This window comes from Paenibacillus glucanolyticus NBRC 15330, from assembly GCF_004000885.1.
Lineage (GTDB): Bacteria > Bacillota > Bacilli > Paenibacillales > Paenibacillaceae > Paenibacillus_AQ > Paenibacillus_AQ glucanolyticus.
Genome location: NZ_BIMC01000016.1, coordinates 57,672 through 115,342, shown reverse-complemented (window position 1 = coordinate 115,342; position 57,671 = coordinate 57,672). Strand labels below are relative to the sequence as shown.

50 protein-coding genes (2 of these 50 cut by a window edge) are annotated in these 57,671 nt (G+C 47.9%); 42 read left to right on the top strand and 8 right to left on the bottom strand.

The window, feature by feature from the left end; genetic code table 11:
• Nucleotides 1–502, bottom strand: partial view of an alpha/beta hydrolase gene (locus PGL02S_RS20810; protein WP_006209700.1) — the 5' portion only. The gene continues 227 nt to the left of window position 1, outside the view; 502 of the gene's 729 nt are visible here — the first part of the coding sequence; it begins with the start codon at nt 500–502; the stop codon falls past the left edge of the window.
• A 256-nt stretch (nt 503–758) separates the two neighbouring features.
• Here PGL02S_RS20810 and pdhA point away from each other — a divergent pair, with 256 nt between their 5' ends.
• The 8 genes from pdhA (at nt 759) to PGL02S_RS20770 (ending at nt 11,504) form a co-directional block, all read left to right on the top strand.
• A complete protein-coding gene (gene pdhA / locus PGL02S_RS20805; protein ID WP_036638211.1) occupies nt 759–1,826 on the top strand; it encodes a pyruvate dehydrogenase (acetyl-transferring) E1 component subunit alpha in 1,068 nt (355 codons plus the stop codon).
• Between the two features lie 163 nt (nt 1,827–1,989).
• The gene (locus PGL02S_RS20800) at nt 1,990–2,967 is read left to right on the top strand and encodes an alpha-ketoacid dehydrogenase subunit beta (protein ID WP_006209702.1); all 978 of its coding nucleotides are present in this window, start codon (nt 1,990–1,992) and stop codon (nt 2,965–2,967) included.
• Between the two features lie 29 nt (nt 2,968–2,996).
• Nucleotides 2,997–4,316 carry a dihydrolipoamide acetyltransferase family protein gene (locus tag PGL02S_RS20795; RefSeq protein WP_006209703.1) on the top strand — a complete coding sequence of 440 codons (1,320 nt, stop codon included), beginning with the start codon at nt 2,997–2,999 and terminating at the stop codon, nt 4,314–4,316.
• A gap of 3 nt (nt 4,317–4,319) precedes the next feature.
• Nucleotides 4,320–5,735 (top strand): dihydrolipoyl dehydrogenase, encoded by a 1,416-nt coding sequence (gene lpdA / locus PGL02S_RS20790; RefSeq protein WP_006209704.1) that lies wholly within the window; start codon nt 4,320–4,322, stop codon nt 5,733–5,735.
• Nucleotides 5,736–5,933: 198 nt separating this feature from the next.
• Complete coding sequence (gene thyA / locus PGL02S_RS20785; RefSeq protein WP_006209705.1) at nt 5,934–6,728, top strand: thymidylate synthase; 795 nt, start codon at nt 5,934–5,936, stop codon at nt 6,726–6,728.
• Nucleotides 6,729–6,784: 56 nt separating this feature from the next.
• Entirely contained in the window at nt 6,785–7,279 is a 495-nt protein-coding gene (locus PGL02S_RS20780) for a dihydrofolate reductase (RefSeq protein WP_006209706.1), read from the top strand.
• A 335-nt stretch (nt 7,280–7,614) separates the two neighbouring features.
• Nucleotides 7,615–9,102 (top strand): glutamate synthase subunit beta, encoded by a 1,488-nt coding sequence (locus PGL02S_RS20775; protein WP_006209707.1) that lies wholly within the window; start codon nt 7,615–7,617, stop codon nt 9,100–9,102.
• A gap of 116 nt (nt 9,103–9,218) precedes the next feature.
• A complete protein-coding gene (locus PGL02S_RS20770; RefSeq protein ID WP_063455999.1) occupies nt 9,219–11,504 on the top strand; it encodes a type IA DNA topoisomerase in 2,286 nt (761 codons plus the stop codon).
• 75 nt (nt 11,505–11,579) lie between these two features.
• On the opposite strand, the gene PGL02S_RS20765 is transcribed toward PGL02S_RS20770, so the two are convergent.
• Nucleotides 11,580–12,317: an HAD family hydrolase gene (locus PGL02S_RS20765; RefSeq protein ID WP_036638057.1), complete on the bottom strand. Its 738-nt coding sequence runs from the start codon at nt 12,315–12,317 to the stop codon at nt 11,580–11,582.
• Between the two features lie 16 nt (nt 12,318–12,333).
• The gene (locus PGL02S_RS20760; RefSeq protein ID WP_036638060.1) at nt 12,334–13,251 is read right to left on the bottom strand and encodes an ArsR/SmtB family transcription factor; all 918 of its coding nucleotides are present in this window, start codon (nt 13,249–13,251) and stop codon (nt 12,334–12,336) included.
• Between the two features lie 130 nt (nt 13,252–13,381).
• On the opposite strand from PGL02S_RS20760, the gene PGL02S_RS20755 reads away from it, so the two are divergent.
• The 6 genes from PGL02S_RS20755 (at nt 13,382) to PGL02S_RS20730 (ending at nt 19,486) form a co-directional block, all read left to right on the top strand.
• Complete coding sequence (locus PGL02S_RS20755) at nt 13,382–14,563, top strand: MFS transporter (RefSeq protein ID WP_036638064.1); 1,182 nt, start codon at nt 13,382–13,384, stop codon at nt 14,561–14,563.
• Nucleotides 14,564–14,646: 83 nt separating this feature from the next.
• A complete protein-coding gene (locus tag PGL02S_RS20750; protein WP_036638066.1) occupies nt 14,647–15,366 on the top strand; it encodes a phosphonate ABC transporter ATP-binding protein in 720 nt (239 codons plus the stop codon).
• A gap of 87 nt (nt 15,367–15,453) precedes the next feature.
• Nucleotides 15,454–16,752 carry an FG-GAP repeat domain-containing protein gene (locus PGL02S_RS20745; RefSeq protein ID WP_244892257.1) on the top strand — a complete coding sequence of 433 codons (1,299 nt, stop codon included), beginning with the start codon at nt 15,454–15,456 and terminating at the stop codon, nt 16,750–16,752.
• Between the two features lie 3 nt (nt 16,753–16,755).
• Nucleotides 16,756–17,454 (top strand): response regulator transcription factor, encoded by a 699-nt coding sequence (locus PGL02S_RS20740; RefSeq protein ID WP_036638069.1) that lies wholly within the window; start codon nt 16,756–16,758, stop codon nt 17,452–17,454.
• On the top strand, nt 17,451–18,905 hold the full coding sequence (locus PGL02S_RS20735; RefSeq protein WP_006209718.1) for a sensor histidine kinase: 1,455 nt from the start codon (nt 17,451–17,453) through the stop codon (nt 18,903–18,905). The genes PGL02S_RS20740 and PGL02S_RS20735 overlap by 4 nt, the downstream gene beginning before the upstream one ends.
• Before the next feature lie 50 nt (nt 18,906–18,955).
• Nucleotides 18,956–19,486: a GNAT family N-acetyltransferase gene (locus PGL02S_RS20730; RefSeq protein ID WP_006209719.1), complete on the top strand. Its 531-nt coding sequence runs from the start codon at nt 18,956–18,958 to the stop codon at nt 19,484–19,486.
• 168 nt (nt 19,487–19,654) lie between these two features.
• On the opposite strand, the gene PGL02S_RS20725 is transcribed toward PGL02S_RS20730, so the two are convergent.
• Nucleotides 19,655–20,869 (bottom strand): glucose-1-phosphate adenylyltransferase, encoded by a 1,215-nt coding sequence (locus PGL02S_RS20725; RefSeq protein WP_036638072.1) that lies wholly within the window; start codon nt 20,867–20,869, stop codon nt 19,655–19,657.
• Nucleotides 20,870–21,092: 223 nt separating this feature from the next.
• On the opposite strand from PGL02S_RS20725, the gene glgB reads away from it, so the two are divergent.
• Nucleotides 21,093–23,072: a 1,4-alpha-glucan branching protein GlgB gene (gene glgB, locus PGL02S_RS20720; RefSeq protein WP_036638074.1), complete on the top strand. Its 1,980-nt coding sequence runs from the start codon at nt 21,093–21,095 to the stop codon at nt 23,070–23,072.
• Nucleotides 23,069–24,502, top strand: coding sequence for a glycogen synthase GlgA (gene glgA, locus PGL02S_RS20715; RefSeq protein ID WP_036638076.1), 1,434 nt, complete (start codon nt 23,069–23,071; stop codon nt 24,500–24,502). The genes glgB and glgA overlap by 4 nt, the downstream gene beginning before the upstream one ends.
• A gap of 140 nt (nt 24,503–24,642) precedes the next feature.
• On the opposite strand, the gene PGL02S_RS20710 is transcribed toward glgA, so the two are convergent.
• Nucleotides 24,643–26,391, bottom strand: a complete 1,749-nt coding sequence (locus PGL02S_RS20710; protein WP_036638078.1) for an alpha-glycosidase — start codon at nt 26,389–26,391, stop codon at nt 24,643–24,645.
• 563 nt (nt 26,392–26,954) lie between these two features.
• Between PGL02S_RS20710 and PGL02S_RS20705 the strand changes: the two genes are divergently transcribed.
• The 3 genes from PGL02S_RS20705 to PGL02S_RS20695 all read left to right on the top strand — a co-directional run bounded on the left by PGL02S_RS20705 (nt 26,955) and on the right by PGL02S_RS20695 (nt 30,019).
• Entirely contained in the window at nt 26,955–28,397 is a 1,443-nt protein-coding gene (locus PGL02S_RS20705) for an ABC transporter substrate-binding protein/permease (protein WP_036638080.1), read from the top strand.
• The gene (locus PGL02S_RS20700) at nt 28,384–29,106 is read left to right on the top strand and encodes an amino acid ABC transporter ATP-binding protein (RefSeq protein WP_036638082.1); all 723 of its coding nucleotides are present in this window, start codon (nt 28,384–28,386) and stop codon (nt 29,104–29,106) included. Before PGL02S_RS20705 ends, PGL02S_RS20700 begins: the two co-directional genes overlap by 14 nt.
• A gap of 184 nt (nt 29,107–29,290) precedes the next feature.
• Nucleotides 29,291–30,019 (top strand): 3D domain-containing protein, encoded by a 729-nt coding sequence (locus tag PGL02S_RS20695; protein WP_051449123.1) that lies wholly within the window; start codon nt 29,291–29,293, stop codon nt 30,017–30,019.
• 81 nt (nt 30,020–30,100) lie between these two features.
• On the opposite strand, the gene PGL02S_RS20690 is transcribed toward PGL02S_RS20695, so the two are convergent.
• Nucleotides 30,101–30,949 (bottom strand): polysaccharide deacetylase family protein, encoded by an 849-nt coding sequence (locus tag PGL02S_RS20690; protein WP_006209729.1) that lies wholly within the window; start codon nt 30,947–30,949, stop codon nt 30,101–30,103.
• A 167-nt stretch (nt 30,950–31,116) separates the two neighbouring features.
• On the opposite strand from PGL02S_RS20690, the gene PGL02S_RS20685 reads away from it, so the two are divergent.
• The 8 genes from PGL02S_RS20685 to mobB all read left to right on the top strand — a co-directional run bounded on the left by PGL02S_RS20685 (nt 31,117) and on the right by mobB (nt 39,458).
• Nucleotides 31,117–32,139 (top strand): NADH:flavin oxidoreductase/NADH oxidase, encoded by a 1,023-nt coding sequence (locus PGL02S_RS20685; RefSeq protein ID WP_036638085.1) that lies wholly within the window; start codon nt 31,117–31,119, stop codon nt 32,137–32,139.
• Between the two features lie 87 nt (nt 32,140–32,226).
• Complete coding sequence (locus PGL02S_RS20680) at nt 32,227–32,895, top strand: PspA/IM30 family protein (RefSeq protein WP_006209731.1); 669 nt, start codon at nt 32,227–32,229, stop codon at nt 32,893–32,895.
• 182 nt (nt 32,896–33,077) lie between these two features.
• On the top strand, nt 33,078–33,482 hold the full coding sequence (locus tag PGL02S_RS20675) for a DUF350 domain-containing protein (protein ID WP_006209733.1): 405 nt from the start codon (nt 33,078–33,080) through the stop codon (nt 33,480–33,482).
• 30 nt (nt 33,483–33,512) lie between these two features.
• Nucleotides 33,513–34,019 (top strand): DUF4178 domain-containing protein, encoded by a 507-nt coding sequence (locus PGL02S_RS20670; protein ID WP_006209734.1) that lies wholly within the window; start codon nt 33,513–33,515, stop codon nt 34,017–34,019.
• 10 nt (nt 34,020–34,029) lie between these two features.
• On the top strand, nt 34,030–34,764 hold the full coding sequence (locus tag PGL02S_RS20665) for a DUF4247 domain-containing protein (RefSeq protein ID WP_036638088.1): 735 nt from the start codon (nt 34,030–34,032) through the stop codon (nt 34,762–34,764).
• 177 nt (nt 34,765–34,941) lie between these two features.
• Complete coding sequence (locus PGL02S_RS20660) at nt 34,942–37,482, top strand: DUF7507 domain-containing protein (protein ID WP_036638090.1); 2,541 nt, start codon at nt 34,942–34,944, stop codon at nt 37,480–37,482.
• A gap of 246 nt (nt 37,483–37,728) precedes the next feature.
• Entirely contained in the window at nt 37,729–38,958 is a 1,230-nt protein-coding gene (locus tag PGL02S_RS20655) for a molybdopterin molybdotransferase MoeA (RefSeq protein WP_051449127.1), read from the top strand.
• Nucleotides 38,955–39,458, top strand: a complete 504-nt coding sequence (gene mobB, locus PGL02S_RS20650; RefSeq protein WP_036638092.1) for a molybdopterin-guanine dinucleotide biosynthesis protein B — start codon at nt 38,955–38,957, stop codon at nt 39,456–39,458. Before PGL02S_RS20655 ends, mobB begins: the two co-directional genes overlap by 4 nt.
• Before the next feature lie 6 nt (nt 39,459–39,464).
• Here the strand turns inward: mobB and xerS are convergent, their stop codons facing one another.
• Complete coding sequence (xerS, locus tag PGL02S_RS20645; protein WP_006209739.1) at nt 39,465–40,547, bottom strand: tyrosine recombinase XerS; 1,083 nt, start codon at nt 40,545–40,547, stop codon at nt 39,465–39,467.
• A 227-nt stretch (nt 40,548–40,774) separates the two neighbouring features.
• On the opposite strand from xerS, the gene PGL02S_RS20640 reads away from it, so the two are divergent.
• The 4 genes from PGL02S_RS20640 (at nt 40,775) to PGL02S_RS20625 (ending at nt 45,016) form a co-directional block, all read left to right on the top strand.
• On the top strand, nt 40,775–41,278 hold the full coding sequence (locus tag PGL02S_RS20640) for a GNAT family N-acetyltransferase (RefSeq protein ID WP_036638095.1): 504 nt from the start codon (nt 40,775–40,777) through the stop codon (nt 41,276–41,278).
• A 565-nt stretch (nt 41,279–41,843) separates the two neighbouring features.
• Nucleotides 41,844–43,151: an ABC transporter substrate-binding protein gene (locus PGL02S_RS20635; protein ID WP_244892258.1), complete on the top strand. Its 1,308-nt coding sequence runs from the start codon at nt 41,844–41,846 to the stop codon at nt 43,149–43,151.
• A gap of 113 nt (nt 43,152–43,264) precedes the next feature.
• The gene (locus tag PGL02S_RS20630; protein ID WP_006209742.1) at nt 43,265–44,122 is read left to right on the top strand and encodes a carbohydrate ABC transporter permease; all 858 of its coding nucleotides are present in this window, start codon (nt 43,265–43,267) and stop codon (nt 44,120–44,122) included.
• Between the two features lie 21 nt (nt 44,123–44,143).
• Complete coding sequence (locus PGL02S_RS20625) at nt 44,144–45,016, top strand: carbohydrate ABC transporter permease (RefSeq protein ID WP_006209743.1); 873 nt, start codon at nt 44,144–44,146, stop codon at nt 45,014–45,016.
• Between the two features lie 156 nt (nt 45,017–45,172).
• On the opposite strand, the gene PGL02S_RS20620 is transcribed toward PGL02S_RS20625, so the two are convergent.
• Nucleotides 45,173–45,445 (bottom strand): imine reductase family protein, encoded by a 273-nt coding sequence (locus tag PGL02S_RS20620; protein WP_304363412.1) that lies wholly within the window; start codon nt 45,443–45,445, stop codon nt 45,173–45,175.
• A gap of 319 nt (nt 45,446–45,764) precedes the next feature.
• Between PGL02S_RS20620 and PGL02S_RS20615 the strand changes: the two genes are divergently transcribed.
• The 11 genes from PGL02S_RS20615 to PGL02S_RS20565 form a co-directional block, all read left to right on the top strand.
• Nucleotides 45,765–46,202 (top strand): MarR family winged helix-turn-helix transcriptional regulator, encoded by a 438-nt coding sequence (locus PGL02S_RS20615; protein ID WP_036638102.1) that lies wholly within the window; start codon nt 45,765–45,767, stop codon nt 46,200–46,202.
• A 51-nt stretch (nt 46,203–46,253) separates the two neighbouring features.
• Entirely contained in the window at nt 46,254–46,889 is a 636-nt protein-coding gene (locus PGL02S_RS20610; protein ID WP_036638104.1) for an NAD(P)-dependent oxidoreductase, read from the top strand.
• 584 nt (nt 46,890–47,473) lie between these two features.
• A complete protein-coding gene (locus tag PGL02S_RS20605) occupies nt 47,474–48,778 on the top strand; it encodes a YCF48-related protein (protein WP_036638107.1) in 1,305 nt (434 codons plus the stop codon).
• Between the two features lie 196 nt (nt 48,779–48,974).
• Complete coding sequence (locus PGL02S_RS20600) at nt 48,975–49,142, top strand: hypothetical protein (protein ID WP_409347449.1); 168 nt, start codon at nt 48,975–48,977, stop codon at nt 49,140–49,142.
• Between the two features lie 218 nt (nt 49,143–49,360).
• Complete coding sequence (locus PGL02S_RS20595; protein ID WP_006209756.1) at nt 49,361–49,777, top strand: DUF2500 domain-containing protein; 417 nt, start codon at nt 49,361–49,363, stop codon at nt 49,775–49,777.
• A 69-nt stretch (nt 49,778–49,846) separates the two neighbouring features.
• Nucleotides 49,847–50,596, top strand: a complete 750-nt coding sequence (locus PGL02S_RS20590) for an SDR family NAD(P)-dependent oxidoreductase (protein ID WP_036638110.1) — start codon at nt 49,847–49,849, stop codon at nt 50,594–50,596.
• A gap of 350 nt (nt 50,597–50,946) precedes the next feature.
• Nucleotides 50,947–53,280: an AraC family transcriptional regulator gene (locus tag PGL02S_RS20585; protein ID WP_036638112.1), complete on the top strand. Its 2,334-nt coding sequence runs from the start codon at nt 50,947–50,949 to the stop codon at nt 53,278–53,280.
• Nucleotides 53,281–53,416: 136 nt separating this feature from the next.
• Nucleotides 53,417–55,048, top strand: a complete 1,632-nt coding sequence (locus PGL02S_RS20580; RefSeq protein ID WP_036638115.1) for a type 2 periplasmic-binding domain-containing protein — start codon at nt 53,417–53,419, stop codon at nt 55,046–55,048.
• A 79-nt stretch (nt 55,049–55,127) separates the two neighbouring features.
• On the top strand, nt 55,128–56,087 hold the full coding sequence (locus PGL02S_RS20575; protein ID WP_036638118.1) for an ABC transporter permease: 960 nt from the start codon (nt 55,128–55,130) through the stop codon (nt 56,085–56,087).
• 15 nt (nt 56,088–56,102) lie between these two features.
• The gene (locus PGL02S_RS20570) at nt 56,103–56,984 is read left to right on the top strand and encodes a carbohydrate ABC transporter permease (protein ID WP_006209762.1); all 882 of its coding nucleotides are present in this window, start codon (nt 56,103–56,105) and stop codon (nt 56,982–56,984) included.
• A gap of 15 nt (nt 56,985–56,999) precedes the next feature.
• A protein-coding gene (locus PGL02S_RS20565) for a glycoside hydrolase family 88 protein (RefSeq protein WP_036638120.1) crosses the window boundary here: on the top strand, nt 57,000–57,671 show its 5' portion. Its footprint extends 456 nt past the window's final position; only the first 672 of its 1,128 coding nucleotides appear in the window; its start codon is at nt 57,000–57,002; its stop codon lies beyond the right edge, outside the window.

Sequence of the window (57,671 nt, the reverse complement as noted above, 5' to 3'; positions counted from 1 at the left end):
CCCGAATCATATCCTGGGACTTCTCATAGAAGGCACCGGACAAGCTGATGATTCTTGTAAAAAGCTGAGGGTAACGCAGGGCCAGATGCACGGAGACACTTCCGCCCAGGGAATCGCCAGCGAGCACACGCTCGGAAGGCTCTCTGCGAACAGGATAATTTTGTTCAATGAAGGGAATAATCTCTTCGGCGAAGCAGGAAAGGTAAGCGTCGAATCGATTTCCGAACGGTGCATACTCTTCTGTGCGAACTTTCGTGTTCACTTCCACGCCTACAATGATGAACGGCTCGACGCCCTCTTCGAGAATGAGCTGGTTCGCCCATGTCGCGATGCGGCCGAAATTGAAAAATTCCTCTCCATCCTGACAATAAACAACGGGATAGCTGAGAATTTCATTGTAACCGGGAGGAAGATAGATGCGCAGTGTCCGATTTTCCTGCAGAAACTTGCTTTGTATTACTTCTTTAACGATGGTTCGCTTCAATAAACGTTCATTCGTCATCATTCGTCACCTTTTTCGGGTTAGTTTTTGAAATGCAGTAAACAATAAGTTAAAATTACCCTGACATGTCTATGTTGTCTGCTGTTCTATGATGTTTGTCATACTGTTATAGTATTATCAATTAACTGTTATACATACAAAAGTCAAGAAATCTGAAATTTTATCCCGCATTTCTTTGACGAATGGAGTAAAACAGGTGTATAATAATTCTATAACAGCGGAACTTGATATTCAAATATTTATTGAGGTGAAAAAAATGACCAAGGTTCCTTATGAAGTATATACCGAGGAAGTAGATACTCTATCTGTACTTTCCCCGGATGGCAAAATCGTAAACAAAGATCTTCTGCCTGAATTGTCAGACGATCAGCTGAAAGAAATTATGTACCGTATGGTATTTACCCGTACTTGGGACGACCGCGCCGTGAATCTCGGCCGTCAAGGACGTCTCGGTTTCTATGCACCTGTATCCGGTCAAGAAGCAACAATGGTTGGCAGTGAGTTCGCGCTTGAGAAAGACGACTTCGTATGCCCAGGCTACCGCGATATGCCGCAAATCGTATGGCATGGACTTCCGCTTTATCAAGCTTTCTTGTATTCCCGTGGACATCAGCATGGCGGACAAATTCCAGAGGGTGTTAACGTATTAATGCCTCAGATTATCATTGGTGCTCAAATTCTGCACGCAATGGGTATTGCTATGGGTTATAAATTGAAAAAGCAGAAGCAAGTCGTTATCACGTACACCGGTGACGGCGGTTCTTCGGAAGGCGACTTCTACGAAGGATTGAACTATGCAGGCGTGTATAAATTGCCTGTTATCTTCTTTGTGCAAAACAACGGCTACGCGATTACAACTCCGTTCTCCAAGCAGACGGCAGCATTGTCTATCGCTCATAAAGCAGTTGCAGCTGGTATCAAGGGCGTGAAGGTCGACGGTATGGACGTTCTGGCAGTCATCAAGGCGGTTCGCGATGCTGCAGAGCGTGGTCGCAACGGCGAAGGTGCAACTCTGATCGAAGCGGTAACTTACCGTTTCCGTCCGCATTCCCTGTCTGATGATGCTTCCAAATATCGTACGAAGGAAGAGGAAGGCGAGTGGAACGAGAAGGATCCAATCGCACGCCTTGCGAAATACCTTGAGCAAAAAGGTCTGTGGACTGAAGAAGATACAGCTCGCGTAAAAGACGAAGCGAAAGCGAAAGTCAACGAGCAAATCAAAAAAGCAGAACAAACGGAAAAAATGACAGTACCTGGTTTGATCGACAGCATGTTCGAACAAACACCTAAGCATCTTGAAGAGCAAAAAGCTGATTTTCAATAAAAATGACGGGCCGATGATTGTCATAGGTTGATCCTGGGATAATCATCCGGTTTTGTCATGGGTGCAGCAGGTCTTTATATAACGTTTCGATATATATTTAGCCGCTTTAAGGCTTAACAATGGAAGTTTAGTCAACTGTATTTCTTAAGGAGGAAATGAAGCAATGGCACAAATGAACATGAAAGAAGCGATTCGCGACGCCATGCGCGTTGAATTGAGCCGTGACCCTAACGTTGTCATCTTCGGTGAAGACGTGGGTAATGTCGGCGGTGTTTTCCGTGTAACGGAAGGCCTTCAAAAAGAATTCGGGGAAGAGCGCGTATTCGATACGCCGCTGGCCGAGTCCGCTATCGGTGGTTTGGCAGTAGGTCTCGGTATCCAGGGCTTCCGCCCGATCGCTGAAATCCAATTCGTTGGATTTATCTTTGAAGCTCTTGACCAAATCGTGGTTCAAGCAGCGCGCATGCGTTACCGTTCCGGCGGACGTTACCATTCTCCGATCGTATTCCGTACGCCGTTTGGCGGCGGGGTTAAAGCGGCAGAACTGCATACCGATGCACTGGAAGGTTTCATCACGCAAACCCCGGGTATTAAAGTTGTAGTGCCTTCCAATCCTTATGATGCAAAAGGACTCATGATCGCGGCAATCCGCGACAATGACCCTGTATTCTTCATGGAGCACTTGAACCTGTATCATGCGTTCCGCGCTGAAGTTCCTGAAGGTGAATACACCGTAGAACTTGGAAAAGCTAATGTGGTTCGCGAAGGAACCGACGTGACGATTATCGCTTACGGTCTGATGGTTCACACAGCAACAAAAGCTGCTGATGAGCTTGAGAAGAACGGAATCAAGGCCGAAATCATCGATTTGCGAACCATCGCTCCAATCGATATCGATACCGTGCTTGCTTCGGTGAAGAAAACCAACCGTGCCATCGTGGTTCAAGAAGCGCAAAAATCCGCCGGCGTTGCCGCGGAAGTTATCGCTCAAATCAACGAGAGAGCGATCCTGCATCTGGAAGCTCCAGTACTGCGCGTAGCACCGCCAGACACCGTGTATCCTTTTGCACAAATCGAGGACACTTGGCTGCCTACTCCAGCGCGTATCGTTGAAACCGTAAATAAAGTATTGAATTTCTAATAGCAGCAATTTCTAGGGAGGTTTTTCAGTTGGCAAAATTTGAATATCGTTTTCCAGAGCTGGGTGAAGGTTTGCATGAAGGTGAAATCATCAAAATGCATATCAAGCCAGGCGACAAAGTAACAGACGACGACATCATCATGGAAGTACAGAACGACAAAGCGGTCGTGGAAGTTCCTTGTCCCGTGAACGGTACGGTTCAAGAAGTTTTTGCCAAGGACGGTCAAGTATGCCGTGTCGGTGAAGTGGTTGCTATCATCGATGCTGAAGGCGACATTCCTGAGCAAGAAGCTCCAGCTGAAGAGCAAGCCGCTCAAGAAGCCGACGCAGCTAAGGGCAGCGCGGATACAACTTCTTCCCCGGCTCAAGATGCTCCGGCTGACGCTAAGCAAGGCGGAAACGGTGAAGCGGCAGCGCCAGCAGTACCTAACCGTGAAGTTTTGGCTACACCTAGCGTGCGTAAATTCGCTCGTGAGCAAGGCGTAGACATCACACAAGTACAAGGCTCCGGCAATAACGGCAAAGTAACACGCGAAGACGTTGAAGGTTTCAAGAACGGCGGCGGCCAGGCAGCAGCGGCTCCTGCACAAGAAGCGTCTTCCGAAGCTAAAGCAGCTCCTGCAGCATCCGCAGCGGTGGATACTCGTGCAGAAGAAGAACGCGTACCATTCAAAGGAATCCGCAAAGCGATCTCGAATGCGATGGTTAAATCGGCATACACAGCTCCGCACGTTACGATCATGGACGAAGTTGACGTAACCGAGCTGGTAGCTTTCCGTACCCGCATGAAGCCAATCGCAGAGAAAAAAGGCACAAAAGTTACGTATCTGCCATTCATCGTAAAAGCACTCGTTGCGGCTAGCCGTCAATTCCCTGCTTTGAACGCAATGATCGATGAAGAAGCGAACGAAATCGTGTACAAGAAGTACTACAACATCGGGATCGCTACAGATACAGACAACGGTCTGATTGTACCGGTTATCAAAGATGCAGATCGTAAGAGCATCTGGATGATCGCTGACAGCATCCGTGATCTGGCTGCTCGCGGCCGTGAAGGCAAACTGTCTCCTAACGAAATGAAGGGCAGCACAATTTCCATCACGAACATCGGATCTGCAGGCGGTATGTTCTTTACGCCGATCATCAACTTCCCAGAGGTTGCTATTCTTGGTACCGGCCGCATCAGCGAAAAAGCGGTTGTGAAGAACGGTGAAATTGTTGCGGCACCTGTAATGGCATTGTCCCTGAGCTTTGACCACCGTATCATCGATGGTGCTACAGCTCAACACTTTATGAACTATATTAAACAACTGCTCGCTAACCCTGAGCTGCTTGTTATGGAGGTGTAACTAATGGTAGTTGGAGATGCTTCTTTGGATATTGATACCCTAGTCATTGGTGCTGGTCCTGGTGGTTATGTGGCGGCGATTCGTGCCGCCCAACTGGGTCAAAAAGTTCTGATCGTTGATAAATCGGAGCTCGGCGGTGTTTGTTTGAACCGTGGTTGTATTCCTTCAAAAGCGCTGATCGCTGCTGCTCATCAGTTTGAATCAGCTAAGCATGCGGATGCATTCGGTATTTCTGTAGAGAATGTAAAAGTTGATTTTGCAAAAACACAGGAATTCAAAAACGGCGTTGTTAAGAAAATGACCAGCGGCGTATCCGGCTTGCTGAAAGGCAACAAAGTTGAAGTTTTCAACGGTGAGTGCATGTTCATCAACGAAAACGAAGCGCGTGTATTCAACGATCATGAATCTCCGCGTTACCGTTTCAAGAACTGCATCATTGCTACAGGTTCCCGTCCAATCGAACTGAAGCCTTTCCCATTCGGCGGACGCATCCTGTCTTCGACCGAAGCGCTGAACCTGCCAGAAGTACCGAAGAGTTTGATCGTTATCGGTGGTGGATACATCGGTGCCGAGCTTGGTCAAATGTACTCCAAATTTGGTTCAAAGGTTACCATCATCGAAGGTCTGGACAGCGTACTGGCTGGCTTCGACAAAGACATGACCAGCCTTGTTACGAAAAACATGAAGAAAACCGGTATCGAGATTATTACAGGTGCAAAAGCTGAAAGTGCTGAGCAGAATGATAAAGAAGTTACTGTGAAATACTCCGTGAACGGTGAAACGAAGGAAGTAACGGCAGACTACCTGTTGGTTACTGTCGGCCGTCGTCCGAATACGGATGGTGAGCTTGGTCTGGATCTGATCGGTATGGATCTTGACGAGCGCGGCTTTGTAAAAGTCGACCATCAAGGTCGCACCAGCATTCCTCATATCTTTGCTATCGGTGATATCGTATCCGGTCTGGCACTTGCTCATAAAGCATCTTACGAAGGTAAGGTTGCTGCTGAGGTGATCTCCGGAATGCCATCTGTTGTTGACTACAAATGTATTCCAGCTGTGGTGTTCACAGATCCGGAATGTTCCAGCGTAGGTTACACCGAAGCTCAAGCGAAGGAAAAAGGCCACAAAGTAAAAGCAGGCAAATTCCCTTACGCAGGCAACGGACGTTCTGTATCCCTGAACCATCCTGAGGGCTTTGTGAAGATCGTAGCCGAAGAAGGAACAGGACTTATCCTCGGTGCACAAATCGTAGGTTTGGAAGCTTCAAACCTGATCGCTGAGCTTGGTCTTGCCATTGAGATGGGTGCTACACTTGAAGATGTAGCTTTGACTATCCATGCGCATCCGACTTTGGGCGAAATCGTAATGGAAGCTGCGGAACTGGTTATGGGTCATCCGATCCACATCATTTCCCGTTAATTCTAGGACACTACCTTAGTCATTATATATTTGGCCAGGAGGCAGAGAACGCGCAGGCGGTTTCTGCCTCCTGTTTTTGTTTTTTTGCGGATGATCGAATGTATGGATTATCGTAAAATGCAGAGTTATTTTCTGCGTGTCATACATTCCACGATCATGGTAGACTGTTGATATGAGATTCTAGTGAGGTGACTATAGATGAAACAATACTTGGAGCTGCTGCAGGACATACTGGATCATGGTGTAGAGAAGGGAGACCGCACGGGGACCGGGACGCTATCCGTATTTGGAAGACAGCTGCGTTTTGATCTTTCACAAGGGTTCCCGCTAATGACAACGAAGCGGATTCACCTTAAATCGGTTGTACACGAGCTTTTATGGTTCCTGAGCGGGGAAACGAACATTCGATATCTCAAAGAGAACGGCGTGCGGATATGGGACGAATGGGCGGATGAGAATGGCGATCTGGGTCCGGTCTACGGTTCGCAATGGCGGGCTTGGGAAACGCCGGATGGACAACATATCGACCAGATTGCAAACGTGATCGAGTCAATTAAGAATAACCCCGACTCCAGGCGGCATATCGTCAGCGCCTGGAATGTGGCGGAGATTGAGAACATGAAGCTGCCTCCATGCCATTTTGTGTTCCAATTCTACGTTGCGGGCGGGAAACTCTCCTGTATGCTGACCATGCGGTCTGTGGACAGTTTCCTGGGCCTCCCGTTCAACATTGCCAGTTACGCGCTGCTGACCCATATGGTTGCACAGCAATGCGGGCTAGAGCCTGGTGAATTCATTTGGTCCGGAGGGGACGTACATATCTACTCCAACCATATGGAACAGGTGAAAACACAACTTGAGCGTGAACCGTACGAGCTGCCGAAGCTGATTATTAAGCGCAAACCGGAGAGTATTTTTGACTATACATTTGACGATTTTGAATTTGAGGGCTATCAATATCATCCGACCATCAAGGCAACTGTAGCCGTGTAATTCCTTTGAATCTGTTGCATGACAATCTATCAGAGCAAGGAAGGAGATGATCTATCATGATATCCATGATATGGGCAATGGGCAAGGATCAGGTGATTGGCTTAAACGGAACAATGCCGTGGCGTTTGCCGCGGGACATGGCTTTTTTCAGGGAGAAAACCTTGAACAAAACGATTCTGATGGGGCGTAAAACCTGGGAATCTTTTGGCAGTAAACCGCTGCCGCACAGAACGAACATTGTGCTTACCAGGGACGAGAATTTTACGCTGTCGGAGGATCAAGGGATCGTTCTTCACGATATCGAGGATGCTACGGCTTATTCGAACAACGGAGAATTAATGGTGATTGGCGGAGCACAAATCTACGAGAAGATGCTGCCCAAGGCAGATCGTCTGTATTGCACGTTCATTGACGAGTCTTTTGAAGGGGATACTTACTTCCCGGAGGTGGACTGGGATCAATGGCAGATTATTGAAGAAATCCCGGGTATTACAGATGAGAAAAATCCATACACTTACCGGTTTGTTATTTATGAGCGAAAACACAAGTAGTAATGAGCACCAATTGAAGGGATAGACTGCAGCTATCTATCTATGTTGTGAACCCTGGGATAGTAGGATAATACAAATGATCATGCATATAGTCCATTTAACAGGCGAAAAGCGAAATGCTACTATATTTCTAATGTTTATACACATTGCTGCTTAAATAGCCGCAAATAGTAGGGTTTTGGTACTGATAAAAATTTTTTTAGTTTAAATAAGAAAAAATAAATCAGGCTGAATGCTGTTTCTGTGGTTATCTGACGATAGATGTCGGATGATTTATGATATGATAAATTGTACATGGTAATCAGCATGGATAGAACGGATGGGGGTAAAGCAGTATGTCTACACCAACAGGATTTATGGAGTTTCAGCGCCAGCTACCGGTAGACCGGAGCCCGGCAGAACGAGTAAAAGACTGGGAAGAGTTTCATAAACATTTAGAAGAAGAAGAGCTCCAGACCCAGGGAGCACGCTGCATGGACTGCGGTACACCATACTGTCATACAGGGATCGATATGATCGGCGGCACATCCGGCTGCCCGATCCACAATTTGATTCCGGAATGGAACAATCTTGTTTATCGAGGCTTGTGGAGAGAGGCTCTCGAGCGTCTTCACAAAACAAATAACTTTCCTGAATTTACAGGACGCGTATGTCCTGCACCTTGCGAAGGTTCGTGTACAGTAGGCTTGATCGGGGAGCCGGTAACGATTAAATCCATTGAGCAAGAGATTATCGACAAGGGCTTTGAAGAAGGCTGGGTTGTCCCTGAGCCGCCTGAGAAGCGCACGGGACGCCGCGTTGCCGTTGTTGGTTCTGGTCCAGCGGGGCTGGCAGCAGCTGCCCAACTGAACAAAGCGGGCCACTCAGTGACTGTGTATGAGCGTGCAGACCGCATCGGCGGTTTGTTAACTTACGGAATTCCATCCATGAAGCTGGATAAGGGCGTTGTTCAGCGCCGCGTGGATCTGCTTGCGGCTGAAGGTGTGGAGTTCGTGGTCAATACCGAGATTGGCAAGGACATTGCGGCCAAGCAGCTTATGGAGGATTATGATGCTGTCGTACTGTGTGGCGGTGCAACAAAGCCGCGTGAATTCAACATTGAGGGCAGCGACCTTAAGGGCATCCATTACGCGATGGATTATCTGAATGGGACCATCAAGAGCCTGCTCGATTCAGGCCTTGAAGACGGTAACTACTTGTCGGCCAAAGACAAGGATGTCATCGTGATTGGCGGCGGTGACACGGGTTCTGACTGCGTCGCAACTGCTTTGCGTCATGGCTGCAGCAGTGTAACCCAGTTCGGTACGCATAAAAAAGCTCCGCTTCAGCGCGATCCGATTGCGAACCCGTGGCCGCAATTTCCGAATGTGTATACACTCGATTATGCTCATGAGGAAGCCAAAGCGTTGTTTGGCAGCGATCCACGCGAATTTTCCATTATGACCACGAAATTTGTTGGTGATGAAGAAGGCAATCTGAAAGAACTTCACACTGTGCAGATCGAGCGTATCGTGGATGAAACCGGACGAAAAGTATATCAACCGATTCCGGGCACGGAAAAGGCTTTCCCGGCACAAATGGCGTTCATTGCTATCGGGTTCGACGGACCGGAGCAGACGCTTGTAGAACAGCTGGGACTTGAAACGGATCGCCGTTCCAACGTGAAAGCCCCTTATGGCAAATATACAACCAATGTGGACAAAGTATTTGCTGCCGGCGATATGCGCCGCGGACAAAGCCTGGTCGTATGGGCGATCAATGAAGGCCGTGAAGTCGCACGCGAGGTAGACAAATATTTGATGGGTGCTACGGTTCTGGTTTAAACCCTCTCCTAAATATGCTATCATAAATAGTAGTTAAAGGGACTTCGCGAGAGCGAAGTCCTTTTTGGAGTTAGCCACTGCGCACGGGGCAACTCGGTCGGGGAGGAGAATGTCATTTGAAAACGTTGGTCATTGCCGAAAAGCCGGATATGGGACGGAACATTGCTGCGGTAATCGAGCCGCGAGCGAAGAATAACCGTACATATCTTGAAGGAGAGCAGTATATCATAACTTGGGCTATCGGACATCTGGTAGGGCTTGCTGAGCCGGATGCATATGATCCGAAGTATAAACGCTGGAATTTACGGGATCTGCCGATCATTCCGGAGCAGTTCAAAATCATCCCGAATCCGAAAACCAAGGACCAATTGAAGGTCATTGGCGAGGTAGCCAAGCGCTGCAGCCATATCGTAAATGCTTGTGATGCGGGACGGGAAGGACAGTATATTTTCGCCTTGATCCAGCAGCAATTAAAGCTCAGACAACCCGTAAAAAGATTATGGATATCGGATTTAACAGCGGAGAGCATTGCCAAAGGTTTTGCGGAGCTGAAGGACGGGGTGGAATTCGAGTATTTGACCCAAGCCGCACGCGCACGCAGTGAAGCGGATTGGCTGATCGGCATGAATGCGTCACGCGCCTTTACAACGCGTCATCAGACATTACTGTCCGTAGGGCGGGTGCAGACGCCGGTTCTTGCTCTTATCTATGATCGGCAGAAGGAGATTGAAGCCTTCGAATCGCAAACCTTTTACGATGTGTTGGCGGTGTTTAAGCAAGAGAAGCTGGAGTATACCGGGACATGGCAGGGAGAACGGTTGACCTCCCAGGAGAAAGCGGACACGATCGCTGCCAAGGTGAACGGTAAGAACGGTGTCATTGCGAAATATGAAGTGAAGGAAACCAAGGAATATCCATTCAAATTGTATGATTTGACACTTCTCCAGCGCGATGCCAATGCCAAGTACGGATACTCTGCCAAAAAAACGCTGGATCTTGCACAAGCGCTATATGAACGCCATAAGGTGATCTCGTACCCGCGTACCAACTCCAACTATGTCAATGAACAGAACATTGAAGGGATGCACAAGGCGCTTCATATGTTAAAATCGACCCCCTATGCCTCCATGGCGGAAGGGGCCGAGCCGAGCCGTGTTAATATCAACAACAAAGCCGTATGCAATCCGCAGCGGGTAGAGGATCACCATGCCATCCTCCCGACATTGAAGCGTCCGGGCACGCTGAGCAAGGAGGAGCAGCATATTTATGATCTGGTCATCATCCGTTTTCTGTCGCATTTTTACCCACCGGCGAAGTACAAGCAGCATACGGTGCTTACCGAGGTTGAGGGAGAGACGTTTAAGACCGGAATTAAGGAGCTGCTGTCCCTCGGCTGGAAGGTGCTGATAACCCGGGATAAAGAGCAGAAGAAGGCCAAGCCTTCCTCTAAGAAGGGAAAAGAGGACGAGGAAGAGGAGACCCAGGAGTGGAACGATCGCTCATTCGACCTGGTTCCCGATCATCCCGTTCACTGTAAAAAGTCCGAAGTGAAAGAAAAGGCGACCCAGCCGCCGAAGAGTTACACGGAAGGGACTTTGCTGAAGGCGATGGAAAGCGCCGGAAAGTCCATTGAGGATGAAGCACTTCGGGATGCCATGAAGGACAGCGGGCTTGGAACGCCGGCAACCCGGGCAGCAACGATCGAGCGTTTGAAAAAGGTTGGATATATTACGATGCAGGGCAAGAAAATCACCGTAACCCAAAAAGGAAGAACGGCGGTTGAGCTGATCCGGCATGCAGGAGTAGAATTGCTGGCTTCACCCGAAATGACAGGCCAATGGGAGCGGCGCCTTAACCAAATATCCAAGGGTGAGGCTTCGGCAGACGTGTTCATGCAAAATGTGCAGAAGTTTACCATTTCCATCATAAACAAGGTATCCTCGCAGCGTCCTGCACCTTCGTCCTTATTCGGTGGAGATGAGGACAAGGCGAAGGGCAGAGGGAAGCGGAGCACGGGGAAAGCGGATGCCGCGGCTCGCGCCCGCGAAGAGCGTCCCGCGAAGAGTGCTCCCAAATCTAAGACAGCAACCGATGCGTCGTCCGTGCGATCACCGTTAGGGCGTTGTCCTAGACCCGGGTGTGACGGGCAGATTATTGAAGGACGCAAAGGTTATGGCTGCGCGAACTTCAAGACCGGCTGCAGTTATGTGATCTGGAAGGAATTTGCGGGCAAGAATGTTACGCATGCGATGCTGAAATCCTTGCTGCTTCAAGGCAAAACCCAGGTATTATCTTTTAAAAATGATGATGGCAGCACGTATAAGGGCAGGATTGTGCTGGCTGCCGACGGTAATGGAAAGCTATCCGTACAGGCAGAGGATACAAGCGCGTCCGTGAAGTAAGGGTTGTCATGTAGAGTAAAGCAAAAAACCGGGCCAATTCAGGATGCTGTCCTGAGCGGCTCGGTTTTATTTGGTTTAATTTAAATGCTCCTGAATGACTTCAGGCACCTCGGTTAAGGCGGAAACGGTGTACAGCACATTATGGGGTTCTTGTTTCAGCTCCACCAGATTATACTGCCACTCCCGCTGCTGCTTGATATAAATGCTATTAATACCAGCCGTCAGAGCCGGCACCACATCCGTGCGAAGCGAGTTGCCAATCATCCACGTGTCGGAGCGGTCGAATGTTCCTAGGCTCAGGATTTCTTCCAGGGCCGTAATATTTTTATGCTGACGGATATAGATACGATCATTAAAATACTCCGCTAGTTTCATTTGTTCGATTTTACGTGTCTGAATTTTGGGTTCTCCACCGGTGTACAGGTACAATTGATGTCCTTCATCTCGAAGCTCCTCCAATGTCTCAATCATGCCGGGATAAGCCTCAATTTCCTGATCATACACACTTAGACCTAATTTGAAGAGCAGCTCCTCTTCTTTTGGAGAGCTTCCTCTTCCGTGAACCTTGCTAAAATAATGATACGTAGCGATCAGGGATTTGGGGAAGTTAACGCTTGCGAATCCCATCTTATCCACGCCGGCTACGTCGATTTCCATCTGTTTGGTACGGATATCCTGAGTAGTTACACCATACTGCTGGAACCATTCGGTCATCCACTCGAAATAATCACCCAGGATCAGATCGAAATATTTGTTGCAGTGAATCAAGGTGTCATCCATGTCGAAAATAATATGCTGTGGTGTTTGGCTCATGGTAAGCTCCTTCTTGCTATGAAAGTCGAATGTAGGTCTCTAGGAACATCTGCAGTTCGGATGCTCCATCCGGTCGCAGGCTGAATCTTTCGTTATTTTCGGATTTCAGATGGGAGCGCAGCAAACCTGCCGCCCTCAATATCATTAAATGATGCATCAGATCTTCATAAGGCTGCCCCAGTTCAGTTGCCATTTCGGATACGGCCTTCGGCTCGTCCGCAATATATCGCAGGAGACGGAGACGTTCCGGATCCGCAAGCGCCTCTGTCATGCGCAGGAGCACAACGGGGGGTTCATCTTCCTCTTCCTCCGGGATATCGATCGGATATTGGAGCAGGAGTACATTTTCATAGAAGCAATAGGTATTGATCGGGCGAAAATGAGTTCCGGGGAACAAGACCACATGTTCCTGCCGCACATCGTCCAGGATAACGCCGCTTGAGGCGTATTCGATCAGGTTCTCGTCGTCCATTTTGGGAAGAAGCATCCGTTTTTCCTCGGCATCTTCCTCCAGCAAATGATACAAATCCCGTTCCACATTGGAAAAATAATGCTCATACCAGAGTTTCATGAGTGGTGTGTAGTCTGCTCGGATTCTAGAGATTTCATCCAGTGACAGGGACGGCAAATGCGGCTGCAGCAGACCATGGAGTTCCTCCACAGGGGATGATTCAATCCACTGAAGAAAATCCGGAATCTCCTCATGTTCTCCCCTAAGCATGATCAGGGCATATAATACGTCATAATCGGCCAGCGGCCATAAACGGGCTCCACTGAACTGGACGCGCACCTGCTGAGGCAAACGTTCGTCCATCTCGGTAATAAGCTGCTTTCCGATATCCAGGTTATCGGTCCATTTTCTTGTTGCATATATCATGAAGCTGCCCAGCAGCTCGTACACCATGGATACATCAATACTAACTTTGTACTTCATTACACAGATACCCTCCCAATTGATGGCATTGTTCTTATTATGGCTTGTATCGATTGGGCTTGTCCACTATAATGTTCATCTGACTGTTTAAATTCATCGTTTTTTCACATTAGAGGAGGACTATATTGCAGTGGCAGAAGTTGTAAACCCCCGTCAAGGGAGAACTCATTATTTTATATTAATTGCCGTCGTGGTTGCGGCGGGCTTAAGCCAGGGACTGTTACTGCCGGTACTGGCTATATTTTTGGAACGGATGGGCATCTCCTCATCCATGAACGGATTGAATGCAGCCGCACTATACGTTGGATCCTTTGCGATGACGCTGGTGGCCGAGAGGGTTCTCGGGTGGGTCGGCTTCAAAAAGCTGATTGTGTCCGGGCTCGTTCTGGTCATGCTGTCGCTTGTCGCATTTCCATTAATACCGAGTGTGGCCGTCTGGTTTGTGCTCCGGGTGCTTGTCGGTATTGGCGACAGTGCCCTTCATTATGCGGCACAGCTCTGGGTGCTCATGATGTCAACGGCCAAAAACCGGGGGCGGAGTATATCCTTCTACGGCATGTCGTACGGACTGGGATTTAGTATTGGGCCGCTGGGCATTCCTCTATTAAAATATGGCGAAGCGGTACCGTTTCTGATCCTGGCGGTACTGTTCTTGTTCATTCTGTTGGTTGTGCTCTTTAAGCTCCCGAATCTGAAGCCGGAAAAAAGCGAAAACGGGGAACAGCAGCCTGGAGGCCGGTATCTCAAAAGCTACCGCTTAGCCTGGTTTGCATTAATCCCTGCTTTTCTGTACGGGTACATGGAAGCGGGGATTAACAGCAACTTCCCTGTATATGGATTAAGAAGCGGATTCACTTTAGGCGAGATCTCGGCCCTGCTGCCTTTTGTCGGGATCGGCGGACTCCTGCTGCAGCTTCCGCTCGGAATATGGAGCGACAAATTCGGACGGAAACGGGTGCTGACCATCGCCGGGATCGTGGGCGGGTGCTGTTTCTTGCTCATACCGGTGGCAGGAACGAATTTCTGGGCAATATTAGTATTGTTAACTCTGGCGGGAGGATTGGTCGGATCGTTCTTCTCGCTTGGGCTGGCTTATGCTGCCGATATACTTCCCCGAGTGCTGCTGCCGGCAGCAAACGTGGTGGCTTCCTTCCACTTTAATGCGGGCAGCATAGCAGGTCCTAATGCCGGTGGGGCTATTATGGAAACCGGGTGGAACGGAGGCATATTTGTTCTGCTCGGAGGCTTGTATATTTTGTTTGCTTGTACGGGTTTATGGTTTAAAGTCAAATCTGTATCTCCACAACAATAGAAACATGTGTTCTCATGGCAATTGCTTTCGCTTTCTTCTAAACTAGAGAGTAGGAATATGCACTTGACGGGAGAGACGATAACATGATTAAAGTGGATCGCCTGAAGAAAACGATGGGCCCTGAACGCACACCGGTGTTAAAGGATATTACTTTTCAGATGGAACACGGGGAAATGATCGGTCTGATCGGTGCAAGCGGAAGCGGAAAAAGTCTGATGATGAGCTGCCTCTCCATGCAGCAAAAATGGGATGGCGGCAAGTTAACCATCGATGGCGAAGATATGATGAATCCTGCTGGAAAACGGAGGATTCGCCGGGAATGGGCTTATCTTGAGCAGAACCCGGCCTTAAATGTAAATCGTACCGCACTTAAGAACGTATTGATCGGGCAATCCAGCCAAACGCCGATGTGGCGAATGGTTACGGGGATGGTTCGATCTGATGATTATATGGGGGCCATGGATACAATCGAGCATCTTGGTTTATTGGACAAGGCTAAGCGCAAGGCAGGCGAGCTCAGCGGCGGCGAGAAGCAGCGAATTGCCATTGCACGGGCACTGGTCCACGGGGCCAAGGTTATATTGGCCGACGAACCGGTGACGGGGCTCGATCCGGCCTCGGCCGAACACGTGTTGAAGACCCTTAAAACATTGTGTGAAGAAGAACGTTTAACGGTATTTACCGTTATCCCCCTGGAGCTTGCCGAGAAGTATTGCACCCGCATCATGGGTCTTGCGGGCGGGCAGCTTGCAGTGGATGTAACCGGGAGACGTTTAACGCATGGTGAGAAGTCAAGACTGTAATTATCGTTCGCCATATATCTAGGTGAATGTATAGAAATGAGTTGATACTTATTGAAATATAGAGTGATGCAAGCCCTCTTATCGGGCTTGTTACTATTGATCATAAGCGGCTGCACGTTCATTCAGGACCCTGTCTCCTTAATGAAGAAACCGGATTTGCCGACGGATAAAGCGACACTGAATGGTGCCATCCAGTCTGCACTTCAGAAGCTTAAGCTGGACAACGGAGCCATTATCCGGCCGCGAAGTGACGTGGACAGCAGTTCGATCCGAATCCATGACCTGGACAATGATGGCATTCTGGAAGCGGTTGTCTTCTATCAGACGCCGGATGAAGAAGTGAAGATCCATGGCATGATCATGCAGCAGCAGGGTGATACATGGGTGAAGAAGCTGGATTTTGACGGGGAAGGGACGGTTCTGGAATCGTTTGATTTCGTTGATTTCACGAATGACGGCAAGGTTGATATCGTAGCTGGTTTCTCCCGCGGCGAAGAGAATCTCCAAAACTTGCTGACCGTGTATTCATTCTCCGGGGATTCGCTGGAAAAAGTGCCTGCCTTGCCGTACACGCACTTTAATATTGGTGATATGAATGGTGACAAGATCAAGGATATCACGGTTGTCTATCTCCAGCAGAAGGAGTTATCGTATATCAGCACCTATCAGTATGATAAGTTTGAAGATGCCTTTGTAGAGCTTAACAAGCTGGATCTTGGGCCAAATATTGAAAGTTATTACAATGTTGTCGCAGGTAAAGTGGCCAAAAACAAAGAAGGTATCATCCTGGACGCTTCCGTTGTATCCAACTCCTCGTATTCCAAAATCATCATTATGGAAGATGGCAAGTTTATTGACGTGCTTCAGGACGAGCTGCTTACCTACAAGGAACTGCCTGTAGAGAGCGAAGACGTGAATGATGACGGGATTTTGGAGTTTGGTGTTCTTACGAGACCAAGCGGCTGGGAGGATCGGCTTATCGTGGATGAGATCCCGTTCTTTACCACCTACTTCCAGTGGGACGGGGAAATTCGCGAGAGCGGCGAACGGGAAGGCCTGCAATTTGTACTTCAAAGATACTATGACATGGATAATCGCTTTTATCTGGACTTTCCGCCGGACATGTACCAGAAGATTACCATCACACCGGAATCCAACAAAAATGCTTATTTGAATTTTGTTTTGACGGACACGGGCGAATCGGTCGCTGAGATTAAATTCTTCACAATGGCCCAGTGGGGCAAAGCAGAATCTGATTGGGAGATTTTGGTGAAAGAGAAGAATCGCGTGATCGCTTACCGGAGTCACGGAGATTTGAAGCTGAGTAAAAAAGATAAAAAGCCAAGCAGCAATAATGTGGCTCCTATCGAAAGAAAGGGGAACTAGACCTTGAGTAAAGTGCTTATATTAGAAGATGAAGAATCAATCCGCAGTTTTATTGTAATCAATCTCAAACGAAACGGCTTTGACGTTCTGGAGACAGGAGACGGCAATGAAGCCCTTCGTATGCTGCAAACGACGCCAGATATCGATATCGCCTTGCTCGATGTGATGGTTCCGGGAATTGACGGTTTTGAAGTGTGCCGCAGAATTCGGGAAACGAACGAGCGAATCGGCATTATTTTCCTGACAGCGAAAGTCCAGGAGCAGGATAAGGTATATGCTCTTTCAGTCGGAGCCGATGATCATGTCAGCAAACCGTTTAGTCCGACAGAGTTAATTGCGCGGCTGCAATCTCTCCTCCGACGGGTGAATGTTCAGCGTGCGGGAACCGCTAAGGTATCCTTTCAATCAGGTCCATTCACGCTGGATCTGATCTCCAAGCAGTTTAAGAAGAACGGGCAGCCAGTGGAGCTGACGCCGACCGAATTCTCGCTGGTGCAGTTCTTCCTGGAGAAAGAAAACACGCCGCTTAGCCGTGATGTACTGCTGGATCATGTATGGGGCAAAGAATATATGGGTGATCCCAAAATCGTGGACGTGAACATTCGGAGACTGCGCCAAAAAATCGAAGGCAATCCTTCCGAGCCGGAATACCTCCAGACGGTATGGGGTCATGGCTATAAATGGAAGGGTCAGGGACAATGATCATCAAAAAAGGCATTCGGCGGCAAATCGTGCTTCACTACTTTCTCGTAGTGTTCATTGCGTTGCTGCTGATTGAGGTTATTTTTCTTATCGCAGTACGAACGTATTATTACGATACGGTATACAACCATATGACAAACCATATTCACACCGCCAACGAATTTTATCAGCCCTTTCGATTGACCTCGGCGGATAATGTTAATCAGTTGAGCGAGATGCTCCGTCATTTTGAATTGTATAATACGGAGCTTCAAATATTGAATCCTGCGGGGCAAGTCCTCACCACCTCGACCGGTTTCGATTTGGAGCAGACGATCAAAACCAGTGATGTCACTCAAGCGCTTGCCGGCAATACGAGCCGCTGGATCGGCAAGCAGCAGGGTACCGGTCAGATCGTCATGGCCGTATCCCAAACGGTTTCGAACGGTTTTGAGAACACCTATGTGCTTCGTTACGTGACATCGCTTGAGTACATTAACGATAAACTGATGAAAATGACGCTGTTTGCTATCAGCATCGGAGCGGCCGTGCTTGCCATTGTCCTGGCATTCAGCATTGGGCTGGCTAACTCCATTGTGAAGCCGCTCAACAATATCACAACGGTATCCGCCCAGATGGCCAAGGGCAAGTTTAACGTGCGGATCAAGGGCGATTATAAATATGAGCTTGGCGAGTTATCCTCCACCTTGAACTATATGGCTCAGGAGATTGTGCGAAGCAATCAGGTAAAGGATGATTTTATCTCATCGATATCGCATGAGCTGCGCACACCGCTCACCAGCATCAAGGGCTGGAGCGAAACGCTTGACTCCGGCGGTTACGATCCTGAAGAAACAAAAATCGGAATGCAGATTATCACCAAGGAAACCGATCGGTTGATTGGCCTCGTAGAGGAGTTGCTTGACTTCTCGAAGCTGCAGCAAAATGAGATGAAACTTGTGAAGGGGATCGTGAACTTACGCGAGCTTCTGCAGGAGATCATGCTTAATCTGTGGACCAAAGCCGAGAAGAAGGGCATCCAGATCAAATTGGTGTCCGACGAAAAACCGATCATCTACGGGGATGCCAACCGCTTAAAACAGGTGTTTCTCAATATCGTGGACAATGCGGTCAAGTTCTCGCATGAGAACGGTGCGATCAATTTATCCTTCACCATAGAGGAAAAATTCGTGATTGTCACCGTCAAGGATCATGGTATTGGCATATCGGATGAGCATCTTAGACGGGTAAAAGACCGATTCTTCCAGGTAAACCCATTGAATGGTGGAACAGGACTTGGACTCGCCATTACCCAGCAGCTCATAGAGCTTCATGGGGGAGCGATGGAGATGGAGAGTGAGCTTGGACAAGGAACCTCCGTGATCGTCAAACTTCCGCTGCCGGAAGGGAAAATTCCCATGGCTGGTGGTTTGGAGAACGGCGAGGACGATCTGGCCGGACCGAGCGCTTAAGCTTTGCCGGGTGACCGGCAAAGCTTTTTTAGAAGGGAGCGTGCAGGAGAGTGGGATATAAGGCGTTAGCAACGTTTTCAACCGGGAGGGGTCGCTTTGAGCTGGGACTCGCAGAGGAAGAGAATGCAGGGGAGATGCTGCTTCTGCTCAAGGAGGCAGCCGAAGTGATGGAGCAGGAAGGACGGAGGCAGTGGAGCCCGTCGCTATTTTCCCTGGAATTGATGCAGCAGTACTTGGCAGAGCGAGAGGTGTTTATTCTGTGGCATGAAGGGGAAGCCGCTGGCATGTTCACCCTTCAGTACGGAGATGCTGCGTATTGGGGTGATCGGGACGATCCGGGTTTCGGGTATCTGCATCGGCTAACCGTACGCTCCTCCTACCGGGGACTTGAGCTCGGAGCGAAGATGATCTCGTTTGCGGAGGCGTATTTGTTATCAAAGGGCAGACGGGGCTTCCGGCTGGATTGCGTTTCGCATCTGCCTACACTGAATCAATTTTATCAGCGTCAGGGATTTCAATTCGTGGCCGAGCAGGATATGGGCGGTCGGTTCGTGAATTTATATGAGAAGACTTTTGGTTAATCTCAACCAACTAACTATATAAAATCTGTAAGTCGCACGCGCTTAAGAAAAAGTCAGCAGGGCAACATACATGAGAAAAAGCGATCCGTCTTACGGGATCGCTTTTTTTATAAAGGAGGAAGGGGGAGATTATCACTGCTGACCCCATTTCCATGGTATGAGGGAAGGCTAGGATGAAGAAACGTTGGCACGCATACGACCTTTTTCATACACATCCTGAAGCAGACGGGACGGCTGGGTACGTACGGTTGGTTTCGGTAGCACCGTCTCATACGGTCCCACCACAACCACGTTGCCGGGAGCGCCTTTTACAACGGCTCCATCCTTGATGATGGCTCCTTCGCCGATGATAGCATGCTCAACATGGACTCCTTTGCCAATCTTGGCATTGGGCATCACCACGCTGTCCTTCACGATGGAATATTTACCGATCTCTGCACCGCAGAATACAACAGAGCTCTTGGCTTTTCCTTCAAAGGTGCATTGGTCGTGAATGAGGCAATCCGTATGCTCCGCATTACGGGTACGAGCTGCGGTAAGTTTGGTTTTCCAAGCACGGGTGTACATCGGCCAATCGGCTCTCTCAAGCACAAGCTCATTTTGGCTGAGCACATCCATATGTGCCTCCCATAAGCTCTCTACGGTGCCTACGTCACGCCAGTAGCCTTGGAAACGGAACGCCAGCAATGGCTCCTCTCCGGACAGCATTTTAGGGATCACATCCTTCCCGAAGTCATGGCTGGAGTTCGAGTCGGCTGCGTCCTCCATTAGATGCTGCTTCAGGTAATCCCATCGGAACAAATAAATGCCCATGGATGCAAGATTGCTTTCCGGTTTTGCCGGTTTTTCAGCAAATTCAATGATATTCAGGTTATCGTCAACACTCATGACACCAAAACGGCTAGCGTCTTCCCAAGGAACTTCCATGACAGAAATTGTCGCAGGTGCACCTTGTTTCATATGAGCATCGAGCATTTCCCGATAATCCATCTGATAAATGTGGTCACCAGACAGTATCAGCACATGCTCCGGATTTTGTTCATCGATGTAAGGAATGTTTTTATAAATGGCATCTGCTGTTCCTAAGTAGCCTTCTTGATCTATGTTGTTTGACGGAAGCAGCGCAATACCTTCGTGTTCTGTATGTGTTAGTCCCCAGGGTTCACCTTGGCCGATATGTTCGTGTAATGATTCTGCCTCGTATTGTGTAAGAACTCCAACGGTATCGATTCCAGAGTTCACACAATTGCTGAGAGGAAAATCGATTATACGGTAGTGTCCGCCGAATGGAACAGCGGGTTTTGCCAGCTTGGACGTAAGGGGGGCTAATCTTTTACCCTCTCCTCCGGCCAGAAGCATAGCAATACAGTCTTTTCTCTTCATCACGTTTCCCTCCCAATGTATTTTCACGTTGTACATTACATAAACGACATTCCCGGGGTTTGAAACGATTATATTGAAAAAGTATTTTGAAAATTACAAATTTATTGATGAGTTACATTTTTTATTTTCAACATGGTAAGAATGGGGTAATAGCATTAATAATAATGGATTTTTAAGAAAAAGCAGGTGACGACAATTGTATCAAGCAGTTAGGGAAGGAAACATGACTCCGGAACAAGTGTATTTATTTCATGAAGGAACCTGGTTTCACAGTTATCAATGTATGGGCGCACACGTTGCCGTAGAAGATGGGCAAGAGGGCGTGCGTTTTACGGTATGGGCTCCCCACGCAAGGCAGGTTGGTCTTGCAGGAGCGTGGAACGGCTGGGATGGCACCCATGACACGTTATATAGGATACCCGATTCAGGAATTTGGAGTCGGTTTTTCCCCGGTATGCAGACTGGAACTTTTTACAAATACCAGATTACTGGATCATTCGGTGAAACGTTCCTAAAGGCGGATCCCTATGCGTTTCATGCGGAGCTACGGCCTGCTACTGCATCGGTAGTTACGGATCTGTCTGGATATCAGTGGAACGATGCCCTGTGGAAAAAGAAGAATACATCACCTTACAGCAAGCCGATGAACATATATGAAATGCATTTTGGAACCTGGCGGCAAAAAGAGGACGGCTCCTTCTTTACATACCGCGAAATGGCGGATCTGCTTATTCCTTATTTGCTGGATATGCGTTATACCCACGTGGAATTTATGCCGCTGGCCGAACATCCCTACGACCTCTCATGGGGGTATCAGGGAACCGGGTTTTATGCTCTGACTAGCAGATACGGCAGTCCCCATGATTTCATGTACCTGGTAGACCAGCTGCATCAAGCCGGTATCGGCGTGCTGCTGGACTGGGTGCCCGCGCATTTTGCCAAGGATGCCCACGGACTTCGCCAGTTTGACGGGTCACCGCTATATGAATACGGCGATGCGCAAAAAGCGGAGAAACCGGGCTGGGGAACGCTGTCTTTCGATTATGCCAAGCCTGAAGTGATTTCATTCCTCATCTCCAATGCTTTATTTTGGATGGATATGTATCATATTGATGGACTTCGTGTTGATGCGGTTACAAGCATGATCCGCCTTGATTTTGAGAAGTCCGAGGGTCAGTTCAGCCCTAATGAACGGGGGGGCTTGGAAAATCTTGAAGCGATATCCTTTCTGCAGAAATTGAATAAAGCGGTGTTTAGCTATTATCCCCATGCCTTGATGATGGCAGAGGAATCCAGCGCATGGCCAGGGGTAACGGCCCCTGTGCACGAAGGCGGACTGGGGTTCAATTACAAATGGAACATGGGCTGGATGAATGACACACTGTCCTACGTGGAGCAGGAGTATGTGTTGCGGCCTACCCAACATAATTTACTAACATTTCCCATTTGTTATGCCTATTCGGAAAATTTTACATTGCCGCTTTCTCACGACGAGGTTGTCCATGGCAAAAAATCGCTGCTCAATAAAATGCCTGGCAGTTATGAACAGAAGTTTGCCGGATTACGCATTTTACTTGGTTATCAGATGACGCAGCCTGGCAAGAAATTGCTGTTCATGGGCGGGGAATTCGGTCAGTTCATCGAATGGAAGGATGAGGAGCAGCTCGATTGGCTGCTGCTGGATTATGAAAGCCACCGCCAACAGCAGGCTTTTACGGCAGCGCTAAACGCTATGTATGTGGATGAAAGGGCGCTGTGGGAACAGGATCACGTCATGGATGGCTTCCAGTGGCTTTGTGCCAATGATAACAACCAGAGTGTTATAGCGTACATGAGGAAAGGGAACAAGCCCGGAGATACGCTGATCATCGTCATTAACTTTCAGCCCCGAGCATATGACAAATATCGGATCGGTTTGCCAAGAGCCGGGCAATACGTGGAAATACTGAATTCAGATCATACCGATTACGGAGGCGCCGGACTGCTGAACGACGGCGATATGAAAGCGGAGAAGCAAGCCTGGCACGAGCAAAACCATAGCTTGGAGATCAAGCTGCCTCCATTAAGCATGGTCGTTTTAAAGAAAAAACCGTCGCGTTCGAGGAAAACGAAAGATTCGGAGCAAGAACAGCTGAAGGCGGCAGCAGCAAAAGAGAAGACCGTTCGCAAAACCAAACGGAGCCAAAGGGGGAAGCGGGATTGAAATTGTTATTTGCGGCATCAGAATGTGGACCATACATCAAGACAGGCGGATTGGCGGACGTCATCGCTGCATTACCCAAATCACTTCGTGGCATGGGCGAGGATATTCGGGTTGTGCTGCCGAAATATCGCGGTATCCCTGCGGAGTATCGGGAACGCATGCTGTTTGTTGGAGAAACCCGGGTCCGTGTAGGCTGGCGTGAGCAATATTGCGGTATCGAGTCCTTGGTTGAGGACGGTGTAACGATTTATTTTGTTGACAACGAGTATTATTTTGGCCGTGACGGTATTTACGGTTATATGGATGATGGCGAGCGTTTCTCCTTCTTTAACCGTGCGGTGCTCGAGATACTGCCGATCATCGATTTCCAGCCGGACGTGCTTCATTGCCACGATTGGCATACCGCGATGGTTCCACTGCTCCTTGAGGATGTCTATCGTCATAATCCTTTCTACGCAGGGATTCGAACGGTATTCACGATCCATAATCTCCTGTATCAGGGCGTTTACCCGTATGAGGTATTGGTTGATCTGCTGGGAATCCACAGCCGTTATTTCAAGGCGGATGGCGTAGAGTATTACGGCAACGTGAATTTCATGAAAGCTGGCATTGTCTACGCAGATCATGTCACGACGGTGAGTCCGACTTATGCTTCCGAGATTCAAACCGGTTATTATGGATATGGACTCGACGGGCTCTTGTCAGCACAAGGTTCAAGGCTGAGCGGCATTGTAAACGGGATTGATACGAAGAGCTACAATCCGGCTACAGATCCGCATCTGGCCGTGAAGTACCGCAGTGGACTGAACAAGAAAACACAGAACAAAATAGCACTGCAGGAAGAATTGAATCTGCCGGTGGCACCACACATCCCGTTAATGTCGATGGTAACCCGTCTGGTTGATTCCAAGGGACTCGATCTCGTAATCCGCATTCTGGATGAGCTGCTGTATTACGACGAGATTCAATTTGTTGTCCTGGGAACGGGAGATCCATCCTATGAGCATTGGTTCCGGGAAGCGGCGAATCGGTATTCGAACAAAATGTCAGCCCAAATCAGGTTCAATGAACCATTATCCCGGCGATTTTACGCAGGCAGCGACCTGTTTCTGATGCCATCGAAATTTGAACCATGCGGGATCAGCCAACTGATTGCCATGCGTTACGGCAGCGTGCCGATCGTGCGTGAAACGGGTGGCTTGAATGATACTGTGCATGCCTATAACGAATACACCGGTGAAGGAAACGGGTTCTCTTTCAAGGATTACAATGCGCATGACATGATGAACACGATTCGCAGGGCGACATCGATATACCGCATGCCGGAACACTGGCGCAAAGTGAGCAAGAACGCATTAAGCGGGGATTACAGCTGGAGCGTATCGGCGAAGGAGTATCAAGAGATATACCATCAAATTTCCAGCCTATAGGATAAGGCATTGATAAAGGGGTACCTGGATAGCTTGAGATTTCCGCTATCCAGGTACCCCTTTGTGACAACTGGGTATACGTTTTGTGAGGTGGCCCTTTCTACAGCTCAGCGAGGTTGATCGCCATTTACAACAACAGATTATGGTTTGAGGCGACGGCACAGTATACGGTACCCGTAAGGCTCCAAGTCAACATGCATGATTCCGTTTACCGGCTTTACGGATTCTTCGGTTTGCGCATCAAACCAATCGGTAGTGACGATGGGGTGGGACAAGGTACGATAGGAGTCACTGTTGTTCATCCAGACGATAAAATGCAATTGATCATCTGCACGTTCGTATACGATGCATGGGTCATGAAGATTGGCTTGGAGGAAGCGAAAACGACCCTGCCTGAGAGCTTTGTGCTTTTTTCGTAGTGCAATCATGCTGCGATAAAATTCATACAGCTCAAGGTTTTGTTTTTCGGGATTCCATTCCATGCATTTGCGGCAATCGGGATCTCCATCTCCGGTTAATCCGACTTCATCGCCATAAAAAATACAGGGAGTTCCCATGAAAGTGAACAGGAATACGACGGTGAGTTTCATGCGCCGGGTATCTCCTCCCACGCGCGTGAGCAGCCTAGGAGTATCATGGCTGCACAGCAGATTGAAGACCACTTCATTGGTCTGCTGGGGGTAACGCATCAGAATGGATCCGATACGGTTAGCAAAAGTGAGCCCATCCATATTGCCATTGAAGAATTCGAGCACTTTATCAGCAAAAGGATAATTCATCACCGAATCGAACTGGTCACCGGCCAGCCAGATTAAGGAGTCTGACCATACCTCTCCCACGATATAAGCTTCAGGATTGGCCTTCTTGACGACTTGTCTGAAGTCTCTCCAGAAATGATGGTCAATTTCGTTGGCGACATCAAGTCGCCAACCGTCCAGCTTGATCTCCTTGATCCAGTATTCGGCTACGCCCAGCAAGTATTCCTTAACCTCTGGATGGGCGGTATTGAATTTAGGCATATTTCCATAGAAGCCGAAGGTATCATAGGTCGGGATGCCATCTTTTACCTCGCAGGGAAATTGATTGACATGAAACCATTCGGCATATGGAGAGTCCTTGCCATGCTTAAGCACATCCTGAAAAGGCGGGAACTCTTCGCTGCAATGATTGAATACCGCATCAAGAATGACTCGAATTCCTTTGCTGTGACAAGTATCCACAACCTTCTTCAGCAGTTCATTATCGCCGAATTGCGGATCCACCTGTTTATAATCGACCGTGTCGTATTTATGGTTGGAGGGGGAGAGGAAGAGGGGGGTAAAATAAATCGCATTAATGCCCAGCTCAACCAGATCATCCAGATGATCCAGCACACCTTGCAGGTCGCCGCCGAAGAAATTATCCACTTCCGGCTTGCCGCCCCATACTTCTGTTCCGACAGGGTTGATGGCCGGGTTCCCGTTGGCAAAGCGCTCTGTCATAATTTGATAAAACACAGCTTCTTTAGCCCACTCCGGGACTTTGAACACATCAACCTCATGTATGTACGGAAATTCGAAGTAACCCGCAGGCGGGTAAGGGTAATCCCATCCGATCCCGCTATCCACCATATAAACCGTCTCATCTCCGGCATGGATCCGGAATCCGTAAGATAATCTTTTGTATTTTGGCCTGACTCCGCACTCCCAGTAATCAAACATCTCATCAGAGGCAGCCTTTTCCATGGTGATCTCGAAGTACGTACGGTCCCAGTCATATTTGTCGCCGGTCATAGCAACAACGGAATCAATGTCATTCTTCTTGGTTCGAATCCTGAGATGAATGGTATAGGTATCATATGCATAAGCCCATTTATCTCTTGGAACATGATACAGTGCTTCTAACAGCATGGGTACACCTCCTATATGAGTATAGCTATAGCTAATTAATAACCAGCCGCAAGCTTGCATGAATCATGGAAGCAGAGACAGACAGAGAGTTGACGGCAGGAGATGATAATCGGGCACAGGATCTATACGTATTATAAGATGGGATGTGAACGGTTGGATTATGCAATATTCATTTGAGTGCCAGTTGCATAAGGAGTGAATCCGAAGACCTATTTCTATATATAGGTGCAGCGAGATAAAATATGGATCAGAGGGTATGCACATGGATGTTCTCTGGGTAGTTATGGAAGTTCATCACATTTCATGAGTGGACCTTTCATATAATTAAAGTTATTCACACATACAACGAATACGAGGATACATAAGCGGCTCTTGTGAATGATTAATTAACCGTTGTATTAAAATAGGACAAGCATGCAATGAAGAAAAATAGGGTCAGCGTAAGCTTGTATGAAAATCCATGAATTTTCATTGCATATTCATGCACCATGTTTTATAATGACTCAGTTGCATTTATTTATTTGATGTATTTATCCGTAACAGTTAGGGGAGAAACGAAACATATGAAACGTAAATTTACAGCGTGGATGACTCTGTTCATGGTGGTCGTGCTGTCTTTTGGCAGTATCGTCCATGCAGAAGGTGAGAAGAAAACGGTGATTCTCGGTACGAGTGCCGATTATGCACCTTATGAGTTCCATAAAACGATAGACGGTGTGGATACCATCGTCGGATTTGATATCGAGATTGCGAAGGAAATCGCCAAGGATCTGGGCGCTGAGTTAATCATCAAGGATACTTCCTTTGATGCACTCCTGCCTGAACTGACAAGCGGTCGTGTGGATTTTGTTATTTCGGGCATGAATCCGACGGAAGAACGCAGAAAAAGCATCGATTTCTCGGAGCCTTATTATGCCGCGGAGCAGTCCGTGGTGGTGCGCAAGGAAGATGCGCTGAAGTTTAACACACTTGAAAGCCTCGAGGGAGCCCGGATCGGGGTTCAGAAGAGCTCCATTCAGGAATCCATCGCCAAAACCATTCCTAAAGCGAATGTGGTCTCACTGGATAAAATACCGGATTTGCTGCTTCAATTGGAATCTGAACGCGTGGATGTTGTCCTTGCTGAATATCCGATTGCCAAGACGAATATGGATGAAGCGACTATGGCCATCACGGATGCCAAGCCAACGGCTGAGAACGACTCTTATGCCATCGGGGTCCGCAAAGGGAATGAAGAGCTGCTCAGCAGCATCAACGCTACACTGGAGCGTTTGAAGGAGAACAACCAGATTCAGAAGTTTGTCGACGAGGCCAGTGATTTGGCGGCAGGACGTACGACCGAGAATCTGAATACATTCGAATTTTTCTGGAAATATCGCGATTACTATGCGAAGGGTATTCAGTTTACATTACTGATTTCTGCCTTAGGGGTATTTTTCGGATTCATTCTCGGTTTGATTATTGCCCTCATGCGTATGTCGGGCGTGAAAATCCTGAAGTTCCTGGCGACCGCTTATATTGAGATAATCCGCGGTACGCCGATGCTGGTTCAATTGTTTATCATTCATTACAGCTTGGCTGCATTCGATATTAAGTTCTCTCCGATTCAGTCCGGTATTCTCACGCTGTCTATCAATAGCGCCGCGTATTTGGCTGAAATATTCCGTGCCGGCATTCAAGGCGTGGACCGCGGTCAATTGGAGGCTGCACGCTCGCTCGGGATGACGAGGGGCAAAGCGATGCGTCACATTATTTTGCCTCAGGCACTGAAGGGCGTCCTGCCTGCGATCGGTAATGAATTTGTTGTTATTATTAAGGAATCTTCCATCGTATCGTTCATCGGGGTATACGATATTATGTACCAAGCTCAGATTTTGCGCGGTTCAACCTTTGCCCCGCTGAATCCGCTGCTTGTGGCCGCCATGATCTACTTTATATTGACATTCGTTCTTTCGAAGCTTCTGGGTGTCTGGGAAAGGAAGTTGAGTGCAAGTGATAACCGTTAAGGAACTTCATAAATCGTTTGGCAAGCTGGAGATATTGAAGGGCATCGACATCGAAATTGCAAAGGGAGAAGTCGTGGTTGTCATCGGACCCAGCGGCTCCGGCAAAAGTACGTTCTTGCGCTGTCTTAATCTGCTTGAGGTGCCGACTAGCGGAGAAATTTCGTTCGAGGGCGAACTCATCACTGCCAAGAATCACAATATTAACGCTACCCGTGAGAAAATGGGGATGGTATTCCAGCAGTTTAATCTGTTTCCCCACAAAAAAGTGATCGATAACATCACATTGGCTCCTGTTCAAGTAAGAGGAGTCTCTGCCAAGGAGGCGGAAGCTACTGCAGACGAGCTGCTAAAGTCTGTTGGTCTGCAGGATAAGAAAGACGCTTATCCTTCACAGCTGTCCGGCGGACAGAAGCAGAGAATCGCGATTGCGCGAGCGCTTGCGATGCAGCCGCATGTGATGCTGTTTGACGAGCCTACCTCGGCTCTCGATCCCGAGATGGTCGGTGAGGTGCTGGAGGTCATGAAGAAACTCGCACTGGATGGCATGACAATGATCATCGTTACGCATGAGATGGGCTTTGCACGCGAAGTGGGGGACCGAATCCTGTTCATGGATGGCGGCAAAATTGTTGAGGAAGGCACGCCGGACCAGCTGTTCGGCAGCCCGAAACATCCGCGTACAAAAGAGTTTTTAAGCAAGGTTTTGTAACTTTTATATCTGAATCGTAACAGACGAAAACAGCGTCAAACCTGATTTTTTCAGGCGTTGACGCTGTTTTTGTTTGTTTATTGGTAACAATTTCTTGCAGTATAGGTTACAAATTTGTGATATATTCATGTTCGTTGACATACTTCATCCGCATGAACAAGCTACATAAAGGGAGGCATCTTAGATGTTACAACAAATGAAATCATGGAAAATCAATCGAGGACTCAACCATAACAAGATCGCTGGAAAAACAGCAAAATGGTTTACTATTACAGCCGTTGCACTTGGCCTGACTTTTGCCGGAGGCGGAATGCAGGCACATGCCAGCTCCGTGCACGTTGCGAAGAGCGGTGATACCTTCTACTTCTTGTCCAAACAGTACGGCGTGAATATGAACAAGCTGATGAATGCCAATCCAAAAATTGAAGCGAAGAATATATATCCGGGTCTCAAAATCACCATCCCCGGTTCGGTATCGATGAACTCGACGGCTTCTGCTGCACCCATCGCTCCCGGAACAACCGGGTTTACGCCCAGCTTGAACGTTTCGCCTGAGAGCAAAGTAGTTGAAGCATGGGGTAAAACGTTTAATTACAGCAAGACGTTGTCCGTGAAAGCTACAGCGTATTCTGCTGCTGCAAGCGAGAATGGCAAATGGGGTGCGGTCGATTATTTCGGGAATTCCCTCGAGCTGGGAACCATCGCGGTTGACCCTAAGGTCATCCCGCTGGGAACCAAAGTACTTGTAACAGGACACGAACATCCCGGCCTTCCGAAGAAAGCATTTGTAGCAGAAGCCCGTGATATCGGCGGTGCCATTAAAGGAAACAAAATCGACATTTTCATCCCTGGCTCACAGTCCTCCGTTAAGCAATTCGGAATTCAAGACATCAAATTGTTCATCATCGAATAATGGTATTTGACTTTATAGCATATACAAGACGGCTTTCCTGGAATTATCCCGGGCAGCCGTCTTTTTGCTTCTAAGTAACCATTATTTGGACTCAGATACACTCAACATCTCGGGTAAGGTGACGAAGCTGTATCCTCGATTTCGCAGCTCTGTAATGATATCCGGCAGTGCCTCTACGGTACCGTTCAGATCTGACCCCACGCCTCCGCCGGCATGCTGAAGCACAATGGCACCGGGCCCGACTGCTGACAGAACGTTTTTCTTAACTTCTTCCTTGTTAAGCCCCTTCCAGTCGAGGGAATCGACATTCCAGTTCACGACTTTATATCCGTTCTTGCGCGCCCATTGAAGCTGTTCCTCATTAATATCACCATAAGGTGGACGGATGAGCCGGGGATTTACTCCGGTCAACGATTTCAAAATGGTATTGGTCCGTTCAATTTGGCTCTTGAATTTATCCAGGCTCAGTTTGTTCAACTGGGCATGATTGTAGGAGTGATTACCAATGGAATGGCCTTCATCATGGATTCGTTTTACAAGGTCGGGGTGCTTCTTGGCTCGATCCCCCACGGCAAAGAAGGTGGCTTTCACATCATATTCCTTCAGCACATCGAGTACCTTCCCGGTAAATCGCGGATCCGGCACATCATCGAAGGTCAGAGCGATCTGTTTGATCCGGGGGCCGCTGGAGCGAAAGGTATCCGGGTACTTCCTGAGTAATTGACTCAGCGTCAGGGGTTCTCCGGCATTCTTGTTCTTCGTTCGCTTGGAGTGATCCACAGCTTGACCCGACTCCGACATGACGGAAGTCTCTTGGTGGTGAAGCGAAGGATTATGTAAATCGGACCCATTTGCCGGGTTTATCGGCAGGATTAAAAAGATTAACATCATCCACAGCAGGAAGCTTCCTGCTCGGTTTCGTTTGAACATCACGATCGGCCCCTTTAGCTTTTTTGTATGGTATACCCATCTGAACAGACAATTATCCTCAATATGGGAAACCGCTGTTTTTTAGTTTTCCCTGCGAAAAGGTGTATAATAACCCGTAACGGATTTAATTACATCATGATCATTTGGATATGGAAGGAGATAATCGCTTGGCAGACTTGTTTACACCCTACAATTTTAAGAACCTGACTCTCAAGAACCGAATCGTTATGCCACCGATGTGTCAATATTCCGTGAAAGCAGAGGACGGGATTCCGAATGATTGGCATTTTGTCCATTATGTCAGCCGTGCCGTAGGCGGTACCGGTTTAATTATCGTGGAAATGACAGGGGTTCATCCTGACGGCCGCATTACCAATCAGGACACGGGGATATGGAGTGATGATCAGATTCCAGCATATCGCAAGATTGTGGAGACGGTGCACTCCTATGGAACCAAGATCGGAATTCAACTGGGCCATGCCGGAAGAAAAGCACAGGATGCTGAGCCATCCGTGGCACCATCCGCCATTCCGTTCAGTTCTCATTATAAAATGCCGAGGGCATTGTCCGGCGCCGAAGTGGAGGAGCTCATTCAAGCCTTTAGAGAAGGGGCTCGGCGTGCTGTCGAGGCAGGTTTCGATACCGTTGAAATCCATGGCGCCCACGGGTACTTGATTCATCAGTTCCATTCGCCGCTCACCAATCAGCGCAGTGATGAGTATGGCCAGGATCTTCCTCTGTTTGGGGAGCGGGTTGTCGAAGCCGTCAAGGAGGTTCTTCCTGAAGGCATGCCCATTATCATGCGGGTGTCAGCCAAAGAGTATGTGGACGGCGGTTACGACGTTCAGCACTGTGCCGAAATCTGCAAGCGTTATCGGGATGCCGGTGTCGACATCTTCCATATCTCGTCGGGGGGCGAAGGCCCTGTCGGCTCGAATGGCGGTCCGGAAGCGAAGCCTGGATATCAAGTGGATTTGGCTGCTGAATTTAAGCAGCTGCTGAAAGTGCCTGTAATTGCCGTAGGATTGCTTGACGATTACAATGCTGCGCAGGAAGTAATTTTGTCGGGCAAGGCGGATCTGGTGGCGATCGGCAGAGGCATGCTTCGGGATCCATATTGGGCTGTTCATGCAGCCAAGGCGCTTGATGGGGGACAGAAGGTGCCAAAACCATATGAACGCGGATACTAAAAAATATTTTGAAACGTTTTGGATCATGCAACGTAAGTATTAATCATATACCAGTCATTTTAAAGTGAAAGCGAGAGGAAGAGAACGATGTCCATATTTAAGAGATTACGCGATTTGACCATGTCCAATATTAACGCCATTATCGACAAGGCGGAAGATCCGATTAAGATGACCGATCAGTACATTCGGGATATGACGGAAGATCTTGAGGATGCCGAGAAAGCGGTAGCTTCGCAAATTGCCATCGAGAAACGCTTTAAAGCACTTTATGAAGAACAGGCTGCACTCGTGGAAAAACGCACGCAGCAGGCTCATACGGCAGCACAAGCTCAAAACGTTGAGCTTGCCCGTCGTGCGCTGGAAGAGAAGAAGGCTGCTGAAGCCAAACGTGACGAGTACAAAGCAAGTTATGATCAGAACAAATTGGCGGCAGACAATCTGCGTGCCAAGCTGGAAGAGATGCGTAAGCAGCTTACCGCGATGAAGAACAAACGTGAGACGCTGGTAGCCCGTTATAACGCTGCCAAAGCTCAAACCGAGATTAACAAAGCGATGAACGGATTTGGCTCGGACACAGCTTCCGCCGGATTGAAACGGATGGAAGAGAAGATGCTGGCCATGGAAGCCCGTGCGGAAGCAAGCAATGAAATGTCGACCCGTGAGAAATCTCTGGACGAAGAGTTCGAGAACCTCGGCAAAGACAAAGTCGTTGAGGATGAGCTTGCAGCTTTGATGAAACAATACGAGAACAAGTAATGGGATCCTGTAAGACATGTAAATAGTGTAGGGGGCGAGGGAGAAACAGCAGGGCTGAATACAGCCGTGCTTCTCCTTCGCTTTTGTTTGACAGGATATATAAGGAAACAACCTCTAAAGACGGCTTGATTCACTGAAGGGTCGATTAGAGTTTTTTGTATGTTGAATGTGGAGGATTAGAGATGGATTTCGATATGATCTTGCGTGTTTTACTCTGGACAGCTGTCGGCGGGCTGCTGCTGTTTGTTTTGATGTTTGTGGATTCTCTGTTCACCAAGTATAACGATCTTGAAGAAGTGAAAGCGGGCAACATGGCAGTAACCACAAGACTGATTCTAAAACTGATTGCACAAGGGTATATTTTATCCGTGTCGATCGGAACGTCATATCATCTGTTGGAAGCCGTTGTGGTATCCATCATTTCGTTTATCATTCTGTTTGTACTCGAAGCATTGACAGAGCTTATGCTGCGGAATTTCGGCAAGCTGAACCTGGACAAAGGCACACGCGAGGGCAAGACAGGTTACGGACTGTTTGCAGGTTCGCTGCATGTGGTCGGTGCGTTAATTATTACCGCTTGCTTGTAGAACGCATAAAGAAGATAGGGGACAGGAAAGATGAGTATGTGGAAAAGAATCGGCAATTTATTCGCGAAGCCAGAACCACCCAAAGCAGAGAAAAGCATGCTGCAGTTGGCGCCGGGCGATATATGCGAAGTGTCCTTGGTTACCTATGAGGTTACGGGGCGCGTTCATAATCGGGGCCGCAATGCGGTAGTCTTGACACTTCAGGATGGCAGCACCATAGCTTATCTTCATATTGAAGAACGTGAGACGGTTCAGTATGCGTTATATTCGCCTATCGATGGACGACTGGACTCGCCGGACGAGGTGCCATCAATCCTCGATCTGGACGATCATGTGTTTCATCTGGAGGAAGAATATGGCGGACATGTTTCGATAACTGGCCGTACCGCATTTACGCAGAGCGGTGAGCAGCATGTGTGGCAATATCAATCGGATGATTACAAGCTGCTGCGAATCGAATGGCAGAATGGGCGGTTTATGTTGTATGAAGGCGAGAAAGTGATACCGGGGGACGTTCGAGTTATCCGGGCGACTTAGGAGTGGTGGCATGAAGGAACGCTCTTTTTTATCCATAAAAATGATATTGGTGCTGAGTCTGTTTGTATCCTTATTAGCCGGATGCGGAGCACCGAATATTAAAGATACCTATCCGCTGGAATCCGTCAACCGTGACGGGAACGCAACGTCTTACGTATACCGGGCAGCCGATAAAAGCGTACCCGAGGTAGCCGGTGAGCTGATGGCCGCCAATACGCCGGACCAATCGTCTCCGGAGGATACCGAGCGGATGTTTCTGGTATACGGTGATGAGTATTACCATTTGCAGCAGGATCCACAGAAGCCAACCGATACGTTGATTGAGATTGATTCCAAGGAATATGTTCAGCGCAATTATGACTCAAGTTTCCTGCAGGGGTATTTAACCGCTGTGTTGATCGGAAATTTATTCGATTCGATGGGTGGAGGCGGCGGTTACCGCGGGTATACAAGCAAAGATGTGTATAAACCGAAGCAGGGCAACTATAAGAAGCCGACAAGTCAGGATAAGAAAATAGCTCCTCCCCTGACGGTTGACCGAAGCGGGAAGATTACACGCCGGGGTCAGGATGCCGTCGGTACGGGAGGAAGCCTCTTTAAACGGAACCCGACTTCAAGCGGAGACCGCGGATCGATCAAGCGCGGCGAAAGCGGCGGGGGATTATTCGATTCGCCGAAGAAATCCTACACCAAACCGAAGACTCGAATAGGCTCAGGAGGAATATCCCGAAGAGGGCGAAGGTAATCCGCAAGTGACAAGCGTATGGTCTAAGAACCATGCGCTTTTTTTGTTGCATCAGACAGCATACACTGCATGCTCTCCTTCATATATTGGAATATAAGCCTATACACAAGAAAGCTGTGTCTTCGCATACGCATAGCCAAACAATGGATTGGCTTTCCACTGAAGGAGGAATACAACGTGCCGTTTGTTCTCCGCTACAGTAACAACGATACTGGAGCGATTACGTTTACCGGAAATACACTCGGGTTAAGCCGCTCCAATCAAACAGGAGTGCCGGGCACCCGGGATTTTATTGGCGCATTTGTAACGGTGGACACTTCCATGCAGTTCGGAAGCTACCCGCCCGGGACCACATCGGATTTTAATCTGGATAGCGCGAGTGCTATTCTGAGGCTTCCGCCCGATAGTAACGTGTTATATGCCGAACTGGTCTGGGCTGGGACTTACCGGGTTTCGGGAGGGACTAATAATTATATAGCATTCATAGATAAGACCGTTTCTTTAATGACGCCGGAAGGTACGACATCCAGCATTTCGCCTGACCCTGTGACAGCACAGACCTCATACCGCAATGCAACTTACAATTACTTTCGTTCCGCCAATGTGACCTCATTGGTGCAAGCCGGGGGTGCTGGTACTTACACTGTCGGCGGTGTGGTGGGTAATATTGATCTGGGCAACAGCACAGCGAACAGCTGCGGGTGGACGCTTTGTGTTGTGTATGAGGATCCCTCGATGCCGTTTCGCAATCTGAGTCTAAACGTCGGCATTGTCGAGATTGCAGCCGGCATACCTGAACTGACAACGGTTTTATCCGGTTTTGCGACACCGACCTCTGGACCGATATCGGGTAGAATGGCTATATGCGCCCAGGATGGAGATGCCAATAAAACAGGGGACCAGGTGTTGTTCGGACCTGCCGAAGACAGTTTGACCGTACTGGAAGGCCCTAACAATTATCCGAATAACTTCTTTGCGTCCCAAATTAACGATGATAGCGGCAATCTGGATACCACGGGGACGTTTGGGGATCGAAACCAAATAAACGGGCAGCCTGGCAGTCAAATCGTGGGCGGCAGACAATCTTGGGATATCACCAATGTAGATATTTCGGAGACGCTCACAAATAACCAGACCACGGCGGTCTTTCAGCTGCGCACGGGCGGCGATGGATACAGCGTCATTGCTGTCGGAATTTACATTGACATTAACTCACCGCGGATAACGGTGCAGAAGAGTGTTAACGCTACCTCCGCAACGGTCGGTCAATTATTGACTTATACCGTAGTGATTGAAAACACGGGTACCGTTCCGGCGGATGCTTCCCTGCTGTTTGATGGTTTGCCTAATAATACGGAGTTTGTGCCGGGGAGTGTCACGATTAATTCAGTGAGCGATGTGAATGCCAACCCGACAACAGGGATCTCGCTGGGTACAGTCCCTCCCGGAGGCTTGGTCACCGTAACCTATCAGGTCAGGGTAGTGTCTGTTCCACCGGATGGGTTTATCGTGAATGAAGCCGTTGTGAATTTTGACTATCAGAGCGTTACCGGGGGGCCTATATTTACAGGAGATATCCCTTCCAATGAAGTGGTGACACCTGTTCTAAACCCTGGACTCGTTTTGCAAAAAAGCGTATCGCCAATGGAAGCAATACCCGGACAGCTTGTGGAATATCGGCTGGAATTAACAAACACAGGGGAAGTTGAACTAACCAACATTCACATTACCGATGCGCTTCTCGGATTGGATGAGGTCCTATCCAGTTTGCCGGTTGGAGGGAGCACGGTCATTATCAGAGACTTCACAATTCCAGCCGGTAGTGCAGCGGGTACCGTGTTGGTCAATTCAGCGACAGCCGTTTCTGACCAAACCGATCCAAGTCATGATGAAACATCGGTGGCCGTACTTCCGTCACCTGTGGTGCCACCTCCACCTGTGGAGCCGCCTCCGCTTGTGGTGCCACCTCCACCCGTGATAACGCCGGTATTCAACCTTGCGATTACCAAAATCGCAGATCGAGCGGAGACCCGAGCCGGTGATACCATCCATTACCGAATCACGGTAACGAATACCGGGGAGGCAGCCCTAACGTCGGTACGCATCACGGATGTTTTGCTGGGAATTGATCGTACCCTCGATCGGCTCAATCCGAACGAATCGGTTACCATTCAAGCTCGATATGGCGTGATGGCGGATACCGGCATTGGTACTGTCATTATCAACACGGCCCAGGCAGTATCTGCACAGACAGGACCTGTAAGTGCACAGGCTTCGGTCATCGTGACGAGTCAACCGCTGTTGAATGTAGAGAAGACGGTATTCCCGCTTGTTACGGAAACCGGCAATACCCTTACCTTTTCATTCATGATAACGAATATGACCGGAACTGTGCTTATAACCAACGTAGGTCCCACGATGTTGAATAACGTGACTCTGTTTGATGATCTGCCCGCTGGCTCGAGGTTTGAAGGAAATAGTGTGATCATTAACAACCAACTGGCAGCTGATGTCAATCCAGCTCAGGGAATTCGGATCGGATCATTGACACCGGGTGAAACGGTCAGAGTTTCATTTCAAGTCTTGCAGTACGCGGTCGCCCCTAATGAAAGGGCCGAGAATCAGGGACGTGTCACTTACGAGCCCGAAGGCTCAAATGTAACGGTTGAAGTAGATTCCAACATCGTATTTTACGAGGTCACGGAAGAAGAGGAGTAGCAGGAATTGAGGATAGTTTACGGAATCGCAGGACTGCGGTTCCTTTTTTGTTTTTGTAGACGGGAGGGAGCATGTGTCTCTGGTTATTGTCAACCCAGACATTGCTATTGGAGCTGGTTTGAAGTTGGAACAGAATGTAGTACAGTTAGAATAAGGGTTAGCATTTAATCAGAAAGAGAGGACATCATTTTGGATCATACCCATGCTGATTTAACTAAGAAACACGATAAATTCGATCGACGCGCCATGCAGGTGCCAGAAGCGCAAGCGCTTGCCACGTCTTATGTCCATGTTGGCGGGGAGGAACAAATTCGGCTGCAGGACAGCGATGGGCGCGTGCTTGCTTCTGACATGGTTGCGCCGCACCCTTTTCCGGCATTTGCACGCTCGGGTATGGACGGCTACGCTGTTCGTTCAAGCGATTTAGCGGCATGTGATCAAGGGGAAATGGTCTGGCTGAAGGTTGTTGATCAGATCCCATGCGGATATGTATCTTCTATTTCGATCGAACAGGGACTGGCTTCCCGTATCATGACAGGCGCACAGGTGCCACAAGGCGCTGATGCTGTTGTTATGCTTGAAGCGACAGAGCTTCGAGTGAAGGAAGGTGTAACCTATGTAGGGTTAATACGTTCGATTGATACCGGGAAAAATATTACTCCGCGGGGATTCGAATTGAAAGAAGGGGATTTGCTCCTGCGTAAAGGAACCTGCATCGGGCCGGGCGAGATTTCGGTTCTGGCTACGTTCGGTATTCATCAGGTCAAGGTGTACCGGCAGCCGGTGGTAGGAATTTTCTCGACGGGAACCGAGTTGCTAGACATCACCGAGCCGCTTGAGCCAGGCAAGATACGCAACAGCAACACCTACATGCTCGCTTCGCAAATTCGGGAAGCCGGAGGCGTGCCGGTCATTATGGAGGCGATTCCGGATGATATCGAGCTTGCCCGGCAGAAGGTAGAAGAGGCACTTGGCGAGTACGATATCGTGGTCACAACGGGCGGTGTCTCTGTGGGCGATTACGATATCATGGGGGAGCTTGTGACCTCCGGTGGCCTGGACATGCTGTTTAATAAAGTCACGATGCGCCCGGGAAGCGTAACAACGGCTGCGGTTAAGGACGGGAAGCTGTTATTTGCGCTATCTGGCAATCCTGGTGCCTGTTATGTAGGATTTCTGTTGTTTGTCAGGCCTTCGATTCGCAAAATGCTCGGTATGGAGCAGTTATATCTGACCGAATGGACGGCCGAACTGGGGGCCGACTATTCCAAAGTGAACAACTTCACCCGTTTTGTCAGGGGAAGACTGGCCGTGATAAACGGCAGGCTTGTGGCGACACCTGCAGCGCTCGATGAATCGAGTGTCATGATTACAATCAAAGACAGCGACTGTTTGATCGTGGTACCACCGGAGCTTAGAGGAGCGGTCAAAGGACAGTCAGTACAGGTTCTTGTCCTTCCAGGAGCCTTCGGATGAAGATTGTTCAGCTGTGCGGATATAAAAATAGCGGCAAAACAACGTTGATCACGGCTTTGATACCTCAGCTGAAGCAGCATGGCATTCGGACTGCCGTGATCAAGCACGACGCTCACGGGTTTGATATGGATCATGAAGGGACAGATACGTACAAATTCCGTGAAGCGGGAGCAGAAGGAATTGCCATTGCTTCTCCCGGACGAACGGCTGTCATGAGGGAAACGGAGCTGGGTCTAGAATCGTTGATACCCTTGTATATGGATTTTGATATGGTGCTTGTAGAAGGCTATAAAAAGATGGCTTATCCCAAGCTGGTGCTGCTGCGGGGGCTGGAAGACATGATGCTGCTGGATCAGGTTGAGGAGATGAGAGGGATCGTGGTACGTCCTGAAATGTTAAAGGAACCGTCAGCGTTGCATGAGATTCAGCAGCGGCTAGCGGTTCCCTTGGTTACATGGAATGATATTGAGGAGATCACATCGATGCTTTTGTCAATTTAGATGCTGCTATTCATCGGCACGGCGCTCAATCGCTTGAGACATCGTTTTATCCGTTAAATGTGCGTATACTTCTGTAGTTTCTGTGGAAGCGTGCCCAAGCTGTTCCTTTGTTTTATATATATCGTTCTGAAGGTAGTAGTCGGTTGCAAACGAGTGCCGCAGCTTATGAACGGTCAGGGATGGCTTGCCAAAGCGCTTGGCATATTTGATGATCATCGCTTGAATCGCTCGTTTGGTCATGCGCTGTCCTTCATGTTGCCCGTTGCGCAGTGCGACAAACAGTGCCTTTTCCTTCTTGGGCACTTTATAGCGTGTCTGTCTAAGCTGTAGATAAAATTCCAGATCATCCTTGGCTTGCGCGCGGAAGTAGACCGGTGTCTTGAAGGTCTCGTCGTTATTACCCTTACGGAATACATGCAGCATTTTATTGTTCAGGTCGATATCGGCGAGATTCAAATTTACCACCTCGGATACGCGCAGGCCGGAGTTTAAGATAAGGCTGGCTATGCACGCGTCCCTTACCTTGTTCAACTCGTGCGCGTAGAGCGCCTGTTTGTTGTTCTCGACATCCTGTCCGTATCCTTCATGAATGTAAGTGATGAAATCCTGAAGTTCTTCTTCTTCCAGTATTTTTCCTTTTAGCTTGGCCGCTGTATCCTTTGGTTTATGAATTCGCTTAATTTCTACTTTGGCCATGATATTGCGCTTGAGCAGCGGGTAAAATTCCTCGTCCTCGGCAATCTGGCTCAGGTAATGGAACAGGGAGCGCAGAGATGACAGCTTGCGGGAAACCGTAATTCTCGAGTTGGTCCCGTCCCTGCGGGTTGTCAGATATAAGCGGTAGCTGGTGATGCTCTCCATGCGGAGCTTCTCAAGCTCCATCAAGGTAATCTCTTGATTGGAGGATGCTTGTGACAGCCCTTCTGATCGGAGCCAGTTGAAAAACGTTTGATAGTCCCTCACATATTCGAGCAGGGTCGAGGGGGAGAGGTCTGGAAGTTTATAGTCGATAAATTGCTGTACAAACCAAGGCATGGCCGGTGTTTTCTCATCAAGCTTTGCACGGTCGATATCTTTTTGTATATTCATGTTCCACCTCAATGTTTATCTATGTTTATCTATATGGAGAAGACACGGTATTGCTAGCTATTAGTGTAACATATGGAAACCGAATAATCCTGCGATTAGGGGTGGTTGTCCGGTAAGGCCGTTGCCTGCACATAGGATCTGTACTTGTGTTTCGTTTAGCTGAAATTATATGATGAATGTATGTTACATAGTAAAGATTTATATGAGATACCCGGGGAGGCAGCACCATGAGGTCAGATCTAACGGAGCGTATGGGAATTGAGCTGGTTCCGAAGAGAAAACAAGCCGTAATCGTAAACTTGATGCAGTTGTATCTATATGATTTTACGAAGTATCTGGATATCTCGGTCAATGATCAAGGATTGTTTTTACCTTATCCCGATTTGGATGAATTCTGGAAAAAGCGCGATCGGAAGTATCCGTTCCTCATTATGTTTGACCAGCGGCCCGCCGGATTTGCGCTAATTGAACGAATGGATGATGCCACGGAGGCCGACTACTATATGACAGAATTTTTCGTGATGCAAAAATATCGCCGTCACGGCTTGGGAACATGGGCAGCGACATGGCTGTTTGATGAATTCCCCGGGCGGTGGAAGGTAACACAGGTAAGCAGCAATCTGCCCGCACAAGCCTTTTGGCGGAGGGTGATTGAGTCGTATACCGGCGGCAGATACGATGAATTTATAGATCCACTGCGCGACAATCCGTCACAATATTTTAATTCTTAGGATCATGCGAATGGTTTTAGAATGATGGCAGAATGCGCTTTCGGCTCGGATGGAAAGAGGTTGCGGGCGCCGATTGGGTAGCAAGGGGTAGCATCCCGGGGATTGTTTGAAACCTGTCGCAATAGCAATTACGGGCTAAAATTAGAAGAGATAAGCTTATCTCAAAGAATCTGTTGATGAATTTCAGCAGGTTCTTTTTTGGCGTGGAATTCAAATGAAAGAAGATAGCATAAGCAGATGAAGACATCATTATACAATATCATCATATGAAAATTTCACAATAGAAAAACACATTCGGATCTCCTGAATCTAGCAGCAATCACAAGGAGCGCTATCTTTTCCCTGTATCTATAAGATTTACGGTCATATAAAGGTCCAACAAAACACGCTCATAGAGCTTCTATATATATGACATGGAAAAATTTCCCCCTATATAAGATGAATATCCCCCTTTGAAACGTTCGGGGCTTGGAATAAAATTCTGGTAGACAGCAAGTATTTACATAAGGTTTTGAAAAAAAAATACTTAGGGGGATTACAAATGAAAAGGACTTCCATGTTACTCATGAGTGTTATGTTGTTGCTCTCCATGTTCCTTGCGGCATGTGGTAACAGCGGCAGCACGAACACTCCTGCAGCAGAAGGGGAGACTCCGAAAACGGAAACTCCACCAGCGGAAGAGAACGCTCCGGTTTCACTCCGCGTGTTCTCGACTTTCGGCGGAACTGATGCTGCTCGCGAAGCTTTCCAAGCAGCACTGGATGAATTTACTGCAGCTCATCCGAACGTGAAGATTGAGAATGACACGATGTCTGCAAACGACGATGGCTTCAGAACCAAAGTCAACACGGACATGAACAGCGGCAACGAGCCTGACCTGTTGTTCTACTTCATTGGTGCTGATGCAGAAGGATTTGTAAATGCGGGCAAAGTTGTACCGCTGAACGAAATTCTTGATGCTAACGCTGACTGGAAGAACGGATTCATTCCGGATGCGCTTGAGCTTGCCAAGCAAAAAGACGGAAACATTTATGCTGCACCATTGACTGGTTTCTATGAAGGTTTGTTCGTAAACAAGAAAATCTTCGAAGAAAATGGCCTTGAGCTTCCAACAGACTGGGCGAAGCTGACCACAGCTGTGAAAACGCTGTCTGCCAAAGGTATCATTCCTTTGTCCGTACCATTTGACCAATCCCACTATTTGATCGAGCATACCATTCTGTCTGCTGCGGGTCCTGAAAGCCAAAGCAAAGGCCTGATCGACGGCATCGATCCAAACTGGGAAAAAGCTTATGCTGCAATGAAAGAGCTCTATGATCTTGGCGCGTTCCCTAAAGATGCTGCAACCATTGATCTGAGCATGTCCGGCAACTATTACAGCGAAGGCTTGGCTGCTATGACAATCGAAGGATCCTGGGCAGTAGGTGGCTGGAGCGATGATACCCGTGACAATTCCACGGTTCTTCCATTCCCGACGGTTCCTGACGGTGCTGGCAGCGGTAACGATATCGTTGGCGGATTCGGTTCCGGTTTCTACCTGTCCAAATCCACTTATGACGATGCAGCCAAAAAAGATACTGCCGTTGAATTGCTGAAACACCTGACTTCCCCGGCAACCATCCAAAAAATCGCTTCAGCTAATGGTGGTACGCCAGCTGCTGATGTAGAAGTAACCGGTTTGGCACAGGTGGCTCTTGATGGTTTTGCAATGGCAGCTAAAGCTGATTCCATTAGTGCACCTGTTGACAGTAAGGTTTCACAAGAAACATTCGGCAACCTTCGTGCAAGCGTTCAGCCTGTAGTTGAAGGCAAGAAAACGCCAACTCAAGCCATCGAGGAAGCCAAGAAAACCGAGGATGCTAACAAAAAATAGTTTTCATCAGAAACGGTAGAAATAAAAGTGATGCACGCCGCCCTCTGTTTTCATTAGGGCGGCGTAGTCATTTAGACATGGATGAAGAAAAATAAACATCAAGGGTGATGAATATGAAGGGTGATCGCAAGTATATTGTGCTGTTTTTATTTCCTGCAGCTGCCATCATGACAATCTTTCTATATTATCCGTTCTTCAAGAGTTTGTATCTCAGTTTTTATCGCACAAGCGGTTTTTTTGACAAAAAGTTTGTGGGATGGGCTAACTATGAGAGACTCGTTACGGATAAGCTGCTGGGCGCTGCGACCCTGCACACACTAGAGATTATGCTGTATGTTATCGTATTTCAGGTTGGGATAGCCCTTGTGCTTGCCGTTCTGGTCGATAACATTGCCAAGTTCAAAGGTTTCTATCGTACCGTCTTTTTCTTTCCGGTTGTCATCTCCGGTACGGCGATTTCCTTGTTGTTTGTGCTGTTCTACAACTATAACTTTGGACTATTGAACAATTTGCTGGCTAATTTCAATATCGAGAAGATTCTGTGGCTGGATGCGAAGAACGCCCTCAAGGCAGTTTCGATTCCAACGGTATGGCATTATGTGGGCTTTTATTTCATTCTGTTCCTGACTGCAATGGCCAAAATACCTGCCGATTATTACGAAGCAGCAAAGCTGGAAGGGATAACCGGCATTAAGAAAACAACGATGCTAACCATCCCGCTTATCATGAGTGATATCAAGGTTGTAATCACACTTGCTATTACGGGTACGTTGAAGATATTTGAGTTCATCTGGGTCATTACAAGCGGCCAGAATGGAACGGAAGTACTGGGGACGTATATGTACAAAAAAGCCATGGTGGATCAGAACTTTGGCTACGGATCAGCCGTTGCCATTTACATGGTGGTCTTTGGCGTAGTGCTTGCGTTAATTGCTAACCGTTTGTTGAAAAGAGACGAGATTACATACTAAGCATTATAGGGGTGTACTGTTATGGAGCCAACCATCGTCGTTGAACACAAAACTCAGCGAGTTAGGAAGAGTCGGTTTAGCTTAGGCACCACGTTGATGTACGTGATTTTAACAGCGTGGTCCTTAACAACAATCTATCCGTTATTCTGGATTGTGAACAACTCGTTCAAAGTATCTCGCGATGTTATGAACAATTCATTCGGTATCGCATGGGATCCGGTGTTGATTAACTATCAGAATGCATTTGACCGCATCAATATTGGAAGAAGTTATATTAATAGCTTAGTGATGTCCTTCAGTACCGTGTTTTTGGTGCTATTGCTTGGAGGATTAGCAGCATACGTGTTATCCAGATTTAACTTCAGAGGCAAAAAAACGATTTTCTCCATTCTGTATGCAACACTGCTGATACCAGCATTTGCTACTGTAGTTCCGGTCTATGAGCTTCTGATTAAAACGAGCCTGGTAAACACATACTGGGGGTTGATTTTTCCTCAGACGGCAGGCAATCTGACGTTTGCGACATTGGTCATTGCCGGTTATATGGCAACCATTCCGAAAGAGCTGGAAGAAGCTGCATTTATGGACGGATGCAACCGATGGCAAATGTTTGTGAAAATCTTTGTGCCGATCTCGCAGCCTGTCTTTGCATCGGCAAGTATATTTGTATTTATGTGGGCGTACAATGATTTGTTCTCTGCGCTAATCTTTGTTAACAAAGAGAATGTTCGTCCGATCGTGGCATTGTTGAATGAAATTAGTTCACAATATGGTACCGACTTTGGACTTATGGCTACAGCCGTATCACTGACAGTTATTCCGGTATTGATTGTGTACCTGTTCATCTCTAAATATATTCAAAAAGGTTTGACAGAAGGAGCCGTCAAAGGGTAAGCAGGCAGCGAATTCAACGAATAGGCAAGTCAAGAGGGGACCCTTTCGTCACCTGTTTGACTTGCCTATTCGTTGTTAGTCTGCGTATCGTTCTTTAAGAAGAGGGTTTATTGAAACTCGATCAGGCGTGAGAAACCGTCATTGCCATGCCCGGCGTTAACTGCTTTTTGAATAATAAACATTTGCTTCATGAAGAATGCTGCTGTCAAGTCCGTGAAATTCGGCTGCATGGATAATATGCTCCATACTCGCGGCGTCGGAACGAAGACTGGAACTGTTGCCAGGATAGATCCCGCGATCCAAGTCGCTCGCGTTATAGGTCATAATATCAGGCATGATGCGAATGAAATTGTGAGCGTAACGTGCAAGGTCCGATGCGGCAATATTCTCGGCACGCGCTATAGCAAGAGCGTGTATGTAACCAGTCATTGCAGTCCAGAATATATCGAGCAGCGTTATATCATATGCCGCGGCGCGATCGTAATCCTCTCCAAGATAAGAAGCGATACCACAGACTCGCTAATGCTGATTCTTTTGAAATCGATAGATCAGGTGATTGTTTCAACATATGAAAAATTCACAAAAGAAGAGTGAAATAGTATATATTTCATGCATGCTCATACTTCATTCAATTTTCATCTCAGTTGGTGTATGAGGTAAACATGAACCAATAAACTTACTAAAATAAAGATGTTGACATAAAGATAGCAATGTGATAATTTGTATATACAAATGAAAGGTGATGATGATGAACATAGATGATTCCATTTTGACCTCATGCTTGTTTTTTACATCGAATCGGTTTGCACGTTCTATGACAAAGATGGCGGAGGATGCTTTTGCAAAAGCCGACTTATCGCCAACGTACTCCTATGTGTTGGTGGTGGTACAGCAGTACCCAGGAATCACGCAGAAAGAGTTATGTGATAAGTTATCGATTGCTCCATCCACAAGCACCCGATTCATTGACAAGCTGGAAGAGAAGAATTTAGTTGAACGCAAGTCCGAATGGAAGGAAACGCATATTTTCTTAACAGAGGAAGGTAAAGCTCTATATAAGGAGCTGAACCAATATTTTGAACAGCTGTACGGACAATATGCTTCCATTTTGGGGAAAGAACATAGTGAACAACTAACTAAACTTCTCCATGAGTCCAGTGAAATGTTGAAAAAGGGAAAACTGTAGCTCTTTTCACCTTCTCATTTGTATATACAATTGATAAAGGAGCGATTCATCATGCAGATTGGTATTATCGGTGCAACAGGTAAAGCAGGAAATTTGATTCTCAAGGAAGCGCAAGCACGCGGACATGAAGTAACGGCAATTGTTCGTGATGGTTCCAGGATTACCGATTCCAGTGTTAACATCCTGGAGAAGAACGTGCTGGATTTAACCGATGCCGATCTTCAAGGCTTCGACGTGGTAGTGAATACATTTGGCGCAGCGCCTGGACAGGAAACTCAATATATTGAAGTTGGACGCGTGCTGATAAATGCTCTGAAAGGAGCCGATACCCGACTGATCGTGGTGGGAGGAGCCGGAAGTCTGTTTGTTGATGAAGCCAAAACCACACGACTGATGGAAACACCTGATTTTCCTAAGGAATACTATCCGACAGCATTCCATGCAGGAGAGAACCTGAAAGACCTGGAGAATTCTTCAGATGTGAAATGGACATATCTCAGTCCGGCAGCGTTCTTTAATCCGAATGGTCAGCGGACAGGAAGCTATCAAGAAGGTAAGGATCATGTCATTGTCAATTCCAGCGGTCAAAGTTATGTCAGCTATGAGGACTACGCGATTGCGGTATTGGATGAAATTGAGTTGCCTAAGCATCTCAATGAACGCTATACGGTCATATCCGAGGCTTAATCAGCCCAGGATATATCTTAATATATAAATCCTTGAGCAAGCTGATTTCGATACAAAATCAGCTTGCTTTTTTATGCGTGAAAATAAGGAATGAAAACAACAACAGCAATCAACAATTTCATTTTATTTCATCATATGAAAAATTCACAATAGAAGATCCAAATTCTATCCTGCATCTAGACACCTCTAAGGTGATACTTCATAACCACCTCTCTTCTAATATCCCTTCCGGTTAGAAAGGAAGGTATCTCTAGAAAGCTCGAGTCGTTTCACATGGTGGTCAGGCGAATACATAACAAATCGGACGATTCTGGTTCATAAACCTGGTGATTATCAAGAACCCTCGAAATGGGCGAGCATTATATTTGTAAATTAAAACCCCCTTAACGTATGAATCACGATAGGGTTTTTTTGATGTCTAACTATGGATTAACCTACCCGAATATGAGAGTGAATCTATTAAAAAGCTACAGTATTGTAAATTTTGCAAGTCAGTTCTTTACTTATCAGCTGGATGGAATATGTTATAATGTCGAAAAAGCGGATTTGCAACATGCACATCGAAATATGAGGAGGAAGAATTCTTGAGATCAAGTCGTTTTATATTCTGGCTCAGTATGCTGGCAATGATGGCAGTTATGTTAGCAGCCTGTACCTCAGAACCGATAAAACAACAGCAGCAACAGCAACCTTCTACACCGGAAGGTCCTCCTGAATCGGTTGAAGATGAAGAAGAAGGTCAGACCATCACATTAGTAACGCCGGATACGGCCATGAAGGCCCCTGAGGAAAAAAGTAAATATCAGATACATACACGGTTGACAGACTTCCATCTCCTAAGTGAGTCAACGGGAATTGCATGGGGAATAACGAACACCGAGCTTCGTCTTTACCAAACTAAAGATTATGGTGAAACGTGGGTGGATATTTCACCCTCCTCCAATGTTCAATTCATTGACAAGCTGGAGTATGGCAAAGACATCGTGTTTGCGGATAAGGATCATGGCTGGATTATACGAAATAAGCAGGGATCAGCGGAAACCATTCTGCTGAATACAACCAATGGCGGTGACAGCTGGAAGCTCTCGTCGCTGCCCGAGACAGGCGTTGTCACTGCACTGTCCTTCGTTTCATCACAGCAGGGATGGATCATGGCAAAAGGCGACATATCCCGGGGCTCTGAGGAGAAATCCCTGTTCCACACTAGCAACAATGGCGGTTTATGGGATGAAGTCATGCAGAATACGGAGTATTCTACTTCGCGTGTCCCAGGCAGCGTTATTCCGCGAACAGGATCAGTCATCGGTTTAACGTTCACGGATTCGCTGGTCGGATTTGCTACCATTCGGGAGATGCAGTCCTCGAAGCTGTATATTACTCGTGACGGTGGTCAGAAGTGGAAATCTTCGGGTCAAGTGTTCAAGAGCAAGCTTCTTGACCCGTGCGGTTCGGTTTACGCCGGGGCGCCTAAGTTACTGGGAAGAGGCGGCAGCGGTAGCGAAGTATATATTCCGGTTACCTGCGTAAAGGATAATCAGGCGAGCTACATGGGATACTTCACGGGAGATACCGGAAAATCGTGGAATCTGGTGTCATTCCCGATGACGGGAGATGCCGGTAAGGGAACTATCCAGCCTGTCTTCCGTCGGCTTCATGACGGCTGGCGTATGGTTAACGGCATTGTGTATCATTCGAATGATTTAGGAAAAACCTGGAAGCCATTCCCGAGAAGCAAGTTACTGGCAGATAATCTAGCCAAGTATCCTAACGTGGTGAAATTGCAGTTTACCTCCTCTGATGTAGGCTGGATGCTGATTGAAACCACCGACAAGAAGCGCTCCCGACTCATGAAAAGCAGTGACGGTGGTGAAACCTGGCAGGGTTTATAGTCTGAATTTGCTATTATAAGTTACTGAATAAAGGCTGTACCTTGTTGAGAGAGTCAGATCCGGTACAGCCTTTTTTTATTGACATTATATTGTGAAATAAATCACAATAAAAAGTGAATATCTATGCTACTATAAAGATGTAATTAGATACTCCATTATGTTAGAGAAGGGAACGATTCATATGCATACCGATCAAGTGACGATAAATTTCCTCCGCTTGTGTTACCATTGTGATGATGCATGTTTATGCGATACGGAGGAACAATGCCTGGCATGCTGGAATGAACAGGAGCTGACACCTGAGGATCAAGAAATGACAGGACAAGAAGAGACAACAAAATGGCTGAGATTGGCTTACGATTGAATGTGAATGGCGATGAGAAGGAAAATGAATAGATCCGGGTGTTTGAGTCCCACGAAGAAGCTGAAAGCTGACCAAGAGCAGAGACCAGCTTCTTTTTTGGCGTTTTCAGAAAGGGACAAGTTCTTTAAAATTTCAATCAAACTTTCCACGACATATGAGTTAAATTGTCCAAGAAGAAGCATATACATATTTCAAGACAAGGTGGAGGGGGGAGCCGTATGGGATCGGGATCAGATTGGATGTTCGATTTTTTCGGCAGCGTAATGCCCGTGTTTTTCATCGTCGTCATCGGGATCATTTTGCTGTCGGCCGGTAAGGGAATCTTGCAGTGGAGTCAGAATAACCGACAGCCTTTGTTATCGGTTGATTCCAAAATTGTGAGCAAGCGAACGGAAGTGAAACACACGCAGCAGACAGATGATACGATGTCGAGCCGTACTCGTACCACCTATTATCTTACTTTTGAAGTTGAGAGCGGAGATCGGATGGAGTTTATTGTAAACGGTGAAGAATTCGGCATGTGTGCGGAAGGCGACGAGGGGCTACTGCGTTTCCAAGGTACCCGGTATTACGGATTTGCACGGCACCCGAAGGCACATCTCGGCGTGGTGAGGGGTTATGAGCATCCTAAATAAATGTCGGACTTGATTTTAGTCAGCTTCCTCCTGTGGTATATAATGTAGGAGAAAAAGGAGGAGCTGCGAATGAATTTTGAGAATAAAACAGTCGTGATTACGGGCTCTGCCAATGGGATAGGCCGCGGATTGGCGGAAGCCTATGCTGCAAGCGGAGCGCGAGTCATATTAAGCGACTTTAACGAGGAGCAGGGAAGCCTGGCGGCACACTCCTTGACGGAACAAGGACTGAAGGCGGTCTTCATCCCTTGTGACGTACGAAAGGAAGAAGGTATTAAACGCCTCATGGCAGAAGCCGTTCAACATGGCGGTTCGATCGACATCCTGATCAACAATGCAGGAGTATCCCGCTGGAAATCTCCCTATGAGCTGTCTGTTGAGGATTGGGACGATGTCATGAATACCAATGCCAGAAGCTGTTTTCTTGCGACGCGTGAAGCCGCATTATATATGAAAAATTCGGGTGCAGGCGGAGCTGTTGTCAATATATCCTCTACACGCTCCATCATGTCCGAGCCGAATTCAGAAGCCTACGCGGCTTCCAAAGGAGCCATTGTTGCATTGAGTCATGCGATGGCAATTAGTCTTGGACCTGATCGGATTCGGGTGAATTGCATTAGTCCGGGATGGATTGAGACCGGCAGCTATGACAATCTTCGCTCGGAGGACCACAAGCAGCATCCAGCGGGGCGGGTGGGAGTTCCTGCTGATATTGCCAAAGCCTGTTTCTATTTCACCGATCCGGATAATGACTTTGTGACAGGTGCGCATCTTGTCGTTGACGGGGGCATGACCCGCAAAATGATCTATGAGCCTTAAGCTGAATCGGATTGAACCCCAAAAAGGAGCGTCTCTATGGAGGCGTTCCTTTTTTTTGCGTTGTTCTTGCGGCCGCTGAGAATGTTGAACCACTGAGCAATTAGAGGACACACCACACTTCGATGAGGCTAATTCATCTCATGGATTGGCGTTATCGCCTCTGATGAGCACAGCATGGTGGAGGAATTTCGTTGTGGCCTTAGTGGAGGCTGAAGCCTTCGAGCATGATACAAATTCGTGATCGATTAACATTTTTGAAGATGGCCTGTTCATGTTAAATAAAAACAGTATGATGTAATTAATGTAAGTACGGAAGATATATAACCATTGAAACCGGAAGGAATGAGGGTATGGGGAAGTTGACGACAACCAGTGCAAGAATGGAGCGTTCCAATCGCGTGTCCGTGTTCGTTACATTGCTCATGTCCTATCTTGTCGTGCTGTTGATCCCGGTCATTGTATTCGGCGGATTGTATGCTCGTATTGAGAAGATTATGATCGAGAACGCGAATAACAGCAACATGGCGCTGATTGAGCAAGCCAAGCAGGTAGTGGACGGCCGATTGGATGAGATGCATTTGATTTCCCGGAATATCACGTCGAATCCAAGGCTGGACGCGCTGCTCAAGGCAGGCTCGCCTCAGAATGGCATCGAGCATTACAATTACTTCAGCTTTATGCAGGAAATGCAGCGTTACCGCAACAGCAGCAGCTTTATTACTGATTTTTATGTCTATTTAAGGGAGAGCAACACGGTTCTGAGCCCAACCTTAAAGACAACCTCAAGCGTTTTGTTCTCCGATATTTATGGATATGAAAATCTAACCTATGAACAGTATCGGTCGGATATTCTGCACGGCGTTCACTTTAACCGTTACTTACCCGTGACGGAAGTCGGGAAAGGTTTGAATCAGAAACGGATGCTGACATATATGCAAACGCTTCCATTTGGAGAGAAGAACCATCCGAAAGGTGCGCTAATCATGCTGATTGACGAACGACAGATTACAGGGCTCCTGGAGGAGATCGTGAAGACAAATCATGGGACGATATATATTAAGGATGCCAGCGGACAAGTTATTTTAAGTGCCGGAGCAGCCTCGGTCAGCCGAGTCGGGAAGACACCGGAGGATCATCCGATGATGACTGTGTCGGCAATCTCGAAGAGAAGCGGGTGGGAATACGTATCCATCGTGCCCGAGAAAGTGTTCATGGAGAAGGTCAATATGGTCAAAAGAATGGCCGCCGGCGTTCTTGTTATCTGTCTGGCCGCCGGGGTAGCCGCTTGCGCGTTCATGACTTACCGGGCGTATTATCCGCTGCGTGACATTATCCGTTTTATTCGGCAGGCGCACCCGGCACGGGAGGAGGCTGTTCGCAATGAATATGATTTCATCAAATCGACGATGGCCGATTCCTTTGGCAGGCAGACGGAGATGAGGGAGCAGCTGTCCAGGCAAACGCCGGTCATCCGCTCCAACTTTTTGCAGCGTTTATTGAAGGGTAATGTGGACGCAAGTGATATGTCCGATCATGCCATGGCGTTCATGGGCATCTCGTTTCCGGAGCGGGGGTTTGCCGTTGCCTTGATCGAGCTCAGGGATGCCAGTGGATTTATTCATAACGAGCGCGAAAGCGAGTGGGCACTGATCCGGTTCGTTACCGGCAAGGTAGCGGAGGAAATCCATCCTTTTGCCGCTTATTCGGTGGAACTGGAGAAAAATCTGGTTGCTATCATATTAAACGTGCCCGACTCTCAGCAGTGCGGGCTAGAGGAATTGGTTGAATGGGCGGAGCAGGTGAAACAGGTCATCGAACTGCGCTTCAAAACCGTGACAACGATCGGAATCAGCGGGATTCATACAGGTCCCGGATGTTTGTCCAGCGGTTATACCGAGAGCCTGAAAGCACTCGAATATTCCATATTTACAGCCTATAAACCGATCCTGTTCTATGATGAAATGAAACAAAAAACGGAGGTGTATTATGATTTTCCCATTGAGACGGAGGTCAAGCTCATTAACGCGATGAAGAGCGGGGATGTCGATAAAGCTCAAGACATTATTCAGTGCCTGTATAGCAACAATTTTATGGGCAAATCCATCTCACCGGATCTGGGCAGACTCCTCTTCGCGAACCTGCTTAGCACAATGTTCAAACTGCTCAATGCTTTAAATTTGAAGTATGAGGACATCTTCGGAACAGCTGGCAAAACAATCGAGGATATCACCGAAGGCAGCACAGTGGAAGAGTTATATCAGGAGGTGAAGTGGATGTTCGGCAAGGTCTGCTTGTACGTGGGAGAGCAGAGAGGAGATTCCTCTTCACTGCTGCTGGAAAAAATCAAAATCTACATCGAAGATCATCACAACGATACCATGATCAGTCTGGCTTCCATCGCCGAGCAATTCAACATTACGCCCCCGTACCTGTCGGCTTTCTTCAAGAAGAACAGCGGCACCAACCTGACGGATTATCTGGCCAAGATTCGGATCGAGCATGCCAAGGAAATGATGAAGGATGCCAAAAACACGATTTCACATATTGCCCGTTCCGTCGGTTATACCAGCGATGTGGGTTTTATCCGGGTATTCAAAAAATATGAAGGAATAACCCCGGGAAAATACAAGGAAACTCTGCATTCTCTACCATCCACCTTAAGAAATGATCATCTCAATTCTTAATCTCTGTTAACAGATCATGAATGTGTACGGTATACGATGAAGGCGCTTTGACCCTAGAATTTAAACAGGGCTGATCACTTCGGTCCTTGGTTAAATCGGATGATCATTCAAACAGGAAAAAGGGAGGCGTCGTGATTTGAAAACAAACCAAAAACGAGCGACAAGGCTGGCAATCTTCATATTAATCGTAGCCATGCTGGCTGGATGCAGCGGGAAAAGCTCGGGAGCTCAGAATCCTGCGGGCGAAAAAGGGCAGGAAGGAGCCGGTGTTTCTTCAAAGGGTGAGCCGGGTTATCCGGGACAGCTGACGTACTGGGTATCTCTTAACGCCAACGCATCGGCAACGATGCAGGATATGAACGGGATTGCAGCTTATCAGGAAATGGAGAAATTGACGGGGACCCGGCTTAAGTTTCAGCATCCCCCTGCCGGACAGGAGGCAGATGCCTTCAATATTATGGTCTCCTCGGGCAATTTGCCAGATGTCATCGAGTACGGCTGGGCTAATGTATCCGGCGGACCGGACAAAGCCATTTCGGATGGAACGATCATTCGACTGAATGAGCTGATTGAAGAGCATGCACCGAATATATCAAAGCTGTTAAACGAGCATCCGGAATACAAAAAACTCATAACGACAGACGACGGCAACATTTACGTATTTCCTTTTATCCGCGGGGATGAGTATTTGCTGACCTATAACGGCATCATTCTCCGCGAGGATTGGCTTGAGAAATTAAAGCTGTCCGTACCGGAAACGATGGATGAGTGGCACGAAGTGTTAACGGCATTCAAAACCAAAGATCCAAACGGGAACGGGCAGGCCGATGAAATTCCGCTCCTGCTTGACTTGGATATGACGGCATTGAATCATGCGTTTATCGGAGCCTGGGGAATTACGACAGGGTTTTACCAGGTGGATGGCAAGGTAAGCTATGGCCCTATTCAACCGGAGTTTAAATCGTATTTGGAGACGATGAGCAAATGGTATGCCGAAGGGCTGATCGATCAGGATTACGCCGCAACAGATGCCACACTGAAGGATGCCAAGGTGACTAACAATCAATTGGGCGCATTCTCCGGATACATGGGAAGCAGCTTGGGCCGATATTCGGAGCTTATGCTGAAATCCAATCCGGATGTGAAACTGTTGGGTGCTCCTAACGTCGTGCTGAAGAAGGGCGACACTCCGATCCTGGGGCAGAAGGATTCGCCATTCAATGGATTCGGGGCGGCGATTACGAAAGCGAACAAATTCCCGGTGGAGACCGTAAAGTGGCTTGATTATAAGTACGGCGAAGAAGGACATATGCTGTTTAATTTTGGCGTAGAAGGCGTCAGCTACAGCATGAAGGACGGGTACCCGACCTATACGGACGAAGTGATGAAGAACCCGGATGGTTTATCCATCACCCAAGCGCTGTCCAAATATAACCTCGCCAGCTACTCGGGACCTTTTGTCCAGGATCGCCGGTATATTGAACAGTATTCCGCTCTTCCTCAGCAGAAAGCAGCCATCGAGACATGGATGGAGGCGGATAATAAGCGCTTGATGCCGATTATTTCGCCAACGGCTGAAGAAAGCACTCGTTATGCCTCCATCATGAATGATATTAATACCTATTACGAAGAGATGGTCAATAAATTCATTATGGGCGTGGAGCCAATCAGCGGGTTTGATCAATTCGTCCAGACGCTTCAGGGAATGGGCATTGAAGAAGCGCTTCAGATTCAGCAAGCTGCGCTCGACCGGTTCAACAGCCGTTAAGTTGACGAAGCATGCCAAGGGAGAAGTCAGATTTCTCCCTTCCGGCGTGTTCGATTTTTGTATCAGAGGAGGGCATTCGGTGCAGCTCAAGGAAGAGACCAACCGCGTTGTCATACGGAATAAACCAGATAGCTTCAAAATAAGAGTTGCAAAGGATTTCCGCCGGAATTCCATGATCTACCTGATGCTGCTTCCGGTTGTGGCATTTTATGCCGTGTTTCATTACGGTCCGCTGTACGGGCTGCAGATTGCGTTCAAAAACTTCTCGGCAGGACTTGGAATATGGCACAGCCCTTGGGTCGGCTTTCAGCATTTCAGCGACTTCTTTAACGGTTTTTTCTTTGAACGGGTCGTATCCAATACGATTATCCTGGGCGCGTACGACCTGATATTTGTGTTCCCTGCCTCGATTGTGCTGGCGTTGCTGCTGAACGAGGTGCGGCATCGGGTATTTAAACGGACCGTGCAGTCCATTACGTATATCCCTCATTTTATTTCTGTGGTAGTTGTTGTCGGCATGCTGGTGGATTTTTTGTCCGTTGACGGATTGATCAATCAATTAGTGACGTATTTCGGTGGAAAACCGATTTCCTTCATGCGTTTGCCTGAATGGTTCCGAACGATTTATACCTCGTCTGCCATCTGGCAGGGGATTGGCTGGGGCTCCATAATTTATCTTGCAGCCATCTCGAACATCGATCCATCCTTGTATGAAGCAGCGAAGGTAGACGGTGCCGGACGGTGGAAGCAGATGCTGCAGATTACACTGCCAGGCATCCTGCCAACGGTTATCATTTTGCTGATCCTGCGGATTGGTTCATTTATGGCGCTTCAGGACGAGAAGATATTGATTATGTATAATCCGGTTATTTATGAGACTGCGGACGTTATCGGCACTTACGTCTACCGCAAGGGGATTCTGGAGGCGAGTTACAGCTTCAGTGCGGCCGTCGGCATGTTTAATTCCCTCATTAACTTTATTCTGCTCATTGGAGCCAATTATCTCAGCAAACGGTTTACCGATACGAAGCTGTGGTAGGAAAGGGGGCCATCTATGCGAACTTCAAAATCAATCAGTGAGGTCATATTTGATGCAGCGAATGTGATTCTTCTATGCTTGTTGTCAATCGTAACGCTGTACCCGTTTCTATATGTATTGTTTGCTTCGATCAGTACGCCTGCCGAGTTCGTTCAGCATCGGGGAATCCTGCTGTGGCCCAAGGGGTTCTCGCTGGATTCCTACCGGATGGTATTTGAGAATCCGAACATCATTCGCAGTTATCTGAACACAATCTTTTATGTAGCGGTCGGAACGACGCTGAACATTCTGATGACGGCTCTTGGAGCCTATGGTTTATCCAGAAAAAACGTCATGTGGAAAAGCACCATTATGATGCTGATTGTCATGACGATGTTTTTCGACGGAGGGCTTATTCCGAAATATCTGTTAATGAAAAACATCGGCCTGCTGGATACGTACTGGGCACTGATTATTCCAAGCGCCATGACAACATGGAACTTGATTATTATGCGAACCGCTTTTCAAGGGGTCCCCGATGCGTTGGAGGAATCCGCGCGGATTGACGGCGCCAACGACTGGACGATTCTGTTCCGGATCATCATCCCGCTGTCGCTGCCGGTCATAGCGGTTATGGTGCTCTTTTACGGAGTGTGGCACTGGAATAAATGGTTTGATGCACTCATCTATTTAAGGGATCGGAACTTGTTCCCGCTGCAGCTGATTCTGCGCGAGATTCTGATTCAGAACGACACCAACAGCATGATGACCTCAGTAGGCGGAGGAGACCGGATGCCGGTGGGCGAAACGATCAAATACGCAACAATTATGGTGGCTACGCTGCCGATTTTGTTCCTGTACCCGTTTTTGCAGAAATATTTCGTGAAGGGCGTTATGATCGGAGCCATCAAAGAATAGGAGGAATGTAAAATCATGTGGGAACAAGCCATTCAGGACGCGATCCAAAAGATCAAGAGCAATATGAACCGATATCCGAAGAAGTTTCCCCATATCACGGCGGAGAAGCGCTACGAGTGGGGAGAGAGCAATGACTGGATCGAGGGGTTCTACACCGGAATGATCTGGCTGAGTTATGAATATACGAAGGAACCGTTGTTTAAGGAGACGGCACTAGCGCACTTGGAGGATTATAAGCTGCGCTTGCAGGAGAAGCGGCATCTGGATCATCATGACATCGGGTTCCTCTACCTGCCGTCTGCATTAGCGGCGTGGATCGTGGACGAGCATGAAGAGGGCAAACAGCTCGCTCTGAAAGCTGCCGACCATCTGATGCTGCGCTGGCGGGAGGAAGGACAGTATATTCAGGCATGGGGCCGGAAGGGGGACGAGAAGAACGGAGGCCGCATCATCATCGATTGCATGATGAATATTCCGCTGCTGTACTGGGCCTATAACCAAACCGGAGATGAGCGATACCGGATTGTGGCTGTGGCGCATGCGGATAAGAGCCGCCGGTATTTAATGCGAGGGGACGACTCCTCGTACCATACGTTCTACTTCAATCCGTCGGATGGAACTCCCATCGGAGGCGGGACGCATCAGGGGTATCACGACGGCTCCACCTGGACACGCGGCCAGGCTTGG

Bases quoted from the DNA above. Each gene is read 5' to 3' on its own strand.
- pdhA (WP_036638211.1), top strand. From the start codon at position 759: ATGACCAAGGTTCCTTATGAAGTATATACCGAGGAAGTAGATACTCTA.
- PGL02S_RS20800 (WP_006209702.1), top strand. From the start codon at position 1,990: ATGGCACAAATGAACATGAAAGAAGCGATTCGCGACGCCATGCGCGTT.
- lpdA (WP_006209704.1), top strand. From the start codon at position 4,320: ATGGTAGTTGGAGATGCTTCTTTGGATATTGATACCCTAGTCATTGGT.
- thyA (WP_006209705.1), top strand. From the start codon at position 5,934: ATGAAACAATACTTGGAGCTGCTGCAGGACATACTGGATCATGGTGTA.
- PGL02S_RS20780 (WP_006209706.1), top strand. From the start codon at position 6,785: ATGATATCCATGATATGGGCAATGGGCAAGGATCAGGTGATTGGCTTA.
- PGL02S_RS20775 (WP_006209707.1), top strand. From the start codon at position 7,615: ATGTCTACACCAACAGGATTTATGGAGTTTCAGCGCCAGCTACCGGTA.
- PGL02S_RS20765 (WP_036638057.1), bottom strand. From the start codon at position 12,317: ATGAGCCAAACACCACAGCATATTATTTTCGACATGGATGACACCTTG.
- PGL02S_RS20760 (WP_036638060.1), bottom strand. From the start codon at position 13,251: ATGAAGTACAAAGTTAGTATTGATGTATCCATGGTGTACGAGCTGCTG.
- PGL02S_RS20750 (WP_036638066.1), top strand. From the start codon at position 14,647: ATGATTAAAGTGGATCGCCTGAAGAAAACGATGGGCCCTGAACGCACA.
- PGL02S_RS20735 (WP_006209718.1), top strand. From the start codon at position 17,451: ATGATCATCAAAAAAGGCATTCGGCGGCAAATCGTGCTTCACTACTTT.
- PGL02S_RS20725 (WP_036638072.1), bottom strand. From the start codon at position 20,869: ATGAAGAGAAAAGACTGTATTGCTATGCTTCTGGCCGGAGGAGAGGGT.
- glgB (WP_036638074.1), top strand. From the start codon at position 21,093: ATGACTCCGGAACAAGTGTATTTATTTCATGAAGGAACCTGGTTTCAC.
- PGL02S_RS20710 (WP_036638078.1), bottom strand. From the start codon at position 26,391: ATGCTGTTAGAAGCACTGTATCATGTTCCAAGAGATAAATGGGCTTAT.
- PGL02S_RS20705 (WP_036638080.1), top strand. From the start codon at position 26,955: ATGAAACGTAAATTTACAGCGTGGATGACTCTGTTCATGGTGGTCGTG.
- PGL02S_RS20695 (WP_051449123.1), top strand. From the start codon at position 29,291: ATGTTACAACAAATGAAATCATGGAAAATCAATCGAGGACTCAACCAT.
- PGL02S_RS20690 (WP_006209729.1), bottom strand. From the start codon at position 30,949: ATGTTCAAACGAAACCGAGCAGGAAGCTTCCTGCTGTGGATGATGTTA.
- PGL02S_RS20680 (WP_006209731.1), top strand. From the start codon at position 32,227: ATGTCCATATTTAAGAGATTACGCGATTTGACCATGTCCAATATTAAC.
- PGL02S_RS20675 (WP_006209733.1), top strand. From the start codon at position 33,078: ATGGATTTCGATATGATCTTGCGTGTTTTACTCTGGACAGCTGTCGGC.
- PGL02S_RS20670 (WP_006209734.1), top strand. From the start codon at position 33,513: ATGAGTATGTGGAAAAGAATCGGCAATTTATTCGCGAAGCCAGAACCA.
- PGL02S_RS20665 (WP_036638088.1), top strand. From the start codon at position 34,030: ATGAAGGAACGCTCTTTTTTATCCATAAAAATGATATTGGTGCTGAGT.
- PGL02S_RS20655 (WP_051449127.1), top strand. From the start codon at position 37,729: ATGCAGGTGCCAGAAGCGCAAGCGCTTGCCACGTCTTATGTCCATGTT.
- mobB (WP_036638092.1), top strand. From the start codon at position 38,955: ATGAAGATTGTTCAGCTGTGCGGATATAAAAATAGCGGCAAAACAACG.
- xerS (WP_006209739.1), bottom strand. From the start codon at position 40,547: ATGAATATACAAAAAGATATCGACCGTGCAAAGCTTGATGAGAAAACA.
- PGL02S_RS20640 (WP_036638095.1), top strand. From the start codon at position 40,775: ATGAGGTCAGATCTAACGGAGCGTATGGGAATTGAGCTGGTTCCGAAG.
- PGL02S_RS20635 (WP_244892258.1), top strand. From the start codon at position 41,844: ATGAGTGTTATGTTGTTGCTCTCCATGTTCCTTGCGGCATGTGGTAAC.
- PGL02S_RS20630 (WP_006209742.1), top strand. From the start codon at position 43,265: ATGAAGGGTGATCGCAAGTATATTGTGCTGTTTTTATTTCCTGCAGCT.
- PGL02S_RS20625 (WP_006209743.1), top strand. From the start codon at position 44,144: ATGGAGCCAACCATCGTCGTTGAACACAAAACTCAGCGAGTTAGGAAG.
- PGL02S_RS20620 (WP_304363412.1), bottom strand. From the start codon at position 45,445: ATGACTGGTTACATACACGCTCTTGCTATAGCGCGTGCCGAGAATATT.
- PGL02S_RS20615 (WP_036638102.1), top strand. From the start codon at position 45,765: ATGAACATAGATGATTCCATTTTGACCTCATGCTTGTTTTTTACATCG.
- PGL02S_RS20610 (WP_036638104.1), top strand. From the start codon at position 46,254: ATGCAGATTGGTATTATCGGTGCAACAGGTAAAGCAGGAAATTTGATT.
- PGL02S_RS20595 (WP_006209756.1), top strand. From the start codon at position 49,361: ATGGGATCGGGATCAGATTGGATGTTCGATTTTTTCGGCAGCGTAATG.
- PGL02S_RS20590 (WP_036638110.1), top strand. From the start codon at position 49,847: ATGAATTTTGAGAATAAAACAGTCGTGATTACGGGCTCTGCCAATGGG.
- PGL02S_RS20585 (WP_036638112.1), top strand. From the start codon at position 50,947: ATGGGGAAGTTGACGACAACCAGTGCAAGAATGGAGCGTTCCAATCGC.
- PGL02S_RS20570 (WP_006209762.1), top strand. From the start codon at position 56,103: ATGCGAACTTCAAAATCAATCAGTGAGGTCATATTTGATGCAGCGAAT.